The 57,671-nt window shown below is 58.4% G+C and carries 34 protein-coding genes (1 of these 34 running past the window's edge); 9 read left to right on the forward strand and 25 right to left on the reverse strand.

The window, feature by feature from the left end; all coding sequences use genetic code 11:
- The 7 genes from DXY31_RS10825 to DXY31_RS10850 all read right to left on the reverse strand — a co-directional run.
- The coding region (locus DXY31_RS10825) for a hypothetical protein (protein WP_137024969.1) at positions 1-16,306 on the reverse strand (16,306 nt) is incomplete at its 3' end.
- An 18-nt stretch (positions 16,307-16,324) separates the two neighbouring features.
- On the reverse strand, positions 16,325-16,660 hold the full coding sequence (locus DXY31_RS16485) for a hypothetical protein (protein WP_137024970.1): 336 nt from the start codon (positions 16,658-16,660) through the stop codon (positions 16,325-16,327).
- A 90-nt stretch (positions 16,661-16,750) separates the two neighbouring features.
- Positions 16,751-17,764 carry a helix-turn-helix domain-containing protein gene (locus tag DXY31_RS10830; protein WP_244279710.1) on the reverse strand — a complete coding sequence of 338 codons (1,014 nt, stop codon included), beginning with the start codon at positions 17,762-17,764 and terminating at the stop codon, positions 16,751-16,753.
- 10 nt (positions 17,765-17,774) lie between these two features.
- The gene (locus DXY31_RS10835) at positions 17,775-18,017 is read right to left on the reverse strand and encodes a hypothetical protein (RefSeq protein ID WP_114993793.1); all 243 of its coding nucleotides are present in this window, start codon (positions 18,015-18,017) and stop codon (positions 17,775-17,777) included.
- 8 nt (positions 18,018-18,025) lie between these two features.
- Complete coding sequence (gene dnaB / locus DXY31_RS10840) at positions 18,026-19,444, reverse strand: replicative DNA helicase (protein ID WP_114993794.1); 1,419 nt, start codon at positions 19,442-19,444, stop codon at positions 18,026-18,028.
- Between the two features lie 75 nt (positions 19,445-19,519).
- A complete protein-coding gene (gene rplI / locus DXY31_RS10845) occupies positions 19,520-19,978 on the reverse strand; it encodes a 50S ribosomal protein L9 (protein WP_114993795.1) in 459 nt (152 codons plus the stop codon).
- A gap of 42 nt (positions 19,979-20,020) precedes the next feature.
- On the reverse strand, positions 20,021-20,953 hold the full coding sequence (locus DXY31_RS10850) for a fatty acid desaturase (RefSeq protein WP_114993796.1): 933 nt from the start codon (positions 20,951-20,953) through the stop codon (positions 20,021-20,023).
- Positions 20,954-21,009: 56 nt separating this feature from the next.
- On the opposite strand from DXY31_RS10850, the gene DXY31_RS10855 reads away from it, so the two are divergent.
- On the forward strand, positions 21,010-21,735 hold the full coding sequence (locus DXY31_RS10855; protein WP_114993797.1) for a hypothetical protein: 726 nt from the start codon (positions 21,010-21,012) through the stop codon (positions 21,733-21,735).
- Here the strand turns inward: DXY31_RS10855 and DXY31_RS10860 are convergent.
- A complete protein-coding gene (locus DXY31_RS10860) occupies positions 21,723-22,586 on the reverse strand; it encodes an acyl-CoA desaturase (protein WP_369813461.1) in 864 nt (287 codons plus the stop codon). The genes DXY31_RS10855 and DXY31_RS10860 overlap by 13 nt on opposite strands.
- Before the next feature lie 210 nt (positions 22,587-22,796).
- Between DXY31_RS10860 and DXY31_RS10865 the strand changes: the two genes are divergently transcribed.
- The 4 genes from DXY31_RS10865 to DXY31_RS10880 all read left to right on the forward strand — a co-directional run bounded on the left by DXY31_RS10865 (position 22,797) and on the right by DXY31_RS10880 (position 27,849).
- Positions 22,797-24,074 (forward strand): methionine gamma-lyase family protein, encoded by a 1,278-nt coding sequence (locus DXY31_RS10865; RefSeq protein WP_114993799.1) that lies wholly within the window; start codon positions 22,797-22,799, stop codon positions 24,072-24,074.
- A gap of 19 nt (positions 24,075-24,093) precedes the next feature.
- Complete coding sequence (gene gcvH / locus DXY31_RS10870) at positions 24,094-24,483, forward strand: glycine cleavage system protein GcvH (protein ID WP_114993800.1); 390 nt, start codon at positions 24,094-24,096, stop codon at positions 24,481-24,483.
- A gap of 57 nt (positions 24,484-24,540) precedes the next feature.
- Complete coding sequence (gcvP, locus tag DXY31_RS10875; RefSeq protein WP_114993801.1) at positions 24,541-27,492, forward strand: aminomethyl-transferring glycine dehydrogenase; 2,952 nt, start codon at positions 24,541-24,543, stop codon at positions 27,490-27,492.
- A gap of 96 nt (positions 27,493-27,588) precedes the next feature.
- Entirely contained in the window at positions 27,589-27,849 is a 261-nt protein-coding gene (locus DXY31_RS10880) for a hypothetical protein (RefSeq protein ID WP_114993802.1), read from the forward strand.
- A 4-nt stretch (positions 27,850-27,853) separates the two neighbouring features.
- On the opposite strand, the gene DXY31_RS10885 is transcribed toward DXY31_RS10880, so the two are convergent.
- From DXY31_RS10885 to DXY31_RS10940, 12 genes are all read right to left on the reverse strand, one after another.
- A complete protein-coding gene (locus tag DXY31_RS10885) occupies positions 27,854-28,060 on the reverse strand; it encodes a hypothetical protein (RefSeq protein WP_114993803.1) in 207 nt (68 codons plus the stop codon).
- 164 nt (positions 28,061-28,224) lie between these two features.
- On the reverse strand, positions 28,225-28,752 hold the full coding sequence (locus DXY31_RS10890) for an NAD(P)H-dependent oxidoreductase (protein ID WP_114993804.1): 528 nt from the start codon (positions 28,750-28,752) through the stop codon (positions 28,225-28,227).
- A gap of 87 nt (positions 28,753-28,839) precedes the next feature.
- Positions 28,840-30,672, reverse strand: coding sequence for a diflavin flavoprotein (locus tag DXY31_RS10895; protein WP_114993805.1), 1,833 nt, complete (start codon positions 30,670-30,672; stop codon positions 28,840-28,842).
- Complete coding sequence (locus DXY31_RS10900) at positions 30,672-32,444, reverse strand: diflavin flavoprotein (RefSeq protein ID WP_114993806.1); 1,773 nt, start codon at positions 32,442-32,444, stop codon at positions 30,672-30,674. Before DXY31_RS10900 ends, DXY31_RS10895 begins: the two co-directional genes overlap by 1 nt.
- Before the next feature lie 38 nt (positions 32,445-32,482).
- Positions 32,483-33,874: a TRAP transporter large permease subunit gene (locus DXY31_RS10905; RefSeq protein ID WP_114993807.1), complete on the reverse strand. Its 1,392-nt coding sequence runs from the start codon at positions 33,872-33,874 to the stop codon at positions 32,483-32,485.
- The gene (locus tag DXY31_RS10910; protein ID WP_114993808.1) at positions 33,871-34,443 is read right to left on the reverse strand and encodes a TRAP transporter small permease subunit; all 573 of its coding nucleotides are present in this window, start codon (positions 34,441-34,443) and stop codon (positions 33,871-33,873) included. The genes DXY31_RS10905 and DXY31_RS10910 overlap by 4 nt, the downstream gene beginning before the upstream one ends.
- Positions 34,440-35,564 (reverse strand): TRAP transporter substrate-binding protein, encoded by a 1,125-nt coding sequence (locus tag DXY31_RS10915; RefSeq protein ID WP_114993809.1) that lies wholly within the window; start codon positions 35,562-35,564, stop codon positions 34,440-34,442. Before DXY31_RS10915 ends, DXY31_RS10910 begins: the two co-directional genes overlap by 4 nt.
- A 153-nt stretch (positions 35,565-35,717) precedes the next feature.
- Positions 35,718-36,131, reverse strand: coding sequence for an Hsp20/alpha crystallin family protein (locus tag DXY31_RS10920; protein ID WP_114993810.1), 414 nt, complete (start codon positions 36,129-36,131; stop codon positions 35,718-35,720).
- Positions 36,132-36,306: 175 nt separating this feature from the next.
- A complete protein-coding gene (locus DXY31_RS10925) occupies positions 36,307-36,765 on the reverse strand; it encodes an MEKHLA domain-containing protein (protein WP_114993811.1) in 459 nt (152 codons plus the stop codon).
- Complete coding sequence (locus DXY31_RS10930; RefSeq protein WP_114993812.1) at positions 36,758-37,666, reverse strand: SWIM zinc finger family protein; 909 nt, start codon at positions 37,664-37,666, stop codon at positions 36,758-36,760. The genes DXY31_RS10925 and DXY31_RS10930 overlap by 8 nt, the downstream gene beginning before the upstream one ends.
- 4 nt (positions 37,667-37,670) lie before the next feature.
- On the reverse strand, positions 37,671-40,871 hold the full coding sequence (locus DXY31_RS10935; RefSeq protein WP_114993813.1) for a DEAD/DEAH box helicase: 3,201 nt from the start codon (positions 40,869-40,871) through the stop codon (positions 37,671-37,673).
- The gene (locus tag DXY31_RS10940; RefSeq protein WP_114993814.1) at positions 40,868-41,281 is read right to left on the reverse strand and encodes a hypothetical protein; all 414 of its coding nucleotides are present in this window, start codon (positions 41,279-41,281) and stop codon (positions 40,868-40,870) included. The genes DXY31_RS10935 and DXY31_RS10940 overlap by 4 nt, the downstream gene beginning before the upstream one ends.
- A 35-nt stretch (positions 41,282-41,316) precedes the next feature.
- Between DXY31_RS10940 and alaS the strand changes: the two genes are divergently transcribed.
- Positions 41,317-43,995 carry an alanine--tRNA ligase gene (alaS, locus tag DXY31_RS10945; RefSeq protein ID WP_114993919.1) on the forward strand — a complete coding sequence of 893 codons (2,679 nt, stop codon included), beginning with the start codon at positions 41,317-41,319 and terminating at the stop codon, positions 43,993-43,995.
- 24 nt (positions 43,996-44,019) lie between these two features.
- Here the strand turns inward: alaS and DXY31_RS10950 are convergent, their stop codons facing one another.
- The 4 genes from DXY31_RS10950 to DXY31_RS10965 all read right to left on the reverse strand — a co-directional run bounded on the left by DXY31_RS10950 (position 44,020) and on the right by DXY31_RS10965 (position 50,123).
- Positions 44,020-45,423: a DUF4114 domain-containing protein gene (locus DXY31_RS10950; protein WP_170953677.1), complete on the reverse strand. Its 1,404-nt coding sequence runs from the start codon at positions 45,421-45,423 to the stop codon at positions 44,020-44,022.
- Between the two features lie 644 nt (positions 45,424-46,067).
- The gene (locus DXY31_RS10955) at positions 46,068-48,782 is read right to left on the reverse strand and encodes a hypothetical protein (RefSeq protein ID WP_137024971.1); all 2,715 of its coding nucleotides are present in this window, start codon (positions 48,780-48,782) and stop codon (positions 46,068-46,070) included.
- A gap of 46 nt (positions 48,783-48,828) precedes the next feature.
- Complete coding sequence (locus tag DXY31_RS10960) at positions 48,829-49,395, reverse strand: cyclic nucleotide-binding domain-containing protein (protein WP_114993817.1); 567 nt, start codon at positions 49,393-49,395, stop codon at positions 48,829-48,831.
- Positions 49,396-49,460: 65 nt separating this feature from the next.
- Positions 49,461-50,123: a Coq4 family protein gene (locus tag DXY31_RS10965; RefSeq protein WP_114993920.1), complete on the reverse strand. Its 663-nt coding sequence runs from the start codon at positions 50,121-50,123 to the stop codon at positions 49,461-49,463.
- Positions 50,124-50,305: 182 nt separating this feature from the next.
- Here DXY31_RS10965 and DXY31_RS10970 point away from each other — a divergent pair, with 182 nt between their 5' ends.
- Positions 50,306-50,986: a Crp/Fnr family transcriptional regulator gene (locus tag DXY31_RS10970; RefSeq protein WP_114993818.1), complete on the forward strand. Its 681-nt coding sequence runs from the start codon at positions 50,306-50,308 to the stop codon at positions 50,984-50,986.
- A 17-nt stretch (positions 50,987-51,003) separates the two neighbouring features.
- Here the strand turns inward: DXY31_RS10970 and DXY31_RS10975 are convergent, their stop codons facing one another.
- Entirely contained in the window at positions 51,004-52,704 is a 1,701-nt protein-coding gene (locus tag DXY31_RS10975; RefSeq protein WP_114993819.1) for a ShlB/FhaC/HecB family hemolysin secretion/activation protein, read from the reverse strand.
- A 112-nt stretch (positions 52,705-52,816) separates the two neighbouring features.
- On the opposite strand from DXY31_RS10975, the gene DXY31_RS10980 reads away from it, so the two are divergent.
- Together DXY31_RS10980 and DXY31_RS10985 are read left to right on the forward strand one after the other, a co-directional pair.
- Complete coding sequence (locus DXY31_RS10980) at positions 52,817-56,962, forward strand: CHAT domain-containing protein (protein WP_114993820.1); 4,146 nt, start codon at positions 52,817-52,819, stop codon at positions 56,960-56,962.
- Positions 56,963-57,087: 125 nt separating this feature from the next.
- Positions 57,088-57,671: the 5' portion of a hypothetical protein gene (locus tag DXY31_RS10985; protein WP_114993821.1), read on the forward strand. It continues 70 nt past the right edge of the window; 584 of the gene's 654 nt are visible here — the first part of the coding sequence; it begins with the start codon at positions 57,088-57,090; its stop codon lies off the right edge, out of view.

Below are 57,671 nucleotides of genomic sequence, written 5' to 3' on the forward strand. Positions count from 1 at the left end.
CATCGTTTGCGTAGGCACCAATGGCAACGATGCTGCCATCGCTGGAGAGAGAAACTCTGCGGCCGCTGTAATCGTTGGCAGCTTCTCCATCGATATCGCTACCGCGTTGATTCCAGCTGGAGCCGTCCCATTTGTAGATGCGCGTATGGCCCGAGTTGTAGCCATTGCCATCGTTATAGTAGGCACCAATGGCGACGGTGCTGCCATCGCTGGAGAGAGAAACGCTGCGGCCGCTGTAATCGTAGGCAGCTTCTCCATCGATATCGCTACCGCGTTGATTCCAGCTGGAGCCGTCCCATTTGTAGATGCGCGTATGGCCCGAGTTGTAGCCATTGCCATCGTTATTGAAGGCACCAATGGCGACGGTGCTGCCATCGCTGGAGAGAGAAACGCTGAAGCCGCTGTAATCGCCGGCAGCTTCTCCATCGATATCACTACCGCGTTGATTCCAAGAGGAGGAGGCTGAATCCCACTGGTAGATGCGCGTATGGCCCGAATTTGAGCCATTGCCATCGTTTGCGTAGGCACCAATGGCAACGATGCTGCCATCGCTGGAGAGAGAAACGCTGCGGCCGCTGTAATCGTTGGCAGCTTCTCCATCGATGTCGGGGCCGAGTTGGGTGAACGACACCGATCCGGCGAGTGAGGTGTCGGTGATGGTGACCGCCTCGTTGCCAAGACCTGAGATGCCCGAGGAGTCGTAGGCGGTCTTGAGGTCAGCGGCCGTGCCTGAGAGTGTGTTGACGGAACTGGCGTTCACGCTGCCGGATGTGTTGCCGTCGAGGGTGTTGAGAACCGAGACCGCGAGGCTGGTGTCGGTGATGGTGACGGCCTCATCGCCGAGGTTGCTGATGCCGGAGGAGGCGTAGGCAGTGTTCAGGTCTGCAGCTGTACCTGTGAGCGTGTTGATGGAATTGGCATTGACGGTGCCAGAGGTGTTGCCATCGAGAGTGTTGAGAACGGAAGCGGTGAGAGAGGTGTCAGTGAGGGTGACGGCCTCGTTGTTCAGTCCAGAGATGCCGCTTGATGTGTAGGCGGTGTTGAGGTCCGCGGCAGTGCCGGCAAGTGTGTTGATGGAGTTGGCATTGATGGTGCCCGATGTTCGTCCGTCGAGGGTGTTGAGAACGGAGGCTGTAAGCGAGGTATCGGTGAGGGTGATGGCCTCGTTGTTCAGTCCAGAGATGCCGGCTGAGGTGTAGGAGATGTTCAGGTCAGAGGCAGTACCGGAGAGTGTGTTGATGGAGGAGGCATTGATGGTGCCTGATGTACGTCCATCGAGCGTGTTGAGAACCGATGCAGCGAGTGAGGTGTCGGAGAGAGTGACGGCCTCATTGCCGAGGTTGCTGATACCACCGGCCGCATTCGAGGCATAGGCGGTGTTGATGTCAGTGGCCGTACCGGTGAGGGTGTTGATGGAGCTGGCATCAATGGTGCCGGATGTGTTGCCATCGAGTGTGTTGAGGACCGATGCGGCTAGAGAGGTGTCTGTGAGCGTGACGGGCTCATTGCCAAGGCCGGAAACACCGCTGGAGGCGTAGGCGGTGTTGAGATCTGATGCACTGCCCGTTAAAGAGGCAACGCCTGATGCATTGATTACCCTGCTGTTGGCCGCATCAATTGCGTTTAAAAGATCTGCCTGGATATTGGCGAACGTAAAGATGATTTCTTCGTCGCCTAGACCGCTGAAACCTCCAGATGTGTAAGCAGTTGCGATATCACTAATTGCACCAACGATTTGGGTGATATTTCCGCAGTCAATATTGACGGTTGTTTTGCTGTTTAAGGTATTTAATTCATCCGCATTGACGCGTGTATCGGTAATGGTGACGGCGTAGGCGTTGCTGGTTTCGGTGAGACCGGCGAGTGTGGCCATGTCTCCTTCGGAGATGGTGGCTGTGACGACACCGGATGTGTCGGCGGCGAGGCTGTTGGCCTGGGACGTGGAAGCGCTGCCGCTGTTGACATTGACCGCCTCATTGCCAAGGCCTGAGATGCCGGAGCCGTTGGCGGCGTAGGTGCTGATCAGATCAGCAGCAGTGCCAGAGAGCGTGTTGATGGAATTGGCATTGATGCTGCCTGTGGTGCGACCGTCGAGGGCATTGAGAACGGAGACGGCGAGTGAGCTGTCGGTGAGGGTGACGGCCTCATTACCGAGATTGCTGATGCCGCCTGATGTGTAGGCCGTGTTCAGGTCAGCTGCGCTGCCTGTGAGTGTGTTGATGGAGTTGGCATTGATGGCGCCTGAGGTGTTGCCGTCGAGGTCATTGAGAACGGAAACAGCGAGGCTGGTATCGGAGAGGGTGGCAGCTTCATTGCCGAGGCCGGAGATGGAGCCGTTGCCGTTGCCGGTGTAGGCGGTATTGAGGTCAGCGGCTGCACCGGTGAGGGTGGTGATGTTGCTGGCATTGATGGCAACAGTTGTTTTGCCGTCGAGTGTGTTGAGAGCCGCTGCCGCAACGCTGTTGTCGGTGATGGTGATGGTGTAGGCGTTACCGGTTTCGGTGAGCCCGGCGAGTGTGTCCATGTCGCCATCGGAGATGGTGGCGGTGACCACACCAGACGTGGCGGCGGCGAGGTCGTTGGCCTGGGAGGTGGATGCGGAGCCGCTGTTGACGTTGACGGCAGTAGCGCCAAGGTTGTTGATGCCACCTGATGCGAAGGCGGTGATGAGGTCTGTTGCTGCACCGGTGAGGGTGTTGATCGAGTTGGCATTGATGGTGCCTGAGGTGCGACCGTCGAGGGCATTGAGAACGGAGACGGCGAGGGTCGTGTCGGTGAGGGTGACGGCTTCGTTGGCCAGGCCTGAGATGCCACCGGAGTCGTAAGCGTTGATCAGAGCAGAGGCTGTACCGGTGAGTGTGTTGATGGAGGAGGCATTGATGGTGCCTGATGTGTTGCCGTCGAGGTCGTTGAGAACGGAGACAGCGAGGCTGGTGTCGGAAAGAGTGACGGCCTCGTTGTTGAGACCAGAGATGGAGCCGTTGGCGTTGGCGGTGTAAGCGGTGTTGAGGTCAGCGGCTGCACCGGTGAGTGTGGTGATGTTGCTGGCGTTGATGGCAACGGAGGTTTTGCCATCGAGAGTGTTGAGAGCAGCAGCGGCAACGTTGTTGTCGGTGACGGTGATGGTGTAGGCGTTACCGGTTTCAGTCAGTCCGGCGAGTGTGGCCATGTCGCCATCGGAGATGGTGGCGGTGACGACAGCGGATGTATCGGCAGCGAGGGCATTGGCCTGTGAGGTGGAAGCGGTGCCGCTGTTGACATTGACGGCTTCATTGCCCAGGCCGTTGATGCCACCAGAGTCGTAAGCGCTGATCAGATCAGCGGCGCTGCCTGAGAGTGTGTTGATGGAGCTGGCATTGATGGCACCTGAGGTGCGTCCGTCGAGGTCGTTGAGAACGGAGACAGCGAGAGTCGTGTCGTTGAGCGTGACGGCCTCATTGTTCAGTCCAGAGATGCCGGCTGAGGTGTAGGCGGTGTTGAGGTCTGCGGCGCTGCCGGTGAGCGTGTTGACGGAGCCGGCATTGATGGTGCCTGAGGTGCGTCCATCGAGGTCGTTGAGAACGGAGACGGCGAGGGTCGTGTCGGAGAGAGTGACGGCCTCGTTGCTCAGTCCAGAGATGCCGCTTGCTGTGTAGGCGGTGTTGAGGTCAGCGGCCGTGCCTGTGAGTGTGTTGATGGAACCAGCATTGATGGTGCCGGAGGTGTTGCCATCGAGGATGTTGAGGACGGAGACGGCGAGTGAGCTGTCGGTGAGAGTGACGGCCTCGTTGTTCAGTCCAGAGATGCCGGAGCCATTGGCGGCGTAGGCGGTGTTGAGGTCTGCAGCTGTACCGGTGAGGGTGGTGATATTGCCGGCATTGATGGTGCCGGAGGTATTGCTATTGAGGTCGTTGAGGACGGAGACGGCGAGAGATGTGTCCGAGAGGGTGGCAGCTTCATTGCCGAGCCCTGTGATGGAGCCGTTGCCGTTGGCGGTGTAGGCGGTGTTGAGATCAGCTGCAGCACCGGTGAGTGTGTTGATGTTGCTGGCATTGATGGCAACGGAGGTTTTGCCGTCGAGGGTGTTGAGAGCTGATGCAGCAACACTGTTGTCGGTGATGGTGATGGTGTAGGCGTTGCTGGTTTCGGTGAGCCCGGCGAGTGTGGCCATGTCGCCATCAGAGATGGTGGCGGTGACGACAGCGGATGTGGCAGCAGCGAGGTTGTTGGCCTGGGAGGTGGAAGCGCTGCCGCTGCTGACATTGACCGTTTCATTGCCAAGGCCAGAGATGCCGGAGCCATTGGCGGCGTAGGCGGTGATCAGGTCAGCAGCTGTACCTGAGAGGGAATTGATGGAGCCGGCATTGATGGTGCCGGATGTATTGCTATTGAGATCGTTGAGAACGGAGACGGCGAGGGATGAGTCCGAGAGGGTGGCTGCTTCATTGCCGAGACCAGAGATGGATCCGTTGCCGTTGGCGGTGTAGGCGGTGTTGAGGTCTGCTGCTGCACCGGTGAGTGTGGTGATGTTGCTGGCATTGATGGCAACGGAGGTTTTGCCATCGAGCGTGTTGAGAGCTGATGCAGCAACGGATGTATCTGTGATGGTGATGGTGTAGGCGTTACCGGTTTCGGTGATGCCGGCGAGTGTGGCCATGTCACCATCGGAGATGGTGGCGGTGACGACAGCGGACGTGGCGGCAGCGAGGGCATTGGCCTGTGAGGTGGAAGCGCTGCCGCTGTTGACATTGACGGCTTCATTGCCAAGACCGTTGATGGAGCCGTTGCTGTTGGCGGTGTAGGCGCTGATCAGATCAGCAGCGCTGCCTGAGAGTGTGGTGATGGCATTGGCATTGATGGCAACGGAGGTTTTGCCGTCGAGGGCGTTGAGAGCAGCAGCAGCAACACTGTTGTCGGTGATGGTGATGGAGTAGGCGTTGCCGGTTTCGCTGAGCCCGGCGAGTGTGGCCATGTCGCCATCGGAGATGGTGGCGGTGACGACAGCGGATGTATCGGCAGCGAGGGCATTGGCCTGTGAGGTGGAAGCGGTGCCGCTGTTGACATTGACGGCTTCATTGCCCAGGCCGTTGATGCCACCAGAGTCGTAAGCGCTGATCAGATCAGCGGCGCTGCCTGAGAGTGTGTTGATGGAGCTGGCATTGATGGCACCTGAGGTGCGTCCGTCGAGGTCGTTGAGAACGGAGACGGCGAGGGTCGTATCGGAGAGAGTGATGGCCTCATTGTTCAGTCCAGAGATGCCGGCTGAGGTGTAAGCGGTGTTGAGGTCAGCTGCTGCGCCGGTGAGCGTGTTGATGGAGGAGGCATTGATGGTGCCGGAGGTGCGTCCATCGAGGATGTTGAGAACGGAGACGGCGAGCGAGCTGTCGGAGAGGGTGACGGCCTCATTGCCGAGATTGCTGATGCCGCCTGATGTGTAGGCGGTGTTGAGATCAGCGGCGCTGCCGGTGAGCGTGTTGATGGTGTTGGCGTTGACTGTGCCTGATGTGTTGCCGTCGAGGTCGTTGAGAACGGAAACAGCGAGGGTTGTGTCCGAGAGGGTGGCTGCTTCATTGCCGAGCCCAGAGATGGAGCCGTTGCCATTGGCGGTGTAGGCGGTGTTGAGATCTGCTGCTGCACCGGTGAGTGTGGTGATGTTGCTGGAGTTGATGGCAACGGAGGTTTTGCCATCGAGTGTGTTGAGAGCAGCAGCGGCAACGCTGTTGTCGGTGACGGTGATGGTGTAGGCGTTACCGGTTTCGGTGATGCCGGCGAGAGTGGCCATGTCGCCGTCGGAGATGGTGGCGGTGACCACGCCGGATGTGGCGGCAGCGAGGGCATTGGCCTGGGACGTGGAAGCGGTGCCGCTGTTGACATTGACGGCTTCATTGCCGAGGCCAGAGATGGAGCCGTTGCTGTTGGCTGTGAAGGTGGTGATCAGATCAGCAGCGTTGCCTGAAAGTGTGGTGATGTTGCTGGCGTTGATGGCAACGGAGGTTTTGCCATCGAGAGTGTTGAGAGCAGCAGCGGCAACGTTGTTGTCGGTGACGGTGATGGTGTAGGCGTTACCGGTTTCAGTCAGTCCGGCGAGTGTGGCCATGTCGCCATCGGAGATGGTGGCGGTGACGACAGCGGATGTATCGGCAGCGAGGGCATTGGCCTGTGAGGTGGAAGCGGTGCCGCTGTTGACATTGACGGCTTCATTGCCCAGGCCGTTGATGCCACCAGAGTCGTAAGCGCTGATCAGATCAGCAGCGCTGCCTGAGAGTGTGGTGATGTTGCTGGCGTTGATGGCAACGGAGGTTTTGCCGTCGAGGGCATTGAGAGCAGCGGCCGCAACGCTGTTATCGGTGATGGTGATGGAGTAGGCGTTACCGGTTTCGGTGAGACCGGCGAGAGTGGCCATGTCGCCATCGGAGATGGTGGTGGTGACGACAGCGGATGTGTCGGCAGCGAGGGCATTGGCCTGTGAGGTGGAAGCGGTGCCGCTGTTGACGTTGACGGCTTCATTGCCAAGGCCTGAGATGCCACCGGAGTCGTAAGCGTTGATCAGAGCAGAGGCTGTACCGGTGAGTGTGTTGATGGAGGAGGCATTGATGGTGCCTGATGTGTTGCCGTCGAGGTCGTTGAGAACGGAGACAGCGAGGCTGGTGTCGGAAAGAGTGACGGCCTCGTTGTTGAGACCAGAGATGGAGCCGTTGGCGTTGGCGGTGTAAGCGGTGTTGAGGTCAGCGGCTGCACCGCTGAGGGTGGTGATGTTGCTGGCGTTGATGGTGCCTGAGGTGTTGCCGTCGAGGTCGTTGAGAACGGAGACGGCGAGGGCCGTGTCGGAGAGAGTGACGGCCTCATTGCCGAGATTGCTGATGCCGCCTGATGTGTAAGCGGTGTTCAGATCAGCCGCTGTACCGGTGAGCGTGTTGATGGTGCCCGCATCGATGCTGCCTGAGGTGCGTCCGTCAAGGATGTTGAGAACGGAAACAGCGAGGGAGGTATCAGAGAGGGTGGCAGCTTCGTTGCCGAGACCAGAGATGGAGCCGTTGCCGTTGGCGGTGTAAGCGGTGTTGAGGTCAGCGGCTGCACCTGTGAGGGTGGTGATGTTGCTGGCATTGATGGAAACAGTTGTTTTGCCGTTGAGTGTGTTGAGAGCTGATGCAGCAACGGATGTATCCGTGATGGTGATGGTGTAGGCGTTACCGGTTTCACTGAGACCGGCGAGTGTGGCCATGTCGCCATCGGAGATGGTGGCGGTGACAACTGCCGATGTGGCAGCCGAGAGCGTGTTGGCTTGCGCTGTGGTGACGGTCCCACTGCTGACGGAGATGGCCTCGTCGTTCAGGCCAGAGATGCCGCTTGATGCGTAAGCGGTGATCAGATCAGCGGCGTTGCCTGAGAGTGTGTTGATCGATCCGGCATTGATGGTGCCTGAGGTGTGTCCGTCGAGCGCGTTGAGAATGGATGCTGCGAGGGATGTATCCGTGAGTGTGATGGCCTCGTCGCTGAGCCCAGAAATTCCGGCTGAGGTGTAGGCCGTGTTGAGGTCAGCGGCTGCACCGCTGAGGGTGTCGATGGAGCTGGCATTGATGGTGCCGGAGGTGTTGCTGTCGAGCGTGTTGAGGACTGAGGCTGAGAGCGACGTGTCGGAGAGGGTGACGGCTTCGTTATTGAGACCGGAGATGCCACTGGATGCGTAGGCGGTGTTCAGATCAGCGGCTGCACCGGTGAGGGTGGTGATGTTGCTGGCGTTGATGGTGGTGTCTGTTTTCCCGTCCAGGGTGTTGAGAGCAGCAGCAGCAACGGATGTGTCGGTGATGGTGATGCTTAAGTTGTGTCCGCTCTCACTGATTCCTGCCAATGTGGCCATATCTCCGTTGGAGATTGTGGCCGTCAGGCTTCGGCTGCCATGCGAAATTAATCCTGAAAGAGTATTGGCTTCTGCAACAGTGATTGACCCGCTTGCTGTGAAGCTGCAATTGCTGCCTAAGCCAGAAATCGTTCCGGCAGTTTCGGCCGCATACGTTGAAATAATGCTTGCATAAGTTCCGGTGAGCCTCGTTATTCGTGCTGCATTGATCGTGACAGTCGTCAACGCATCAATACTTAAAAGATCAGTGGTGGCAACGGTTCTATCACGTATGAAAATTGAGTAAGCATTGCCTGTGCCGTTAAGTGTCAGGGCGTTGGAAACAAGCAGAGCGCTGGTTCCATTTGAGTCTGTCACTGTTGCAGTAACGACTCCCGACGTGTGGCCATTCAGGGTGTTTGCTTCTGAAGCGCGAATCCGGTTGTTAACAGTGATCGCTTCATTGCCCAGGCCTGTGATTGCGCCACTGCCTGCTGCTGTGTACGCAGTGTTGAGTGAGTCGTAGTCATCACTTGTCAGCGTATTGATGCTGCTGGCATCGATGGCGCCGGAGGTGTTGCCGTCGAGGTCGTTGAGAACGGAAACAGCGAGGGTTGTGTCAGAGAGGGTGGCAGCTTCGTTGCCGAGCCCGGTGATGGATCCGTTGCCGTTGGCGGTGTAGGCGGTGTTGAGGTCAGCTGCTGCACCGGTGAGGGTGGTGATGTTGCTGGCATTGATGGCAACAGTTGTTTTGCCATCGAGGGTGTTGAGAGGTGATGCCGCAACGGATGTGTCCGTGATGGTGATGGAGTAGGCGTTACCGGTTTCGGTGAGTCCGGCGAGAGTGGCCATGTCGCCATCGGAGATGGTGGCGGTGACCACGCCGGATGTGGCGGCAGCGAGGGCATTGGCCTGGGACGTGGAAGCACTGCCGCTGTTGACATTGACCGCTTCATTGCCGAGACCGGAGATGGAGCCGTTGCTGTTGGCTGTGAAGGTGGTGATCAGATCAGCAGCAGTGCCGGTGAGCGTGTTGATCGATCCGGCGTTGATGGCGCCGGATGTGTTGCCATCGAGGTCGTTGAGGACCGATGCGTTGAGGGTCGAGTCGGAGAGGGTGATGGCCTCGTTGGCCAGGCCTGAGATGCCTGAGGAGGCGTAAGCGGTATTGAGATCTGCGGCTGTGCCTGTGAGGGTGTTGATGGAGCTGGCATTGATGGCGCCGGTTGTATTGCTATCGAGCGTGTTGAGAACGGAGACAGCGAGGGATGTGTCAGAGAGGGTGGCTGCTTCATTGCCCAGCCCCGTGATGGAGCCGTTGCCGTTGGCGGTGTAGGCGGTGTTGAGGTCAGCGGCTGCACCGGTGAGCGTGGTGATGTGGCTGGCATTGATGGCAACAGTGGTTTTGCTGTCGAGTGTGTTGAGAGCAGCGGCAGCAACACTGTTGTCGGTGATGGTGATGGTGTAGGCGTTGCCGGTTTCGGTGAGCCCGGCGAGTGTGCTCATGTCGCCATCGGAGAGGGTGGCGGTGACGACAGCGGACGTGTCGGCGGCGAGGGCATTGGCCTGTGAGGTGGAAGCGGTGCCGCTGTTGACGTTGACGGCTTCATTGCCAAGGCCACTGATGCCGCCAGAGTCGTAAGCAGTGATCAGATCAGCGGCGCTGCCTGAGAGTGTGTTGATGGAATTGGCATTGATGGTGCCTGAGGTGTTGCCGTCAAGGTCGTTGAGAACGGAAACGGCGAGGGTTGTGTCCGAGAGGGTGGCTGCTTCATTGCCGAGCCCGTTGATGGAGCCGTTGCCATTGGCGGTGTAAGCGGTGTTGAGGTCAGCTGCTGCGCCGGTGAGGGTGGTGATGTTGCTGGCATTGATGGCAACGGAGGTTTTGCCGTCGAGGGCGTTGAGAGCAGCAGCAGCAACACTGTTGTCGGTGATGGTGATGGAGTAGGCGTTGCCGGTTTCGCTGAGCCCGGCGAGTGTGGCCATGTCGCCATCGGAGATGGTGGCGGTGACGACAGCGGATGTATCGGCAGCGAGGGCATTGGCCTGTGAGGTGGAAGCGGTGCCGCTGTTGACATTGACGGCTTCATTGCCCAGGCCGTTGATGCCACCAGAGTCGTAAGCGCTGATCAGATCAGCGGCGCTGCCTGAGAGTGTGTTGATGGAGCTGGCATTGATGGCACCTGAGGTGCGTCCGTCGAGGGCGTTGAGAACGGAGGCGTTGAGAGAGGTGTCGTTGAGGGTGACGGCCTCGTTGCCGAGATTGCTGATACCGCTTGATGTGTAAGCGGTGTTGAGATCAGCAGCTGCACCGGTGAGTGTGGTGATGTTGCTGGCATTGATGGCAACAGTGGTTTTGCCGTCCAGGGTGTTGAGCGCCGATACCGCGACCGATGCGTCGCTGATGGTGATCGAGTAAGCGTTGCCGGTTTCTGTGAGCCCAGCCAGGGTTGCGAGATCGCCATCGGAGAGGGTGGCGGTGACAACGCCGGAGGTGGCAGCAGCGAGGTTGTTCGCCTGTGATGTGGAGACAGCTTCGGAGATGGAGACAGCTTCATTGCCAAGACCAGAGATGGAACCGTTGCTGTTAGCCGTGAAGGCGGTGTTCAGATCGGCATAGCTGCCTGCGAGGGCATTGATGGAGGAGGCATTGATGGTTCCTGAGGTGTGGCCATCAAGGATGTTGAGAACGGAGACGGCGAGGGTCGTGTCGTTGAGAGTGACGGCCTCATTGTTCAGACCAGAGATGCCGGCTGAGGTGTAAGCGGTGTTCAGATCAGCGGCTGCGCCGGTGAGCGTGTTGATGGAGGAGGCATTGATGGTGCCTGAGGTGTGGCCATCAAGGATGTTGATGACGGAGACAGCGAGGCTGGTGTCGGAGAGGGTGATGGCCTCGTCGCCGAGATTGTTGATGCCGGAGGAGCCGTAGGCGGTATTGAGATCAGCGGCTGCACCCGTAAGCGTGTTGATAGAGGAGGCATTGATGGCACCGGAGGTGTGTCCGTCTAAGGAGTTGAGAACGGAAACAGCGAGGCTGGTGTCGGAGAGAGTGATGGCCTCATTGCCGAGATTGTTGATGCCGGAGGAGCCGTAGGCCGTGTTCAGATCTGCCGCTGCACCGCTGAGTGTGTTGATGGAGGAGGCATTGATGGTGCCTGAGGTGTGGCCATCAAGGATGTTGAGGACGGAGACGGCGAGTGATGTATCGGCGAGGGTGATGGCCTCGTTGCCGAGATTGTTGATGCCAGAGGAGCCGTAGGCGGTATTGAGATCAGCGGCTGTACCAGTGAGTGTGTTGATGGAGGAGGCATTGATGGTTCCTGAGGTGTGGCCATCAAGGATGTTGAGGACGGAGACGGCGAGGCTGGTGTCGTTGAGAGTGACGGCCTCATTGCCGAGATTGTTGATGCCGGAGGAGCCATAGGCGGTATTGAGATCAACCGCTGCGCCGGTGAGCGTGTTGATGGAGGAGGCATTGATGGCACCGGAGGTGTGTCCGTCGAGCGTGTTGAGAACGGAGGCGGCGAGGCTGGTATCGGAGAGGGTGATGGCCTCGTCGCCGAGATTGCTGATGCCGCCAGAGGCGTAAGCGGTATTGAAATCAGCGGCTGCACCCGTAAGCGTGTTGATAGAGGAGGCATTGATGGCACCGGAGGTGCGTCCATCGAGGGCGTTAAGAACCGAGACGGCGAGGCTGGTATCGGAGAGGGTGACGGCCTCATTGCCGAGATTGCTGATGCCGCCTGAGGTGTAGGCGGTGTTCAGATCAGCGGCTGCACCGGTGAGTGTGTTGATGGAGGAGGCATTGATAGTGCCTGAGGTATGGCCATCGAGGATGTTGAGGACGGAGACGGCGAGGGAGGTATCGGCGAGGGTGGCCGCTTCATTGCCGAGATTGTTGATGCCGCCAGATGTGTATGCGGTATTGAGATCAGCCGCTGCGCCGGTGAGCGTGTTGATGGAGGAGGCGTTGATGGCACCGGAGGTGTGTCCGTCGAGTGAGTTGAGAACGGAAACAGCGAGGCTGGTATCAGAAAGGGTGATGGCCTCATTGCCGAGATTGTTGATGCCGCCAGATGTGTATGCGGTGTTCAGATCAGCCGCTGCGCCGGTGAGCGTGTTGATGGAGGAGGCGTTGATGGCACCGGAGGTGTGTCCATCAAGGGCATTCAGAACGGACACGGCGAGGGACGTGTCGGAGAGGGTTATGGCCTCGTCGCCGAGATTGTTGATGCCGCCTGATGTGTAAGCGGTGTTCAGATCAGCGGCTGCACCGGTGAACGTGGTGATGTTGCTGGCATTGATGGCAACAGTGGTTTTGCCATCGAGCGTGTTGAGAGCTGATGCAGCAACGGATGTGTCCGTGATGGTGATGGTGTAGGCGTTACCGGTTTCGCTCAGACCGGCGAGGGTGGCCATGTCGCCATCGGAGAGGGTGGCGGTGACCACGCCTGATGTATCGGCAGCGAGGGCATTGGCCTGGGAGGTAGACGCGCTGCCGCTGTTGACGTTGACCGCTTCATTGCCAAGGCCGTTGATGCCGCCTGATGCGTAGGCCGTGATCAGATCAGCAGCAGTGCCGGTGATCGTGTTGATGGAGTTGGCATTGATGCTGCCGGAGGTGTTGCCATCGAGGGTATTGAGGACCGAGGCAGCGAGGGATGAGTCAGTGAGCGTGATCGCTTCGTTGTTCAGACCTGAGAGCCCCGATGAGGCGTAGGCGGTGTTGAGGTCAGCGGCTGCGCCTGAGAGTGTGGTGATGTTGTTGGCATTGATGGCAACGGAGGTTTTGCCGTCCAGTGTGTTGAGAGCAGCTGCAGCAACGCTGTTATCGGTGATGGTGATGGTGTAGGCATTACCGGTTTCACTGAGACCGGCGAGTGTGGCCATGTCGCCATCGGAGACGGTTGCGGTGACGACACCGGAGGTGGCAGCAGCCAGGGTGTTGGCTTGAGAGGTGGTGACAGCTCCGGAGACGGAGATGGCTTCATTGCCAAGACCAGAGATGGAACCGTTGCTGTTAGCTGTGAAGGCAGTGTTGAGATCGGCGTAGCTGCCTGAGAGCGTCGTGACATTGCTGGCATTGATGGCAACGGAGGTTTTGCCATCGAGGCTGTTGAGAGCAGATGCCGCTACCGAGGCATCGCTGACTGTGATGGTGTAGGCGTTGCCGGTTTCGGTGATGCCGGCGAGGGTGGCCATGTCGCCATCGGAGAGGGTGGCGGTAACCACACCGGAGGTGGAAGCAGCGAGGTTGTTGGCCTGGGCGGTGGAAGTGGTGCCGCTGTTGACGTTGATGGCTTCATTGCCAAGACCAGAGATGGAACCGTTGCTGTTAGCTGTGAAGGCGGTGTTGAGATCGGCGTAGCTGCCTGAGAGCGTGGTGATGTTGCTGGCATTGATGGCAACGGAGGTTTTGCCATCGAGTGTGTTGAGAGCAGCTGCAGCGACGCTGTTATCGGTGATGGTGATGGCGTAAGCGTTACCGGTTTCCGTGAGACTGGCAAGAGTGGCCATGTCGCCATCGGAGATGTTGGCGGTGACCACACCGGATGTGTCGGCCGCAAGGCTGTTGGCCTGGGCGGTGGAAGCGCTGCCGCTGTTGACGTTGACCGTTTCATTGCCCAGGCCGGTGATGCCACCTGAGTCGTAAGCGGTGATCAGATCAGCTGCGCTGCCTGAGAGGGAATTGATGGAGCTGGCATTGATGGCACCCGAGGTGCGTCCGTCGAGGATGTTGAGAACGGAAACGGCGAGGGATGTATCGGAGAGGGTGACGGCTTCATTTCCGAGATTGCTTATGCCGCCTGATGTGTAGGCGGTGTTGAGGTCAGCAGCGCTACCGGTGAGCGTGTTGATGGAGGAGGCATTGATGGCACCTGATGTGCGTCCATCGAGTGTGTTGAGAACGGAGACGGCGATGCTGGTGTCGGAGAGAGTGACGGCTTCATTGCCAAGATTGCTGATGCCGCCTGATGTGTAGGCGGTGTTCAGATCTGCGGCGCTACCGGTGAGTGTGTTGATGGAGGAGGCATTGATAGTGCCTGAGGTATGGCCATCGAGGATGTTGAGAACGGAAGCAGCGAGGCTGGTGTCGGAGAGGGTGACGGCCTCGTTGCCGAGATTGCTGATGCCACTTGATGCGTATGCGCTGTTGAGGTCTGCTGCAGCACCTGTCAACGTGGTGATGTTGCTGGCATTGATGGCAACGGAGGTTTTGCCATCGAGTGTGTTGAGAGCAGCGGCAGCAACGCCGTTGTCGGTGATGGTGATGGTGTAGGCGTTGCCGGTTTCGCTGAGACCGGCAAGGGTGGCCATGTCGCCATCGGAGATGGTGGCGGTGACTACGCCGGATGTGTCAGCAGCGAGGGCATTAGCCTGGGATGTTGAAGCGCTGCCGCTGTTGACGTTGACCGCTTCATTGCCAAGGCCAGTGATACCACCAGAGTCGTAGGCGGTGATCAGGTTTGCTGCGTTGCCAGTGAGTGTGTTGATGTTGCTGGCATCGATGGCGCCTGATGTATTGCCATCAAGGGTGTTGAGGACGGCGACGGCGAGGCTGGTGTCGGAGAGGGTGGCAGCTTCATTGCCGAGGCCGGTGATGCTGGAGCCATTGGCGGTGTAGGCGGTGTTGAGGTCTGCGGCTGCACCTGTGAGTGTGTTGATGTTGCTGGCATTGATGGCAACGGAGGTTTTGCCGTCGAGTGTGTTGAGAGCAGCTGCGGCAACACTGTTGTCGGTGATGGTGATGGTGTAGGCGTTGCCGGTTTCGCTGAGCCCGGCGAGAGTGGCCATGTCGCCATCGGCGAGGGTGGCGGTGACCACACCGGATGTAGCGGCAGCGAGGTTGTTGGCCTGGGCGGTGGAAGCGGTACCACTGTTGACGTTGACGGCTTCATTGCCAAGACCTGTGATTTCTCCTGATGCGTAGGCGGTGATCAGGTTTGCGGCGTTGCCTGAAAGCGTGTTGATGGAGCTGGCATTGATGCTGCCGGAGGTGTGGCCATCGAGGGTGTTGAGGACGGATGCGGCAAGGGTGGTGTCGGAAAGGCTGATGGCCTCGTTGGCCAGACCTGAGATCCCAGCTGAGGCGTAAGCGGTGTTGAGATCTGCTGCAGCACCAGAGAGGGTGTTGATGGAGTTGGCATTGATGGTGCCGGAGGTGTGGCCATCGAGGGTGTTGAGGACGGAGACGGCGAGGCTGGTGTCGGAGAGGGTGATGGCCTCATTGTTGAGGCCAGAGATGGAGCCGTTGCCGTTGGCGGTGTAAGCGGTGTTGAGGTCAGCTGCTGCACCGGTGAGGGTGGTGATGTTGCTGGCGTTGATGGCGACAGTGGTTTTGCCGTCGAGCGTGTTGAGAGCAGTTGCCGCAACGCTGTTGTCGGTGATGGTGATGGTGTAGGCGTTACCGGTTTCGCTGAGACCGGCGAGTGTTGCTATGTCGCCATCGGAGAGGGTGGCGGTGACCACGCCGGATGTATCGGCGGCGAGGGCATTGGCTTGGGACGTGGAAGCGGTGCCGCTGTTGACGTTGATGGCTTCATTGCCCAGGCCACTGATGCCACCAGAGTCGTAGGCGGTGATCAGATCAGCGGCGCTGCCTGAGACTGTGGTGATGTTGCTGGCATTAATGGCAACGGAGGTTTTGCCATCGAGGGTGTTGAGAGCAGCTGCGGCAACACTGTTGTCGGTGATAGTGATGGAGTAGGCGTTACCGGTTTCAGTCAGTCCAGCAAGGGTGGCCATGTCTCCATCAGAGATGGTGGCGGTGACCACACCGGATGTGTCGGCGGCGAGGACATTGGCCTGTGAGGTGGAAGCGGTGCCGCTGTTGACATTGACGGCTTCATTGCCAAGTCCGGTGATGCCACCAGAGTCGTAAGCAGTGATCAGATCAGCAGCGCTGCCGGTGAGCGTGTTGATGGAATTAGCATTGATGGTGCCTGAGGTGCGACCGTCGAGGGCGTTGAGAACGGAAGCAGCGAGCGAGGTATCCGTGAGGGTGACGGCCTCATTGCCAAGATTGCTGATGCCGCCTGATGTGTAAGCGGTATTGAGGTCAGCACCAGTGCCTGAGAGCGTCGTGATGGAGTTGGCATTGATGGCGCCAGAGGTGCGTCCATCCAGTGTGTTGAGAACAGAGACGGCAAGGCTGGTGTCAGAGATGATGACGGCCTCGTTGCCGAGATTGCTGATGCCTCCTGATGCATAGGCGGTAATCAGGTCGGCGCTGCTACCGGTGAGCGTGTTGATGGAGGAGGCATTGATGGTGCCGGAGGTTTTGCCGTCCAGAGTGTTGAGAGAAACAACGGCCAGGGATGTGTCTTCAAGGGTGTGTGCTTCATCGCCAAGCCCTGTCAGATTGGGCAAGTTGTACAGGTAATTGATGTCTGCAAAACTGCCTTGAATCGTGCTGACAAAAGCTGCATCAAGGCTTCCGCCATTGAGGTTCCAGGTATTGATTAGATTGTTTGCGGTAACTAAAGACATGGCATCTATTCCCTCGCTTTATTGCTTCAACAGGCAAAGTGACGGATTGCCTGGATTTTTTGAAAAGAATGCTGCCCAGTCACAAGAATATAGTTTGGATGTGATATCAATAAACGTTTTGGCTATAAAAATATTGGCGTGAATTAATTTTGGCTCAAAACAGAAACTGAATTGATCTTTAGGTGAAGGCGAAACGTCGGTCTCAATAAAATTGGTTGTTGTAGTCGCGCACCCAAAAATGACTAATTCATGATTTAATGTCGATCCTTTTTCTCTGGTCGACATTGTTTGTGACAGACGTTTGACTGGCCTTTCGGCGGCACCAGATTCTTCAGTAATCGTGGTGGCGGTCACGTCTGGAGCAACTCAGGAAACCCTCAGGAAATTCTGGGAGAAAATCCATTCAACCCAAGACTAACGTGATCCCAAAAGTGCGGGATTTTTTCAATCCCTGATCGTTCTGGCTTCAGTCGTATTGCGGCTGCGACTCAGCGTTGTTTGGGGTTGTTCGCCGTACTGCTGCTGGTATCGCTTTGCAAAGTGGCTGCGGCTGGCAAACCCCATGGCGGATGCAATGGCTCCGACTCCAGTCAGCCCCAGCTCGAGGCGCCGGCTTGGATCGAGCAGCAGTTGGCGAACCCGGTCCATGCGGATGAATCGCTGTAGCTCCAGAGGGGTGCAATCGAAGTGTTCCCTGGCTCCTTTAAACAGTGATGTCCGTGATTGATGCAGCTCGGCTGAGAGCTCATTCATAGATAAAGACTTGCTTCCGTTCTTTGCACACCAGTGCAGCAATCGGATCGCTGCTTGATGCCGAGCCTCCCGTGTGGAGATGGGCATGGTTTGACTGTTTTGCGCTTCAAAGCAGCGAATCAAGGTGTCGATGAGCTGATCGGGTTCTTCGGGTTTCCAGGTGTCCTGATCTCGTTCCACCAGATTGTTGAGTTGCTGCTGCAGGCGGCGTCGCAGTTCCGCCTGCACTTCCAGCTGATTGGTGCTCTCCCAGCGTTTCAGCATCAGCGGTCCACCTCCATGCTGTGCATGGCGTTCCAGCAAGGCTTCCTTGCCGATCACCAAGGTTGCCAATGTTGCCCGGGCAGGCACGCTGAGATCGAAATCGCTCAGAGATCGGTTGTAGCCCATCAATCCTGGCCAAGGCATGGGAATTCCCTGGGCGCGGTAAGGCTGATCCGCCATGGCGTCCGTCAATGGAATGGCCAGCGTGCAGGGCTTGGGCCGCCGCATCCCACTGAGAAATAGGTTCTGGTTGGTTTCGAGCACATTGAAGCGGTAGCTCCCCAGCACAAAAACGCGTACTCGCCCATGCAGAGGACCCGGACTGAGCTGAACGGCGACCAGATCGGGGGACAGTGGGTGAAACAGCTCTTGCAGTTCTGCACAAGTCTGAAACCGTGCATCCAGCCGCTTCAATGAGCTTTTGTTGGTGTGCTTGATCACGGTTGCACCCTTAACGAGCTCTCAGGCTTTGTTCTGCTCTTATCGATCTCCGGCTGGAGGCTTTGAGTGTCGAGCGGAAGCTTCGTCGACCGAGGCGTCGAACTGTGTGCCGACCGCGCGGCAGCCAACGGCTGGTCTTGTGCAATGCCTTGAGCCAACCGGCCACATAGTTGCGATGCCGCTCAGGACTCAGGATCCAGCGTGCGATGTACGACGAGCCAACACCAAGCAGAAGGATGCGCCCAATCCACATGCTGAGGTTTAGGCGGCGAGGTTGCGGAAGCGGGTGAACTGTGGCTCGAACAGCAGCTTCACCGTGCCTACTGGTCCGTTGCGGTGCTTGGTCACGATCACTTCCGTGATTCCCCGGTCGGGAGTTTCCGGGTTGTAGTACTCGTCGCGGTAGATCATCAGCACCAGATCGGCGTCCTGTTCAATCGAGCCCGATTCGCGCAGGTCACTGAGCATTGGTCGTTTGTTGGTTCGCGATTCCACGCCACGGCTGAGCTGGGACAGGGCGATCACCGGAACATTTAGTTCACGGGCCATCCCCTTGAGAGCTCGTGTGATTCTTGAAATTTCCTGCACGCGGTTGTCAGGACTGGATCCTTCCATCAGTTGCAAATAGTCGATCACGATCAGACCGAGTTCCTTGCCCTGTTCGGCCATCAGCCGCCTGCAGAGCGAACGCATCTCCAGCACGCCCGAGTTGGGTTTGTCGTCGATGTAGATCGGCAGCTGGCCGAGGGTGTTGATGCCCTGGCCAAGTAGCGGCCATTCCTCCTGTTGGAGACGGCCTGTGCGCAGCCTGCCCGCTTCGATGCCCACTTCCATCGAGAGCAGCCGATAGGTGAGTTGCTCCTTGCTCATCTCCAGTGAGAACACACACACGGGCAGGTCATGCAACTGAGCCACGTTCTTGGCCAGATTGAGCACGATGGATGTTTTGCCCATGGCCGGGCGTCCGGCCACGATGATCAGATCACTGCGCTGCAGGCCCTGGGTCATGGCGTCCAGGTCGTAGAAATTCACCGGAATGCCTGCCACCGAGGTGCCCAGCGAGCGGCTTTCGATTTCGTTGAAGGTGCTAGTCAGAATTTCGGCGGTGGGCGTCAAACCCTGAGATGGCTTCTCCTGACTGATGGCGAAGATGGTCTGCTCGGCCTTGTCGAGCACCTGCTCCATTGGCAGGCCCTGATCGAAGCCCAGCTGGATCACTTCGTTGCCTGAGCGGATCAGCTGCCGGCGCAGATACTTATCCATCACCAGGCGTGCCACCTGCTCGATCGAGGCGGTGGAGGCCACGCGCTCCACCAGCTCCACCAGCCGGCTGCTGCCTCCAACCTTCTCGAGTGCACCAGTGTCTGCCAGCCAGGCGGTCATAGCGGTGAGATCGGTGGGTTTGCCCTGGCTGTGGAGCATCACCGCGGTGCGAAAGATCTCCCGATGTGCGTTGAGATAAAAGGCTTCCGGTTGCAGCACGTCGGCCACGCGACCGATTGCATCTGGGTCGAGCAGGATGCCACCCAGCACCGCTTCTTCGGCCTCCAGGTTTTGCGGCGGGATCGAATCCGGCAGGGCCTCGAAGCTGGGCTCTTCACGCCTGCGACCTTGGCCGAAACCGCGGCGCTCCCCCTCGGTGGACTCGCCACCGGACTCTGACAAGGGAACGCTCACCATGGCGGCAGCAGCTCAGAAAGAAAGATCACTCTGACGCACCTTGTCGGTGACATCAGAGTCATTTTTGATCTGTGCTCAGTAGCTGACCACTTCCAGGTTGATTTCAGCACTCACTTCGCTGTGCAGCTTGACCTGCACCTTGTAGTTCCCTGTCCGATGGATATCGGGCACGGTGATGTCACGGCGATCCACTTCTTTCTTGGTGGCCTCTTCGATCACCTCGGCCACATCACCGTTGGTGACAGTGCCGAACAGCACGTCGTCCTCTCCCGTTTGCTTCTTCACCGTGAAGCGACCGATGGTGTCGAGTGCTGTGCGGAAGGCGACGGCTTCCTCCTTAAGAGCGGCTTGGCGCTCAGCTTCCTTGGCCCTGCGGTGCTCCACCTGTTTCATCACCGCTGGAGTGACAGGCACGGCTTTGCCGAAGGGCAGCAGGAAGTTGCGGGCATAGCCAGGGGCAACTTCCACCAGATCTCCGTCTCGGCCGAGGCTGAGGACGTCCTCGTTCAGTACAACTTGTACGCGCTTGGCCATGGGAGAACGATCCTGACAACGACTGATGAGCGATCGACAACTTTACGACTTCACGGGCAGGCGCACTTTGGTGGCCAGGCCCAGAGCACGCATCAGACGGATGTGCTCCCAGGTGAGGTCAATCTGACCCGCTTGCAGGCCGTGACGCGCTGAGTGGGGGAAAGCGTGGTGATTGTTGTGCCAGCCTTCGCCAAAGGTCAGCGCTGCCACCCACTTGTTGTTGCGGGAAGCGTCGCCACTTTCAAAGGCCACAGTGCCCCAGGTGTGGGTGGCGGAATTCACCAACCAGGTGACGTGGTACACGAACACCAGGCGCAGAGGAATACCCCAGAGCACCAGGGCCCAGCCGCCTGCACCGGTCGCTGTGCCGATCCAGAACAACAGACCGGCCAGGGGTAGCTGCAGCACCAGGAACCAGTTGTTCAGCCAGCGGTAATAGGGGTCCTTGGCCAGATCACCGGTCATGCGGGGCACCTCCTGCATCGCTGGAATCGAATTGAACATCCAGCCCATGTGGCTCCACCAAAAGCCCTTGTTGCTGTTGTGGTGATCCGCATCCGTATCGGAATACTTGTGGTGATGCCTGTGCAGTCCGGCCCAGTCGATTGGTCCGTGCTGGCAGCTCAGGGCGCCGCAGGTGGCAAAGAAATGCTCCAGCCAGAGCGGCACTCGGAACGAGCGGTGTGAGAGCAGCCTGTGATAGCCGATGGTGACGCCAAGGCAGGCGGTGACCCAATACAGCACCAGCAGGCTGGTGACGGCTTCCCAGCTCCAGAAGGTAGGAGCGAGTGCCAGCAGTCCCAGGGCATGAATCACGATCATGAATCCGATCGTTACCCAGCTTTTTTCGCTCTTGGGAGAGGTGTTCGACTTGCTCCTGGGGCGCCGGTAGGGCTTGATTGCCAGCCTGGGTCCACGATGCGAAACTGATCTCCGACTGGGTGGCAAAGGCGTTCTAATCGCGCTTGGTGCCATGACTTGATCCCGGTTGATCTCTGCACACTACACGCGATACGGATACGTATCAACCAATGGATAAGGCAAGCGGTTCTGATCATGTGACCAAGGGTTACCGCCAGCGCCTTGAAGAAGGGCGCCAGGCGATGGCTCACCTCATTCATGTGTGGCATGAGCGCAACGGCTGGTCCCACAAGGTGTTGCCCGCCCTGGCCGATGCTCTGGACCTCGGCCGTGTGCACAACTCCCAGATCTCCAATCTCCGCAATGGCAAGCTCTCGTCTCCGGGGCCGGAGGTTTTTCTCGCACTCGGCCAGGCGAATGCGATGCTGCATCAGGGCCTGGATCCGATCCGAGATCAGCTGGCGGACGTTCACCCCGACCTGTTGCGGGTGTTGAGCGACAGTTCCGTGCCCCTGCTCGCTGCCAATGGTGCGCCCCTTGGTGCCGGCGAGCTGCTTGAAATCTTTGTGGGCCTAGGCCCGTTGCCGCCAGGATTCGATTGGCGGATTGATCAAACTGAAGCAGCTTCCCTGAGTGCGGCGATCGCCGACAGTCTTTGTCGTGGGCAGGCCTGGCGACAGTGTCGCGATCAGGTGATGGAGGCCTATCCGGTCACCAAAAACCAACGCCGTGAGCGTTTTGCCGAAGTGATGGCCGGCCTCAGGGAATACAGCGCCGAGGAGCTCGATGGCGAGTTCCTCGATCTTCATGCCACTCATCTGGCCCTCGAAGGCAGCCAGGGGCAGAGTGCTGAGGCGTTTCTGGCCGAATTGCGAACGGTTGCTCAGCCGGGGTAGCGGGCCTGACGCACGCGTCGGGTGAGTCCAAGCTTCTGCAGCATCCGGATGTGCATCCAGGTGATATCGAACTCGAACCAGCGCAGTCCGTGGCGGGCACTGCCTGGATGGGCGTGATGGTTGTTGTGCCATCCCTCTCCGAAGGACAAAACGGCCACCCACCAGCAATTGCGTGAGAGATCAGGGCAGTCGAAATTGCGATAACCGAAGGCGTGTGTGGCCGAGTTCACCAGCCAGGTGACGTGATACACGACGACCAGACGCAAGGGAATGGCCCACAGCACCAGACCGACGCCGCCTCCATGCACCTGAGCCGCGTTGCCATACCAGTAGAGCGCCAGACCGATCGGGATCTGCAAGACCAGGAACCAGCGATCAAGCCATACATAGAAAGGATCCTTTAGCAGGTCTCCACCGAATCGCTCCTTGTGCTCAAGAGCAGGGATTTCGTGCAGCATCCACTCGCTGTGGCTCCACCACAGTCCCCGACCTGCATCGTGGTGATCATTGGGTTGATCAGAAAATTTGTGATGGTGACGGTGCAAGGCCACCCAGTCGATTGGGCCGCTCTGTGCGGCCAGGGTGCCCATGATCACAAGCACCCGTTCAAGCCAGCGGGGAACCTCAAAACTGCGGTGAGCCACCAGCCTGTGCAAGCCCAGTGTCACTCCGAGCACCGTGGCCCAGTAGAGAACGGCGAAGGCCACAACTCCCTGAATGCTCCAGAACCGTGGCAGCAGCGCAATGGTGGCCAGCACGTGCATCGCCACCATGAAGGAGGTGGTGCCACCTTTAAATTTGCGCTGTTTACGCGGCAGCCGTTCACGAGGCGCCATCACCGCTGCGCGCATTCGCAACTCGCGGTTTGAGCTGGTGGCTGCCGGAGTGGTTGTAACCAAGAAGCTTCTCCTTGAACCAGTTCTGTCGCGGTCGGAACGGCTACCGCCGAGACCAAAACAGTTGGTTGGGAGTGTGAATGTAAAAGAAAACAGCAGGCTTATTGCGGTTCTCCCATGGCACAGGATTCAAATCGCTACGCAGGGAGCACCGGTGCACAGGGGATGAATCTCAGTGATGCCAAGGACTTTGCCTGCAGGCAAGTGGCTGCTGTGCGAGAGCGTCAGCAGCCACTTGCCCGTCAGCGCACCGCTGCTGTGGCCGATCGACTGCAAAAGGTTCTGGCGGCGTTTGAGGCTGAACGGGTTGGGACTCAGCATTTCGCCTCTGTGAGTGGCTACGGGCACGGTGACCAGGGCCGTGAGGTGATCGACCGGGTGTTCGCTCGGGTGCTGGGCGCGGAAGCAGCGGCTGTGCGACTTCAGTTCGTAAGCGGTACTCACGCTATCGCTGCAGCCTTGTTCGGAGTGCTGCGGCCAGGCGATCGCCTGCTTTCCATTACCGGGCGTCCCTACGACACGCTTGAAGAGGTCATCGGTCTTCGTGGAGAGGGGCAAGGATCCCTTAAAGATTTCGGCATCGACTACGACGAGCTGCAACTCAACGAAGCCGGTGCTGTGGATGAGCAGGCCCTCGATCAGGCCCTGGCGCGACCCCATCGCCTGATCCTGATCCAGCGCAGCTGTGGTTACAGCTGGCGCCCATCGCTCAGCGTGCAGACCATCGGCCGGCTCTGTGCCCGCATCCACGAACGGCAGCCCGACTGCGTCTGCTTCGTGGACAACTGCTACGGAGAACTGGTTGAGGCCCATGAGCCACCGGAGGTGGGTGCGGATCTGGTCGCGGGGTCATTGATCAAGAACCTGGGAGGAACGATCGCGCCCGCCGGTGGCTACGTCGCCGGACGCGCCGATCTGGTGGAACAAGCCTGCTGCCGTCTCACCGCACCAGGGATCGGCAGCGAAGGGGGGACTGGTTTTGATCTGCACCGACTGTTACTGCAGGGTCTGTTTTTGGCTCCACAGATGGTGGCGGAAGCCTTGATCGGTGCTGATCTGGTGGCCGGTGTATTCGCTGATCTTGGGTTTCCTGTGCAGCCAGTAGCCGGCGCGCCGCGTAGTGACCTGATCCAGGCTGTGCAGTTGGGGGATCCTGAGGCCCTCAAGCTGATCTGCCGCGCCTTTCAGGCCTGTTCCCCGGTGGGCTCCTACCTCGATCCAGTGCCAGCATCGATGCCCGGGTATGTCAGTGATCTGGTGATGGCTGGTGGCACCTTTATCGATGGCAGCACCAGTGAGTTCTCCGCTGACGCGCCATTGCGAGAGCCGTTCAATCTCTACGTTCAGGGAGGCACCCATCACGCCCATGTCGAGCTGGCTCTAATCCAGGCGCTGCAAGCCCTGGCTGCGGCGGGACATCTGAATCTGGCGCACACTGATTGAGAGACGCTGGTGCGGCCCGATGGCCTTCGACTTCCCTGCCTCCTACCGCTATGCCGACAGCCATGAATACGCCTGGCAGGACGCTGATTTGATCCGTATCGGCCTGAGTGCCTATGCCGTGGATCAACTCGGCGACATTGTGTTTGTGGATCTCCCCGAGGTGGGTTCTGATCTCAGCCGTGGCAGCAGCTTCGGCACCGTTGAGTCGGTCAAGGCTGTTGAAGAGATGTATGCCCCCCTCAGTGGTGAGGTTGTGCAGCGCAATGAAGCTTTGCTGGCCAATCCCGAAGAACTGCAGAAGGATCCCCATGGTGAGGGTTGGTTGCTCGTGATCCGACCCAGCGATGTGACGCAGCTCGAGCAGTTGATGGACGCCACGACCTACTCCGCCAAGGTTGCTGCGACCTGATAACACATCGTCCGCCGGCACAAGTTGCTTAAAGTCGGCGCCTTCTGTTGCTGCACCATGACCCTGCTGGACCAGCGCGTGGTGGAGACGGCTTCAGCGAAGACTCTTCCGCCCTTCGCGCAGCGCCATATCGGCCCGGGATCCGCAGGCAATCAGCTGATGCTTGATCGGCTTGGTTTTGCTGATCTTGAGCGCTTTCTGCAGGCCGTGGTGCCCCAGGACATTCTCGATTCAAGTCCGCCGCAAGGGCAGCTGCCCGAAGGAATCGGAGAGGAGCAAGCTCTCTCTGAACTGCGCCAGCTTGCCGGGCTGAACCGTGTGACTCGGTCGTTGATCGGCCTCGGTTACTACGGCACCGTCACGCCTGCTTTGATCCAGCGACAGGTGCTGGAGAACCCCTCCTGGTATACGGCCTACACCCCTTATCAAGCTGAAATTGCCCAGGGACGTCTGGAGGCACTGCTCAATTTCCAGACGTTGATCAGCGAGCTGACCGGTCTGCCGATTGCCAATGCCTCACTTCTGGATGAGGCCACCGCAGCAGCGGAGGCCATGTCGATGAGCTTTGGTGTGTGTAAGCGAGTTGAAGCCACACGCTTTCTGGTTGATGCCGCCGTGCTGCCACAGACCCTGGCGGTTCTGCGCACCCGGGCCCAGCCGATCGGTGTGAAGCTCGACGTGGGCGAGCCTGATCAGTTCGTGTGGGGTGACGATGTGTTCGGAGTGCTGTTACAGCTGCCCGGACGCTGCGGCCGGCTTTGGGACCCTCGATCCTCTATGTCCAGGGCCCATGAGCATGGAGCCTTGGTCACTGTGGCCATTGACCCATTAGCGCAGGTGCTGCTGGAGCCGGTGGGTGCTCTCGGTGCCGATATCGCCGTGGGTAGTGCCCAGCGTTTCGGAGTGCCGATGGGTGGAGGCGGTCCCCACGCGGCGTTTTTTGCAACCCGCGATGCTTACCGCCGGCAGGTCCCAGGGCGCATTGTTGGGCAGTCGAGGGATGGCGAAGGCAATCTCGCCCTGCGCCTGGCGTTGCAGACCCGCGAGCAACACATCCGCCGAGACAAAGCCACCAGCAATATCTGTACAGCCCAGGTGCTGCTGGCGGTGATGGCCTCGTTTTACGCCGTTCACCACGGGCCGGAAGGTCTTGAGGCGATAGCGCGACGTCTGCTGCAGCTGCGCTGTCAGCTCGATGAGGGACTGCGTTCGCTTGGACTTGCTCTTCCGCAGGGATCACGCTTCGACAGTGTTGATGTGACCTGTGCTCAAGCGCCGCAAGTGCATCAACTGGCAGCTCGAGCTGGCTTCAACCTGCGACTCCTCCCCGATGGTGCGGCGATCGAACAGGCGGAAGGATTCGGTATCAGCCTGGATGAGCTCAGCGACAGCAAAGAGGTGTGCCGGCTGCTGGCACTGGTGGCGGAGGCCACCGGAGGCCAGCTGCCAGAACTGTCTGACACAGCCACGCACGAAGAGGCTCTGGAGGGCTTGCCGCTGCGATCCAGCCCCTGGCTGCAGCAGCCGGTGTTTCACCGTTATCGCAGTGAAACCGAGCTGCTTCGCTACATCCAGCGTTTGGTCAGCAAAGACCTCTCATTGGTTCACGGGATGATTCCGCTGGGAAGCTGCACCATGAAACTGAATGCTGCAGCGGAGCTGGCACCGGTGAGCTGGAGGGAGTTCGGGAGCATCCATCCCTTTGCTCCTGCTGACCAGCTGAAGGGCAATCAGCGCATGGCGCAGGACCTCGAGAGCTGGTTGGCTGAGCTCACCGGTTTCGCGGGTGTTTCCTTGCAGCCCAATGCTGGTTCTCAGGGCGAGTTCGCCGGTTTATTGGTGATTCGCGCCTGGCATCAGTCCCGTGGTGAAGGCCATCGTGATGTCTGTTTGATTCCCACCAGTGCCCATGGCACCAACCCCGCCAGTGCCGTGATGGCTGGGATGTGTGTGGTGCCCGTGGCCTGTGATGAGCAGGGGAATGTCGATGTGGACGATCTGCGCAGCAAGCTCTCTGAGCACGCCGATTCCCTGGCGGCTCTGATGGTCACCTATCCCTCAACCCATGGGGTGTTCGAGACCCGAATCCGTGAAATCTGCAGCCTCGTTCATGACCATGGCGGTCAGGTGTATCTCGATGGCGCCAACCTCAATGCTCAGGTAGGGGTCTGCAGGCCAGGGGCGTTCGGGGCGGATGTCTGCCATCTCAACCTGCACAAGACGTTTTGCATTCCCCATGGCGGCGGTGGTCCAGGGGTTGGTCCCATCGCTGTGGGAGAGCACTTGTTGCCGTTTCTTCCTAGTCATCCGCTGATGAATTGCGGTGGTGATCAGGCCATTTCAGCGGTGTCTGCAGCCCCCCTGGGTAGTGCCAGCATCCTGCCGATCAGCTGGATGTATCTGCGTTTGATGGGCCCAGCTGGACTAAGGCAGGCCACAGCTGTCGCTTTGCTGTCCGCCAATTATATGGCGCATCGGCTCGATTCCTACTACCCGGTGCTGTTTCGGGGAGAGGGAGGACTTGTGGCCCATGAATGCATTCTGGATCTCCGTGATCTCAGGCGCAGCGCAGGTCTTGAGGTGGATGACCTCGCGAAACGTCTGATGGATTACGGCTTCCATGCGCCGACGGTCAGCTGGCCAGTGGCGGGCACTGTGATGGTTGAACCCACGGAAAGCGAGAGTCTTGAAGAGCTGGATCGCTTCTGCGACGCCATGATCGCGATCCGGGCAGAAGTGGCTGCGATTGAAAATGGTCACAGCGATCGTGAGAACAATCCACTACGTCGTGCTCCTCACACCTTGAGTGCTGTGACGGCCGATCAATGGGATCGTCCCTATTCCCGTGAACAGGCAGCATTCCCCTTACCAGATCAGCGGCAAAGCAAGTTCTGGCCCGCTGTGGCCAGGATCGACAACGCCTATGGCGATCGCAATCTGATCTGCACCTGCCCCAGTGTTGAGGAGATGGCTGCGGCCCAGCCCACAGCGTCCCGGTCGATGGGTTAAATTTTACCGAAATCGGAAATTAATCTTCGATTTTTAATTGTGCAATGGAAACTTTGAGCACACTGCACAGCATTCACCGTCGCAAATAGGGAATCAATGAGTCGCGACACCAAAAACCACAAGCAATCCACCGAGCAAACTCCAGACTCGCTGCAGCTTCCCGACATTCCCGAATGCCTTCAAGCTGCTCTCGGCCGAGGACATACATTGCCGATTGAGGGCACCAATGTGCTCAGAGTTCCTTTCGGGATTCGTCAGGCAAGACGCCAGCGCCCAGAGCGTCCTGAGCGCTGGGCAACTCTGGTGATCCCTATTCAGTCCCAGGGATCGCCCACGCCACCACCTCAGGCTGCCTGAAGATTCAGGCGACTGAAATCAGGTTTGTCTCCTGCTCCAGTCGCCAGTCCAATAATGCTTTCACATCCGCCAGCGAGCAGGTAGGGGTGCGAAATGGCAAAAGTCGCATCGGGCTTCGTTCCGGTCTCACCAGCCAGCTGTTATTGCGTTGTTGCAGCAGAACAAAGCCGCGGTAGCGAATTGCGTACTGAGGATTCAGGGTCATGCCCATTCGTGGAATGGAGTTTGTGTTCTGACCTCGCTATTTCAGTGCGCTAGATGAGGTGTGCGCGTGAAAACCCGATTCTCTTTCGAATTGCTTTCTTTGGCTGTTGTTCATTTATGGGCTGTTCCTGATTCGCAGGCTGGTGTTGATTCATTCGCCGACGAATTGAGTCACAGCTTCAGTAGTGTCATCTGCATTAGGCGTTGCATCAGGTCAGCAATGCTTTCGTCCTTCGCTGGCTTCGCGTAATTGCTGAGCAGCTGGCGGCCTACAACCTGAGCGCCGAGATGGGTGAGTTGGATGCGCAGTGACACCAGCAGCTCCATCCCATTGCCGCCGGAGAAGCTGGCCATGGCGATCGGCCGTCCATTGAAGAGGGCCCGGAAATCATCTCCCTGAACAGATAGCCAGGCGAAGGCATTGGTCAGAACGGGAGGAATCGAACCGTTGTATTCCGGCGCGCAGATCACCCACCGCGGTGCTGCCATTAGTTGTTGCTGCAATGGCTGTATGCCATTCGGCATGCCTTGCTCCTTCACGCGCGGTGTGAACAGGGGAAGTTCGAGTGTGGTGAGGTCGAGCAGGTCGGCGCTGCTGCCCAGCGCGCGTGTCTGGTCCACAAAGCGTTGAGCCAGTTTGAGGTTCTCGCCGTTGCTGGCGGCAATCACCAGCACATCAGCACTGTTCGCCTTGCTCATGATCTGCGTTCGCGTTAGAGGTTGAATTGTGACGACTCTTTCGGGCTTGTGCTTGCCGAGTAGTCGTTGTCGTGTTGGCTGCTCTCTTTAGTAGTTAGCTCCGCTGCGTCGGTGGTGGACGGCTGTGGAGGCTTCCTGATCCAACACGCCGCCGTGATCAAGCTCGGCATAGATCAGCCAGTGGTCTCCGCATTCCATCCGCTGGCTCACTCGCCCTTCCAGCCAGGCGAGCGCCTCGGGAAGCAGCGGTTGTTCATTCGGACTGGTCTCCAGTTCCAGACCGCTGAACCGGTCGGCCCCTGGTTGAAACGGTTGCAGGAACTGTTTCATTGGTCCGCTTTCGCGTCCCTCGGCAAGCACGTTCAGCGCAAAGCGATCGCCCTTGTGCAGAAGAGCTTCTACGGCGCGGTCCTTGGCCACCGCCACAGTCAGGCCAGGAGGAGTGAAGCTGGCTTGGCTGACCCAGCTCGCCACCATGGCGCCGCTGAGTTCGCCTTTGCGGGTGGTGAGGATGCAGAGGGATCCCACCACGCGTCCAAGCGCCAGCACAGCCGGATCGCTGCGGCTTTCGCTCATGCTTCCGGCATTGCGCCGCTGGGCACGTTTTTCAGCCTGCAGAAGTTTGCGGGCGAAACGCGTGCCGGTTTCCTCCAGCTCCTTCACCATGGCGCGATCAGGGCTGAATTTGACCCGGATCGGGTCGAAGCCGAAACTGAAGCCGCCATCGCGCAGCTTTGTTTCCAGCAGATCGACAGCTTCGCCGCTCCAGCCAAAGCTGCCGAAGACTCCCACCGGCTTGCTGCGGTCACCCTCCGCCAGCAGTGTTCCCAGGGCGGAGACCACCGGCGTGGGAGCGTGACCACCAAGAGTGGGTGAGCCGATCAGGATTCCATCCGCAGACTGGATGGCGGCAACCAGCTCCTCCGACGGTGTGAACTCGCAGTTGAGGCTGGTGACCCGGATGTCAGTGCGACTGACGCCCCTACCCAGGGCATCGGCAATCGCCGAGGTGTTGCCGTAGGCACTAGCGAACAGCAAAACCACATTGAGGCTGGATTTCTGGTGACTTTCTCCCCAGCGGTGGTAATCGTTCAGCAGGCTGCGCCAGCTGGCATCGATGGCCGGACCATGGGCCGGCGCAATCGTGCGGATGCTCAGTTCCTCCAGGCGCTCCACAAGCAGGTCGACTTTGCGGGCCATCGGCGCCATCAGGCAGTCGTAGAAATGGCGCCGCTCCTCTTCTGTGCTGCTCCGGTTAGCTTCGGCCCAGGCGCTGGTGCAGAGATGGGCGCTGAAAAACTTGTCGCTCATCAACAGCCCGTATCGCTGTTCGAAGGCCATCAAGCCACCCGGCCACCGCGGCGTTGGTGCCGGCAGCAGCAGCAGGTTGCGCCCATGGCTGAGTGCCTGTGTCTCTTCCCGTCGAATCACTCTCAGTGGCGGGAAATGAGGCAGTGGTGGTTGATGGTCCTCTTCCACTCCAGGGGGCGAGGGCTTGCGCTGGTTCCAGAGTTCTTCCAGCAGTTTGGCGCCAGGATTGGACGCAATCAGTTCAAGGCCTGGATAAATCCGGGCCAGTTCCTGAAGCAACGCTACGCGGTTGGGGTTCACATGTCCCACCACAATCAGCAGGGGCTGATCCGTGGCTGGCAGAACTTTCAACAGTGCTGGCAGAAAGACGCTGCTGTAGGCCATCCCCGGTGGATGCACCAGAACGGCGAGTTGCTCAACTCCTGCGGCATCAGGGCCTGCCTCGAACAGAAAACTGTTGGCAGTGCTGCCACGCTCCAGCGCATATTCCAGCTCGAACCGCAGCCGCTGGGGGCTGAGCCCCCGCAGGCAGACAAGGCCGCGGTCAACCGGCAGGGTGATGACCTGCCGATCAGCGGACGCCGAGCTGGCCGCGACAGTTGCAGCCATCAATAGTGGTTGCCTGTCTTGCGGTGATGGACGGCCGTTCGTCCATCGATGTCAGCCACGTTTCCCTGCTCCACCAGCGCGTAGATAATCCAGTGATCCGGCCCTTCCATCCGCTGTTCCACCCGGCAGCTCAGATAGGCCAGCGCATCCGTGAGCACAGGACCACCCTCAGCGGCTCCATGCAGCACGTTCACCCCTTCGAATCGATCGGCTCCGGGGGGGAAACGCTTCAAAAAGTGCTGCATCAGAGGCTTGTAGCGCTCTTGCCGCAGCACGTTGATCACAAAGCTGTCGCCAACCTGCATCAGTGCTTCGATCGCGCGATCCTTGGCCACTGCAACACTCAGGCCGGGGGGGCGAAAACTGGCCTGGGCCACCCAGCTGGCCACCATCGCACCACTGCGGCGCGCATCACCTTCGCCTTGGCTCGCCGTCACGATGTACAAACCGCCGGTGAGGCGACCGAGCGCCTTGTCGAGGTTGGCGTCGATGCTGCGCAGCGCTTCGATCGATTTCTTCCTGGTCAGAATCTGGCCAAGGTCGGTGCCAGATTCCTCGCAGCGTTGGTAATCGCCGCCCTGGGGCAGTTGGCGGATGCGCAGCGGTTCAAAGGCCGGCTTCAGCCCCTGATTGCGCAGCTGCTCGGCCACGGCATCGATCGGCTCGTCATTGCCACCGAAAGCGTCGTAGACCCCAACAAGCTGTTTGGGCTGAAGAGCGGCCAGCAGGGTGCCGATCGATGCCTGCAGTTCACCATCCGGTTCCGCTGGCCAGGTGGGGACCACCACCGCCTTGGCTTCCCCGACCAGAGCGGTGAGTTCCTGCGGATCGGTGGCTCGCAGATCCACCAGCTGAACCTGTGCATCGGCTTTGCCGATGCCATGGGCAATGGCCTGGCTGAGGCGGTCTGAGAAGCCGTATTGGCTCAGGTAGCAGACGGCTGCGTAGCTGTCGCCCTTGCTGCGTTGGCTGCTCCACTCTCTGTAGTCGTTCAACCAGTGGCTGAGGTGTTGGCGCAGCAGGGGGCCGTGCCCCACAGCGACGGTGTTGATCTCAGGCAGCGCATCCATGCGCTTCAGCGCCTGCAGCACGCTGCGGGCATTGGGGCCCATCAGGCAGTCGTAGTAGAAGCGGAAGTCCGGTGCGATGGCCCCGGGGTCCGAGTCAAACAACTCCTCGGAGCAGTAATGCAGTCCGAAGGCATCGCAGGTGTAAAGAATGCCGCTGCCGTGATCGAAGGAGAAGATCGTGTCGGGCCAGTGCAGGTTCGGGGCACTCAGGAACTCGAAGCGATGCTGCACGCCACTGTCCGGACTGGTGCCCAGATCCAGTTCATCGCCGGTTTTCACCGCGCGTGAGTTGAAGGGCCGATGAACCTGGTCCTTGAGAAACTGGATCGCCACCTTGGAACCCACGATCTCGATCTCGGGATTGAGGTCGATCAGATCGCCGATCAGTCCGGAATGATCCGGTTCGGTGTGACTCACGATCAAATGGTCGATCGACATCGGATCGATCTGCTCCTTGAGCAGTGGCACCCAGGTGTCACGGAACTTGGCGTGGCTGGTGTCGATCAGGGCAGTGCGTTCGCCGCGCACCAGGAAGGCGTTGTAGGTGGTGCCGTTGCGTAGCCCAAATTCGATATCAAATCGGCTGCGTTCCCAGTCCAGGGAACGGATGGTGGTGCTGTCAGGCGCGATCGACTCGCACTGCAATGTGAGTCGGGGGGTCACAGCAGTGGAATTCGTGCTGTTCAGGCTTGCCGTGACCATGACTGAATCGAGCGTTGTAACCAACTTTACGAAGATCTTCAGGTCATCGGACCCGGGCTGAGGGCTCCGGCGACACGAGGCAACCAGTCCACCAGGCCTGGTACCGCGATAATCAAGGCTAGGACTGCAACCTGCAGGCCGACAAACGGCAGAGCGCCCCGATAGATGTCGCGCGTGCTGACTTCATCGGGTGCCACGCCGCGCAGATAGAACAGCGCAAAGCCGAACGGCGGTGTGAGGAAGGAGGTCTGCAGATTGGCGCCGATCATCACGCCGAACCACACCAGAGCTTCGGGACCCAGCAGCTGACGGGCTGCAGGAAGTAGCAGCGGAACTGCGATGAAAGCGATTTCGAAGAAATCGATGAAGAAGCCCAGCAAGAAGATGATCAGCATGCTGAACACCAAGAAACCCACTCGTCCTCCCGGCAGGTTGAGCAGCAAATCGGAAATCAGCTGATCGCCGCCCACACCGCGGAACACCAGGCTGAAGGCGGTGGATCCCATCAGGATGGCCATCACCATGGCAGTGGTGCGCATGGTGCTTTCACAGACATTCGAGAGTTTTTGACGGCTGAAACCGCCATTGAGGCCTGCTAGCACCATGGCGCCGACCGCGCCAATCACGCCCGCTTCTGTGGGTGTCGCAATGCCGAAGAAGATGCTGCCCAGCACCGCAACGATCAGAGCGATCGGTGGCAACACTGATTGCAACAAACGCAGAGGATGACCGGAGCCGCTGAGCTCGGGCTTGAGTTCGGGGGCCAGTTCTGGCTTGAGAGCGCTGATCACCAGCACATAGATGGCGAATACCGTCGACATCAGTAGGCCTGGAACCAGCGCCCCGATGAACAGATCACCGACTGAAATTCCGAGTTGATCGCCCAGCACCACCAGAACAATGCTGGGGGGAATGATTTGGCCGAGGGTGCCTGACGCCACAATCACCCCTGTGGCGAGGCTCTTGTCGTATCCCGCCCGCAGCATGGCGGGCAGGGAGATCAACCCCATGGTGGTGACGGTTGCTGCCACCACACCGGTTGTCGCCGCCAGAAGCGAACCCACCAGAACGACGGCCAGCGCCAGTCCGCCGCGCAGACGGCCCAGCAGCCTGCCCATGGTTTCCAGTAGCCGTTCAGCGATGCCGGAGCTTTCCAGCATCGAACCCATGAACACAAAGGCGGGGATGGCCAGCAGGGTGAAGTTGGCCATGATCCCCAGGATTCTTTGGGGAAGGGCGGTGACGAACTGTGGTTCGATCTCACCGCTGAGCATGCCCAGCAGGGCGAAGATCACCCCGACACCACCCAGACAGAACGCAACGGGAAACCCGCTCAGCAACGCCACGATCAGCGCCAAGAACATCCCGGGAGCTAGGACCGTGGAGGGGTCGAAGCTGATCACCCAGCCAAGGGCTTCGACTTCGATCACAGCGGGGTACCTCCCTGCGGGGGCTGATCTTCGGCAGCCTTTGTGATTTCGGGGCTACCGACTGCCAGTCGCAGGCGCAGCGCTTCGGCGATTCCCTGCAGCCCGAGCAACAGAAAGCCCAGGGGAATCAACGATTTCACCCAGGTGCGCGGCAGACCGCCAGGGTCGGGTGACATCTCGGCAATGCTCCAGGAGCGCAGCGCCGGCGCAATCGAGATCGCCATCACCCCGAAGGCGAAGGGCAGCAGCAGCAGCAGGATGCTGTTGAGCTCCTGACGGTTGCGACGGCGTGGTGACCAGCGGCTTTGCAGCACATCCACTCGGACATGGCCCTGTTTCTGCAGGGTCCAGCCGAGGCCGAGCAGAAAAATCAGATCAAAGAGATACCACTGGGCCTCGATTAGACCGTTAGAGCTGAGATTGATGCCGATGGCTGAACCGAGATAGCGGCCGACAACGTTCCAGATTCCGATGGCCAGCATCAGCAGCACGGACCAGCGTGCTAGCCAAGCGGCCGCGGCATTGATGCGATCAAACAGTCGCACCACACCGGAGAGAGGTTCGCTCATTCTTCACCTCTCTCGGCGCTGGTGTTGAACTTCACCAGCGGCAGCTCGTTGATGCGATTCCAGTTCAGGGTTTCCTTCTGGAATAGCCGCCAGCGTTCCAGCAAGTCCCGGAAGCTGGCATCGCCAGCCGCTAGATCGGCGAATAAGACGCTGGTGGCTTCCTTGGCTGCTTTGAGGATGTCGTTGCTGTAGGCCTCAAGTTTGATTCCCTGTCGCCTGAGTCTCAGCAGCGCCTCGCTGTTGCGTTGTTCGTATTTGCTGAGCATGCCCAGATTGGCTTGGTAGCAAGCCGTGCTGAACATGGCCTGATACTCCTCAGGGAGTTTGTCCCAGGCACTGCGGTTGACCAGCGCGGCCAGGCTCGGCCCTGGTTCCCACCATCCTGGGTAGTAGTAGTACTTCGCTGCTTTGGGGAGGCCGAGCTTCTCGTCGTCATAGGGGCCAGTGAACTCTGCGGCGTCAATGGCTCCCCGCTCCAGTGCCAGATAGATCTCCCCGCCTGGCAAGACCTGAACGTTCACCCCAAGGCTTGCCATCACCTTGCCTCCCAGTCCTGGGATGCGCATCTTCAGGCCTTTCAGAGACGCCAGATTGTCGATAGGTCGTTTGAACCAGCCGCCAAGCTGACCGCCCGTATTTCCGGCAGGGAAGCTCTTGGCGCCGAAATCGGCGAACAAGGCGTCCATCGCCTCATTGCCGCCACCTTCATAAAGCCAGGCATTCTGTTGCTGGGCGGTGAGCCCAAAGGGCACAGCGGTGCCAAAGGCGAAGGCGGGATTCTTGCCCACGTAGTAGTAGCTGGCTGTATGGCCGCATTCCACGGAGCCCGCTTGAACCGCATCCAGCACTTCGAGTCCGGGAACGATTTCACCGGCGGCAAACGGTTCGATCGTGAACCCTCCGCCACTCATTGCCTTCACCTGTTCACAGATGGTTTCGGCACCTCCGTAAATGGTGTCGAGCGAGACCGGCCAGCTTGTCGCCATCCGCCAGCGCACCTGGGGAAGGCCACTGCCGCGTCCTGTTTCAGCACGACGAATCGTGCAGGCGCTCAGTGCTCCGGCTCCGGCTGCAGCGGCGAGCGCTTGCCCACTGGTCCGGAGCAGCTGCCGACGTTGCATGACGTGCTCCTGCTTTGGTCGCCGATGAGACGACGCTGATCCTGGGAAGGATATCGATCAGTTCCTGCGTGACCCTGTTTTCGCAATCAAAAAAAGCCCCCTGCCTTGGCAGAGGGCTGAATCGTTCTCTTGATCCTTGAGCTGACTTGAGTCTCAGTTTTCCACCTTCACCGACACGGTGGTGCGGTTGTCCGTTTTGGGAGCTTCGATAGTGAGGATGCCGTCGCGGTAGCTGGCCCGCAGCGCATCGCGGTCAAGGGAATGGGCGAAGCGAAAGCTGCGGCTCCAGTTGCCATAGCGAAATTCGCTGAGCAGGGTGTTGTCTGTCGACGCTTCGGCCTCATCGGCTGCATTGGCCTGAGGATTTAGACGCTCAGCGCTGACGCTGAGACTGCGATCGCTGGCTTTCACGTCGATGCTGGCGTGAGCGACACCAGGCAGTTCCAGGCGAATGGAGTAGTGATCTTCGGTTTCGTGAATTTCGGCGGCTGGTACACGTTCGACCTGTGACAGCTGCTGGTCGAGACGCTCGAACAGATCAAATGGTGATTGACGCAGGGTGATCATGGGTAACTCCTAAAGAGTGATGTTGATGGGGTGTTGACATCACCCACATCGCCAATATGTGCGGTCTGATTGACTCTGAGCAGGGGGACAACCGCCCTATTTGGTTCGGTCCAGACCACCGAGTTCGGTTGTTACGACAGCCCTTTCGCAACAACCGAACATCAGCACATGTCACTCAGAGCCAGCACCAACTTGAGAATGCTGCCGCTTGCCCGCAGTTGAGGCCTTGGTCATCCCATAGGGTCCAGATTCTTGCGTTGTTGATCATGAATCGTTGACCGGTTCGTGACACTCTGATGCCGCTATAACCCTCGAAAGCGTCCTGTTTATGCGCACGTTGCAGGGCGGAAGCGCGTTGCTTGCGAGCTCCTTCCTCCGCCGTGTAACGGGAGGGCATGCCGATCATCTCTTGCCAAGACCGCTCCCAAAGGCGCAGAGCGGTGGCATTGGCATAAATCAGGCGGGGATCACGGCTGTTGTCGTGGGCGAGAACGGCCATCTTGCTGCTAAACAGGTCCTTGGCTGGGTCGCCACAGGTCAGCAGTGGACGCTTGAAGGCCCGTTGGTGAGACAGCATCAGTCTGGAGATCAGGCACTGGGATGAAGGCGTCTGCCAGGGCGCTGATTCAGCCACCGGCTGCCATGGCTTCCAGCATGGCCCGCTGTGCCAGGGCCTGACCCTGATCGCGCAGGTGCTGAAGAAAGCGAGGTCTTGATTCGGGGAAGCGTGGCTCCTCAGCGAGGGGAAGATCACCTGCCGCATCAAGGCCTGTATCTCCTTCCATGGCAGGGGTGATCACGACCAGATCACCGTCGAGGTTGGCCTCGTAACGCCACCAGAGCGTGGGGTCCAGGACCGCTGGATGCGGCGGCGTGATGGTGTCGTCAGGGTTCGACCCGCCGCCATCCGCGGATGGCGTTGATTGGCTTGCAGCCTTTGTCTGTTCAGCCCTGGCCTGCAGGGCCTTGAGCCGATGTTCAGCAAGGTTTTCCAGCAGTTTCGTTCGCGTGCGCCCCCTCAGCTGAAACAGCACGAACGGGTCTTCACTGAAGCGTTCTCCCATCAGGAAGTACACCGCACTGATGTGCTTGCAAGGATTGGCCTTATCCGGACAGCTGCATTCACTGCGCACCTCTTGCAGCTTGAAGGGGAAGAGCCGGCGGCCACTGGCCGCAAAGGCACGTTCGATGTCAGCCGGCATGATTCCGGCCAGGAGCTGTGCTGACCAGCGGGCTTTTTGTGTAAGGGCTTCCAGTACAAAGCCCCAGTCCTCATCGCTCAGCACATCCAGCCAGAGCTTCACTTTGTAAGGGTCTTCATCGGTTCCCTGAACACGGGCATGAACCCGTCGACCCTCGAATCGAATCGAAGTCACGTGTCCTTCACGGGCGTAGGTCCAGGCCCGTTCGAGGCGTTTTTTGAAGCGGTAGGAGTTGATCAGCTCCATCCACTGTTCAACCCACCAGGGTTGCTGGCCGAGCCCCTCGTCACTCAGTGAGGTGTTGATGCCGCTGTTGTTGGGGGTGATGGTCATCGCGTCAGGAGGGATTGTCTTCTAGGCTCACCAGCTCCTTGAGCTGGCCCATTTCGAGTCCTCCGAGCCATTCCTCGCCGGAGCCCACGATGTCTTCCGCCAGTCTGGACTTCTCGCGGATCATCCGGTCAATCTTTTCTTCCACCGAGCCGCTTGTGATGAACTTGTGCACCATCACGCGGTTGGTCTGTCCGATGCGATAAGCCCTGTCTGTGGCTTGGTTCTCCACGGCTGGGTTCCACCATCGGTCGATGTGGAACACATGGCTGGCTCGGGTGAGATTAAGGCCCACGCCACCGGCCTTGAGTGAGAGCAGGAACAGTTGGGGGCCGCGGGGATCTTCCTGAAAACGATCGACCATGGCCTGCCGCTCTGTCTTGCTGGTGCTGCCGCTGAGGAAGGGCACCTCGCTGCGCCAGCGGCGTTGCAGATACTCCCTCAGCAACGTTCCCCATTCCGCGAACTGGGTGAATAGCAGAGCGCGGTCGCCGGCCTCGACCACTTCTTCGAGGATTTCTTCGAGCCGTTGCAGCTTCGCTGAACGTTGCAAGAAATCCTCGCTTGCGTCTTTCTCCTTCAGCGCAAGGGCGGGATGGTTGCAGATCTGTTTCAGGCGGGTCAGCAGTCCCAGCACCTGGCCATGACGTTTGCCCCGCGGAGCACGGGCAATGGCATCGAGGGTGTCCTCGACGGTTTTGGCATAGAGCGATTTCTGTTCCTTGCTCAGCCCGACCCATTCGCTCAGCTCCACCTTCTCCGGCAGATCAGAGATGATCGCCTTGTCGGTCTTCAAGCGCCTGAGGATGAAGGGTCCCACCCGCGACTTGAGGTCTCTTAGAGACGACATGTCGCCGTAGCGTTCAATCGGCATGCGATAGCGCTGGCGGAAGAATTCCTCCTCGCCCAGAACCCTGGGATTGAGGAAATCCATCAGGGCCCACAACTCACTCACCCTGTTCTCCACCGGCGTGCCGGTGAGGGCGATGCGAAAGCGGGTGCCCTTGTGGGTGCGGGCCAGATCGCGTGTGGCCTGGCTCTGCTTGGCCGAGGGGTTCTTGATGGCCTGAGCTTCATCGATCACCGTTCCCTGCCAGTCGAAGCTTTCCAGCAGCTCGATATCCCGCTGCACCAGTCCGTAACTGGTGAGCACGAGGTCAACATCCTTTAAAGCCTTTTTGAGAGCAGCCAGAGTCGTGGGCCGTTTGGGGCCGTAGTGCTCATGCACGTTGAGCTCAGGGGTGAAGGCTGCGGCCTCCCGTTTCCAGTTGGTCAGCACCGATGTGGGGGCCACTAGCAGTACGGGCTTCTTCAGTTCCTGTTCCACCTTGAGGTGTTGTAGGAAGGCCAGCAGCTGGATCGTTTTGCCCAGGCCCATGTCATCAGCTAGGCAGGCTCCCTGGTCGAAACGATGCAGGAAAGCGAGCCAGCCCAGCCCACGCTCCTGATAAGGCCGCAGTTGTCCGCAGAATCCTTCAGGTGCCGGCAGTGGATCCGGCGATTTCTGCTGGTGGTACTGCTCAAGGACCCCCTGAAGCCGGGGGCCGGCATCGAAGGCGTGCACGGGAAGGCGCATCAGCGTGTCGCCCTCGGTTGCGGTCAGTCTCAGGGCGTCGTCCAGACTGAGCTCAGGATTGGCGCTGCAGAAGCGTTCAGCGTTCTTAAGGTCATTGGGGCGCAGTTCAATCCAGGCTCCCTTGTGACGCACCAGCGGGCTGCGTTTACCACTCAGGCGTTCCAGTTCGCGCAGGGTGAGCGTGACGCCACCGATCATCAGCTCCCAGCTCCAGTCGAGGCTCTCTCCCAGAGTGAAGCCGCGGGACCGCTCGGGCAGTTCAGCTTTGATCGCCAGTCCTAGTCGGCTGGCCAGCCCGCCGGAAAGGCTCGGCGGCAGATCGACGCCCACACCCACATCGCGAAGTTGGCGTGCGGCCGTGCGCACCAGCACGAAGGCTTCGGCAGGGGTCAGCTGCATCGCTTCCGGTGTGGCGCTTTCGAGGCCCCGCTCGATCGGTGCGAACACCGTCAAGGCTCGGCCCATGCCTTCCAGCAGCACTTCACTGGGATGCTCCACGGGAATCTCTCCCAGCTGAAGACCCTTGGGGCCTGCAGCCCACGCGGTACTGGCCGGCAGCTTCAGTGTGGGGTCCGACTCCGCCTGCAGGAAGAAGCGCAGGGGCCATAGTTCCTCGCCCTCAGACGGAGTAGCCAGTTCGAGGCAGGCCCGTGCCGCAGCAACATTGCCGGCCACGCCCTCTCGCCAGTGGTGGCTTGCGGTGGCTAGACGCTCGGCATCCTCATCATTGAGGTTGATCACGCCGGTCTCAGAGCTGAGAGCCTCTTCCCAGGCGCAGAGCAGTGGGTCTAAGCCTTCTTGATCAGTGCTGAAGCCTTTGCGCAGCTGCGCATCCAGCAGGTCTTCCAGCAGGGTGGCCACGCGCAGCCGACCGCTGCGGGGTCGACAACAGGCCACGGGATTGGCGGCTCGCATCGCTTCCGGTCGGAGCCTGGTCATGCGGTTGCTGCGTCGCCCGGTCGGTTCGCGCCAGGGCAGGGCACAGGTGGCAACTAGGGGCAGTCCCGCCGCTAGATCCTCCAGCCGGCGCCGGTCTTCCTCCCGATTCAGCAGTGGCACCCAGCGGGCTCTGTGGGGGTAGCCCTCGCCTTTGCTCAGCTCCACCTGGGGTAGCCAGCGGCCTCGTGCCACCAGACTCAGGGCCCAGCGCTGCATGTGGCTCCACCAGCGCAGCTCATCGGCCAGATCCGGATGACGACCTGAAAGCGGCAGCTTGGCTAGCCACTCGGTGGCAGCCATCGGTTCGATGGCCAGGCCCTGCACTTGCCAGGGCCACCATTCGGTGGTCTTCGGAATCGGTTCACCGGCCTGCAGCGGCAGACCGCACCACGGGGGGTCGTCCTCGGAGGATGCTTCTGCCGTCGTTGAGCGCTTGCGTTTCGGCTTAACGCTGCGACTGGGCAGCGTGAGGCAGGCCGTTGCGTCGATGATTCCGCCCGGCAGCAGGTCGCGTTCCGTGAGCCAGGCGCGCAGATCCTCGGTGCTGAGGGTGAAGGGATGAATCGCGGGGGTGGCACCCGGTCCCATCGGTTCGGCCACACGCCAGGTGTCGGCCCATACGAGCAGAGCAGCTCGACCGGAGCTGCTGGGGGTACGAATGGCCGGAAGCCAGGTGGCGTGCAGCAGGCTCATGGCCGCGACGCAGACAACATGCGTTGGGTTCCGTGAAGCAGGAGCGAGCAGCCGATCAACGGCAACCACCCCATAACGAGATCCTGCATTAATGATGCCAGGGAATCAGCATCTGCCCAAGGGGGTGGCAGGCACATTCCCAAACTGCGTATTCCGCAGACGGCTCCCACCAGCCCAGCCTGCAGGTGGGAGTCCTCCGGATCCACACGCTCAAGGTGGAAGGCCAGTAGTCCGTAAAACAGTCCGCATCCTGTGGATCGCACCGCCTGATCCACACCGAAGGGCAGGCTGAGCAGCCCCGCCGCTAGCCCTGCGACAAGGGCCCAGATCAGGGAGCGCAGTCTCAACGCTGCGCGACTCTGCTCGGCGGTGCTATCGGCCAACGTCGGTGGCAGCTCAAAGGCGATCATGGCTGGAGGACCTGCTGTTCAAGCCCGAACCCGCCATGGCTGTTGCACGATCGTCGCGAAACGAGGCAGCTGGACCCCGCACCGGTGCGGAGATTCGCGAAGCGTTCCTCGCGTTTTATGAGCAGCGTGGTCATAGACGGATGGCCAGTGCCTCACTCGTGCCTGAGGACCCCACGGTTCTGCTCACGATCGCAGGAATGTTGCCGTTCAAGCCGATCTTTCTCGGTCAGCAGCAACGGCCTGCCCCCTGTGCGACCAGCAGTCAGAAGTGCATTCGTACCAACGACATCGAGAACGTGGGTCGCACTGCGCGGCACCACACCTTTTTCGAGATGCTGGGCAACTTCTCCTTCGGGGATTATTTCAAGCAGCAGGCGATTGAGTGGGCCTGGGAGCTGAGCACGGTCGTCTACGGTTTGGATCCTAAGAATCTGGTGGTCAGCGTCTTCAGGGAAGACGATGAAGCCGAGCAGATCTGGCGTGATGTTGTCGGCATCAATCCGAAGCGCATCATCCGCATGGATGAAGCCGACAACTTCTGGGCCTCAGGCCCAACAGGACCCTGTGGTCCTTGCTCGGAGATTTATTACGACTTCAAGCCCGAACTCGGCGATGAAGGAATCGATCTTGAAGACGACGACCGCTTCATCGAGTTTTACAACCTGGTGTTCATGCAGTCGAATCGTGATGCGGAGGGCAAACTCACTCCGCTGGCGAATCGCAACATCGACACGGGGATGGGTCTGGAGCGCATGGCTCAGATTCTGCAGAAGGTTCCCAACAACTATGAAACCGATCTGATTTTTCCACTGATTGAAGCGGCTGCTGATCTGGCTGGTGTCGACTATCACAAGCTGGATGACAAGCGTCAAACGTCGCTCAAGGTGATTGGCGATCACAGCCGCGCCGTGACGCAGTTAATTAGCGATGGCGTCACGGCAAGCAATCTTGGCCGCGGATATATCTTGCGCCGGTTGTTGCGTCGGGTGGTTCGGCATGGACGTCTGCTGGGCATCGACAAGCCGTTTCTGCAGACCATGGGTGAAGCCGCCATTGAGCTGATGCAGGCGGTTCATCCTCAGTTGTTGGAGCGCAAGGAGGTGATCCTGGCGGAACTGCAACGCGAGGAAGAACGGTTCCTAGAGACCCTGGAAAGAGGCGAGAAACTGCTGGCGGATGTGCTGGCAGCCCAGCCGAAGCAGATCAGTGGTGCCCAAGCCTTCGAGCTGTATGACACCTATGGATTTCCGCTGGAGCTCACGCAGGAAATTGCCGAAGAGCATGGTCTGACCGTCGATCTGGCCGGATTTGAAGTGGCGATGGAGCAACAGCGTCAGCGTGCCAAAGCTGCTGCCGTGAGTATTGACCTCACACTCCAGGACGCCATTGATGAGGTGGCTTCAGGGATCGATGGAACCGATTTTCGTGGTTACGAGCAGCTGGAGCAGAGCAGCAGTGTGCAGGCTCTTGTGGTGAATGGAGACCCCGCGCAACAAGCCGTTGCCGGTGATTGCGTGCAGGTGGTGCTTGATTCCACTCCCTTTTATGGCGAGGGGGGCGGCCAGGTGGGGGATCGCGGCATGCTGGCGGGTGAAGGTCATGACGGCGATGGCCTGATTGTCAGCGTGGAATCCGTGAGCCGAAACCGCAGCGTTTTCGTGCATAGCGGTCGGGTTGAGCGGGGAATACTGGCGGTCGGCGATGTGGTGCAGGGTCGTGTGGATCGGACCTGCCGTCGCCGTGCCCAGGCCAATCACACCGCTACGCATCTGTTGCAATCGGCGTTGAAGCAGGTGGTGGATTCAGGCATCGGTCAGGCCGGATCGCTGGTGAACTTCGATCGCTTGCGTTTCGACTTCCATTGCCCGCGGGCTGTGAGCTCTGATGAACTTGAGCGCATTGAGGTTCTGATCAACAGCTGGATCGCTGATGCCCATGAGCTTCAGGTTCAGGAAATGGCGATTGATAAGGCGAAAGCAGCTGGCGCTGTGGCCATGTTTGGTGAGAAGTATGCCGATGTGGTGCGTGTCGTCGACGTGCCTGGTGTTTCGATGGAACTTTGCGGTGGCACCCATGTGGCCAATACCGCTGAAATTGGTTTGTTCAAGATTGTGAGTGAAAGCGGAGTGGCAGCTGGCATTCGACGCATTGAGGCTGTGGCGGGCCCAGCGGTGCTCGCTTACCTCAACGAACGCGATGCTGTAGTGAAGCAGCTAGGAGAGCGCTTCAAGGCGCAGCCCGGCGAGATTGTGGAGCGCGTGAGTGCACTCCAGGATGAGCTGAAGACCACGAGTAAAGCTCTGCAATCTGTTCAGGCGGAGTTGGCGGTTGCCAAATCAGCGGCTCTGGCCTCCAAGGCGGTTGCGGTCGGTGAATTTCAGCTGCTGATTGAGCGTCTTGACGGTGTGGATGGCAACGGTCTTCAAGGCGCTGCTCAGAACCTGAGCGATCAACTGGGTGAGGAGGCAGCAGTGGTCATTGGTGGTCTGCCGGATCCTGCCGATCAGGGCAAGGTGATTCTGGTGGCAGCCTTCGGCAAAGCCGTGATCGCCAACGGACTGCAGGCGGGCAAGTTCATCGGCGCGATTGCCAAGCGCTGCGGCGGCGGTGGTGGTGGCCGTCCGAATCTGGCTCAGGCCGGTGGCAGGGATGGAGCCGCTTTGGATGGAGCCCTGAATGAGGCTCGCAAGCAGCTCAGTGCTGCTCTGGGCTGAGTTTCTGTTCTGAGCGGCCTCTTGTCAGGCCTGATCGTAAAGGCTGAAATTCAGCCTCACGATTAGATCATTGAAGTCTGGGTTGTTGTTATCCAGTCCTTCGAAGCCGATCAGATTGCTGCCCAGCATCCGAATGTGATTGGTGCCGTTGGGATTGGCATCCGCAAATGCAAAATAGTCAATCACTTCCGCAAGCTGATTACTTGTTAGTCGTAAGACCGGTGCGAGCAGTGATTGTTCCTGAACAACGGCTTCGCTTGTGCTGGTGATGCCATTCTCAGTCGTGAGATCTTCGAGCGCTTTCACGGTATTTGCCTCATGGAGAGCGGCAGCTTGGTAGCCGTCATCTCCTGGTTGCAGGATCTGGCCGCTGAGCGGATCAAGAACGGCACCGTTTGTGTCGAGCACTCGATAGAAGCTCACCTGTGAGGAAAAAGCAGCCTCCCTGCTCACTTCAATTGATGTATCAACGAGCATGTCTCTGTTCAAGCCAGTGAAATCAAGCAGGGGAGCGATGGTTTGCTGTTGCCCGATCAATGCATCCAGGTCACCAGTGCTGTGGCTGAGCTCCAGGTCGACGATGAGTCCACTGCTGGATTGAATTCTTGCTTTGCTGTCATCCAAGAGCTTCGGCTCAAGAAAATTCAGGCGTGGGTCATCCAGATCTTTCAATTCGCTGAGATCAGCTCCCTCGACTTCGAAGAAACGCACTTGCTGGTAGTCGACCAGTGAGAGCTGTTGCCTGAAATCATCGTCTTTCAATAGGGTTAGATCCCCCTGTAGGAGATTGGAGAACAGGATCTGGGAGCGTTGTTGCAGCTCAGCGAGGTCATTGAGGGATGCAAGATCGGTCGGCTCACTATCGTCGAAGATCACCATTCCGAAGCTGTTGACGTTGTTCGCGTGGCCTTCGAGTGAAGCGTTTAATTGCAGGGGGATGTCCGTGTTTTGCAGAACCCCATCGCGGCGAGCTCTGGTCGTGAGCTGCACGGCCTGATTCTCGCCGGCACTAAATATTGGGGTTAGATCGATGTCACCGAGGCCCATTCCTGCAAAGATCTTGGTCATGTCTGCAGCGATGCCCTGCTCCAGACGGATGCTGCCGGATGCTGGGTTTGCATCGGTGGCCTGGTTGTCGTTCATGGCGAGATAGACCCAGTCGGCATGTCCATCACCATCGAGGTCGTAGAGCCGTGCTCCTTCTCGACTCAGGGGGTCGTAATTGAGGTCGTACCACTGCCAGGAATCGAGCTGGTCTTCGTCGAGAATCGTCAGGATCTCTTGTGGGCCCCCTGGTGCGGGTTGATCGCGCAGTACATCGAGGTCGAAGCCGATGCCGATGCTTGGCAAGGCACTGTTCTGCAATCTGAGATCCATTTGCATGCCACGGCTGGGCATGCCGGATACATCTGAGTCGCTTGTGCGCACCAATATTCCGGCTGTTGTATTTTCGAGAAATTGTGCACCGTGCACAGTGAGCGGGTTTGTTTTTTTGTTGGTACCGATTAAGGTGTAATCACTATTTTCGCTGAGCTTGTTGGCAAGCTTGCGATTGTCATTGAGGAGTTGATTGATGTCTATCTCAGGCCAATTTCCAGAGCCACCATTGAGATTAATGGTGTTTGTGCTGATCTCAGATCCATCAGCATTTTTTAGGCTGTATTGAAGGCTGTTATCTGGTTGTAGATTAAAATAGTCATTGGCTGTGAGTGTCAGGATCTGTTGAGAAACATCCTTTGGAAGCTCCAGGGGAATGGTGAGATCACCATTCTTGGATTCCTCTAATATCTCTTGATAAATTCCAGATAGTAAATTTGTTCTTTGCTGCAGCTCCCAAGATGCAGGAGAAAGATTATTAAAACGCGTAAAAGCGTCTTGAGACAGTAGCGACTCCTCGGGATCGAGGTTGCCGTCATCATCTTTCTGTTGAATTATTTCTGCTTCGTATTCGCTGACCCGCTTAAGATATCGGCGCCATTGATCGACATCGTGCAGGGTGAGCCTGAGATTGATTTCATCATTCGGATTTTCGGCCTGATTGTGATCAACTTGTAAGACCAGAGAATCTGACTTTAAATTTCCCCTTTTATCAAAAAAACATTGATAAGGCTTAGTCCTACTTCACTGGTGGTAATGGGTTGAATGGGTTGAGGTGTGTTCCCGAGGTCACCATAAAAACTGTAAATCCAGCTTCCTTTTCCGAAGGTTCCTGTGATTAGTAGGTCGTCATCAGGAATGTATTTAGTCATGGACGTTTGTGCTCCTGGGCTGGCAACGTTGTTGTTGCTTTGCTGGTTTTCATCCAACTGCCATGGCATTGGTGAAAAGGCTCCGGGTTGTCCGTTTGCAGGATCTAATGGGGCAATCCAGTGTCCATACAGGCCTCCGAGCACCAATTGGTCTGGGCGTTGCTCGTTTCCTGGAACGAATACAACAGACTGCAGCCCGTATTGGTCGTATTCCGATACTTCAAGTCCTAAATCGCTAAGGCTTAAGCTGTTAACTTCTCCGCGTGTTCCAGTTTTCCACCGTAAAGACTGTTTCTGGTTAGAGGTGATCTTGTTAAAGCGAGTGGAAGTTCCGCCTTCTATCCAGTACACAGTGTCATTTGAGTCAGGTCTGGAAGCTGGCTTATGAGCAATATCGGTGATTACGGTTTTTCCGTCAGCAGCGTAAAACTCTTGTAGGCCTTTTTCGGACGCATTGCCCTCTGTCGATCTACTGAGAATTTGCATCGGGGTTATAAATTGTCCTATCTCAGAGTCAAAGATTATGGAGGCTATATAGAGGCTAGCGTTCTGATGCTCGCCGGGTGCTCCTTGGTTATCAATTGCAGTGGAGTAAATCAGCTGTGTCTCGTTAAGGGCAAGGTCTGGTAATAGTTTTTTAAACGTTAATGTATTAGTTCCTACTTCACTTGTTTCATAGATATTATTTCCGCCTGCCATCACGATGCTGTCAGGATTGTATGGGTTGGCCTCAAATGGAAGGATAAAGCCTAAATCTTTGTTTTCTCCAGACTGAGCTACCCAGCTTGTGTTTTGCTGATTATTTTTTTCGGACTCAAGTTGAAATATTGTATCGTTATATTTAACAATATCTCCGGACTTGTTCAGGCTAAATTTTGCAATATACCCTGCTTGGTAGTAGTTTTGAGATGAGAGATAGATGTCTTGAAGGCCTGTGGTCGGATTTTTCCGAACGATCGCAACTTCTCCGTCTCCCATCCAGTAATTTGTGAAAGTCTTGTCCCCAAATTGCCCAAAAGATGCAGCATTGTCTTGGAAAGATGATGTGACTGTGTTGCTTACAGGATCCCAGTCGGTCATCATGACCTCGAAAGTATTCAACCCCGGGGCTGCCAGGCTTCGCCACCAAAAGTCCGGATCGGTTTGTGATTGATCCGCTGTGGGCATCTGCAGTGCCCAGATTCCTCCGTCATCGGTCTGGATCGCGAAATGCTTACCATCTTGTTCCGTAAAAACCACCGTCCGGCTGTCAGCATGTGGCTGACCTTTGGATTCGATGAAGTCAGCTTCGGCAGCATCGTCTTTGAATCCTTCGATATATGGTCCGTAAAGTGGCGTCCATTCTTGTTGATTAGATTGGTTGCCAAAGTCGATTTGTAGGAGGCCGCCTGCATAATTTAAGGATGCTGCAAAACTTGATAGCGCAAAATGATTTCCACCTGAAACGACACTCGTTCCATCTGCATTTCGGGGATCTGATGTTAATGAAAAATTTTCTGATGCTTGATTGTTGCCAATTTCTCTCCCATTAAACTCTTCATGCTGATGTCTGATTAATGTAAAGTTTTCTGGGTTGATTTCCAAGCGGTCAATACGGCTAATCTTTCCTGATTTGGACGAACCAAGGAATGCGATCAGTTTGCCATCCACGAGCTCGGGGTGGATGGCTAGGCGTTGAAGCTCGTAGTTTTCTTTTGGAGCTTTGTTGTCTAAAAGCTCGTCACGTAGTGTTTCGCTGCCCTGGAGATCGTGCCACTGAATGCCATCAAGGCTGAGCTGCAATTGAAGGTTCGGCCCTTCGCTGACTGCTTCGTCTGGCCCGAATAACCTAGATCGACTGCGCATTAGTAGCACATCACCATTCCAGCTAATGGCATCTAAACGGTAATCACTCGTACCCTCTGATTGATGATTGATATTGGTCTGTTCTTGCCGGAGATCAGCATTCTTGAGCTGTGTCGAGTTAACGCTCAGACTGGTGTTAAAAGGACCTTCCCCACTGATTGCTTTGCTCTTGAAGCTTGTGATCAGGTTGTGGCCGCTCCACTCCAAACCACTCACCAGTTCCTGATCAAGTTTGTTCAGCAAGTCCGCATCCATTGGGATCCAGCGGATATCCCCGTCTGGCAGGATTTCACCCACCTGTAGACCTACGCCAGGCGTATTGATGCCGGCGTAGTTGGAGTTGTTGCCGCGTCCAACGGCGATGTAACGGCCATCAGCCGAGATCGCGAGGTGGCCAACGGATTGCGAGCCTTCGTAGCCGCTGCCTGGCACCGAAACCCATCGCCAGGTGGTGTTCGATTCCAGGGGATTGCCGCTGAGGTCAACTTCGCGGACATACACGCCACCGTTCACACTTCCGGCGTAAATCAGAGTGTTCCCGCTTTGTGGGTCTGGCAGTACGGCTAAGCCATTGGTGGCGCCGGCTGCCAGTGTTTGCCCTGTTTTGTACGAAACTCCAAGACGCCCTTGGTAGCCGTCACGAGTGACATCCAGTCTTACAGGATGCCAAACGTTCGGGGTGATCGACGTCATCGGTTTGTTTTGACTAAGCCTCATCTAGGCCGATTTGGTCACTCTGTCAGCTCTGAAGTTGTTGATGTATGCGCTGCAGTTGTCGACTAGCCCTGGCAATGCAGAAGTGCACGCCTCCTAACTCTGTCGTGGCCTGTTCAAGGTGCTCTTGTGCATCGTCGTGTACAGCTTCGATCCCGTTCAGCAGCATGGCGATGACCTGATTGCCGCGACGGCAGCGCTCACTGACCAGAGAAAGCATCTCTACAACAAGATCAGTGTCAAACAACATGGCCTGCAGCAGAGCCTGGCCTTGAATAGCCAGAAGTTCTGCGGGTCCCCCCACAACGCGGAAGTCGGCGTAGTGCTTGCCATTGGCGAAGAATCCAACTTCGCCAAGTAACTCCACGGCTTCCACTTCGGCCAGAGTGTGGACCTGATCGCCGTGGTGGACATCAACCGCGATACGCCCCTGAGTCAGCAACATCAATCTCTCCACGGATTCGCCTTGATGAAATAAGACGTCTCCTTCGACGGCCGTCAGCTTCTCAGGGTTGAGCTCCTGTTGGTGCGCGACCAATAGGAGCTTCAGTCGTTCTCTGAAGGCCTGTAGCTGAGGTTCATCTCCCCACATGGCTCCACGGCTGTTGTCTCATTGATACATCCATTCGCAGTACAATGCCCGCGGGGATGGAAGGATCAGCCAGTGATGGCACTGGGAAGCTTCAGTTCGTTTCGCCACTCGTTAAGGGGACGATCCCAGCCCTCTTCCAGTTTGCGCGCGATCACAAGCTCGGCATCCAGTCCCATCTGGAAGCCTTTCGCCAGTGCGCGCAGCATCGGCGCCAGAGGTTCATCCTTCTGCAGTGCCGTGAGCATTCCTCCGAAGATCAGCATCACCGCCAGAGGGGATCGGTTCTGGGCGAGATTGAATCCCTGAAGACCTAGTTCACTGACGCCATCGATTCCAAATCCGGTCAACACATGAGCGATGTCGTGGGTCTCCTTAAGGCGGTGCGTGATGTAATCACGCTCATTGTTGATGGGTGAAGGGTCGAGAAGCGTGTCAGGAGTGATGCCCAGGCTGACCAGTTGATCGGCGTAACAACGTCCGAGTGTGCCATCCGGAAGGGTCTGTAGTGCCGATAAGTCGATCGGTTGCGGACGCCAACCATCCTTGACTAATTGAGCGAAGTCGGGATTCTCCATTAGATGGCGGGCCATCTGCTCGGCCATCGGACTGTCTTTCACGTTGGCTCCGATGGCAAGGACGCTGTCCAAAGAGCCTGGATTTTTGAGGAAGGCTGCCAAGCTGGCTAGCAGCTTCAGGCTTTGCAGTCGTTCTCCGAGTTTGATTTGCATTGATGCTGGGCAGGTCCGCATAGTTTGCGGCCTTTGCAGTGTTCAGTCATGGTCTGAAGATTGGGTGGATATCCACCGCGTTCGTTAATCCAGACCTCTGACGTGCTATGGATTCAGAGTCTTTTCCATGGCGATCATGCTGCCTTGGATCGAGACTCAAGTTCAATTTGACCTCGCTGCCGATGATCAGTCGCGACGATCTGCGGGCTATCGCTCTTTTCGAGAGTCTTGACGATGAGCTGCTTGACAAGATTCTTGACCGACAGCGTGAGCTGGTTCATGAAGCCGATCAAATCATTGTGATGGAGCAGGACTGGGGAGAGTCCCTGTTTTTGCTGTGCGATGGTCTGGCCAAAGTGCGCACTTACACCTCCGATGGTGATGAGGTCGTGATGTCGCTGTTAGGAGCGGGTGATGTCTTTGGCGAGATGGCGGTTTTCGATGGAGACACCCGGTCTGCTGATGTGGTTGCTCTGACCAATCTGCGTCTGGTGAAGCTGCGCATTCCACCCTTTGCGGCACTGTTGAATCAACAGGCTGGCTTTGCGCTCGCCCTCGCCCAGCTGGAGGCGAACCGCTTGCGTGACCTTAATCGCCGTTTTGCACTTCAGACTGCGGATGCGACGACCAGGCTTCTCGGTGCCCTTGCTTATTTGGCCCGCAAGAGCTCGGCCGATGACGATCTCCAGGCTCAGATACCACCTCTCGCCCAGCTGGAAATTGCCTTGATTGCAGGTCTTGCCAGGGAAACTGCCTCGCGCACACTGAGCAAGTTGCGGACACGCGGCACGGTGATTGAGGATAACGGGCGTTTGTCTCTGGCTGATCTCAAGCCTTTGGAGAAGCGTGGTCTGCTGTCTTAAACAGCCTTGCTGAGCGCTCAGAACCGATATCGCAGCTTGCCGTAGACACCGCTGCCGAGCAGCCAGTCGTTCCAGAGCTCGATGTTGTCGTCGTCGTTGAATTGGTCCGTCCAGCCCAGTGAGATTGACCAATGGCGTCCATGCAACCAGCGCAGCAGGATTCCGCCAGTGCCAATCGTGTCGTTGAAGCTCAAGGAGTCGCGGTTGGTTTGAATCCCGCCCATGCCGAAGAAAGGCACCAGTTGGAGAGTGTTGTTTTGGTTTTGCCAGAAGGACCAGTTCAATTCAGCGCTGCTCAACCAGCCAGTGTCTCCGCTGATCAGGGTTCCTGGCAGCCCTCTCAGCCCCACATCGCTTCCCAGTGAGAAACCCATGTCGTTGGTGAGTTCGTTGAACGCCACTTGACCGGCCGCACGCCAATTGAGTTGAAGGTTGGGCGCCATGCGCCAACCCAGGGAGGTGATGCCACCCAGGGCTCGCGATTGGTCGGGGTTGATGCCGTAGTAAGCCAGATCCTTCAGTTGCTCTGCGCTGCTGAAGCCTGCAAGTCCTTGCAGCCAGTACATCTGCCCCGACCATCCGAGGTTGTCGTTGCTTCCCGCATGTCCGATAGCAAGTCGGAGGTAGCCGGTGTTCAGCTGCCCGTCCGGGCCGCCACCGATGATCAGCGGAACCGAGCGACCATCCAGATAGCTGTCGCTGCGGTTGGCGCTCAGGCCAGCCTGTGCGAACCAGAGCTGACGATCTGAATCTTTGAGGGTCCATTGCAGCTGCGCCAGCCCCTGGTACTGACGGAAGCTGAGGCCATGGGCCGGACCTCGGGCTTCAACCAGATTGCGACGACTGGCGCCAAAGGATCCGGTGATGTTCACCGATTCCCCCAAGGGCAGTGTGTAACTGATGGAGCCAAGCGATGCTCCCAGCTCTGGATCACCATCAGCATTGAGTTCGCCGTAGATCTGAAGGAAGTCGTCGTCGATCAGAGCTTTTGGTTTCTGCAGCACAGTGAGCGCTCGCCATTCACCGCTGCCGGCATTGCCGTCGTTGCGAACACTCAGATCACCTCTCCAGGGATGGCTTGCAGGGGTGACCGTGAGAGTGAGTACGGCTTGAGTCGGATCACTTCCCAGTTTCCCAAGGCTTCCTGAGACGCTGCCGACGACAGACTGCTGCTTGAGTCGTTGCAGCTGTTGTTGAAGACTCGGCAGGTGAAGGGTCTGGCCTAGGAGGTTTGAGAGGCGCTTGCGCACCTTCTGCTGCAATTGCTGATCGTCACTGTTGATGTGTAGCTCGACCAGCCGGCCCATTACGACTGTGAGATGGGCCGGTGCGGGCTCTTCATCGATGAAGACCCGCGAATTCACATAGCCGTCCTGCTGCAGTTGTCCGCTGAGGGTTTCAGCGCAGCGTTTCAGGCGTGTTTCTGCACTGTTGTCGGCTAGGCAACGGCGCAACAGCTTCTGAAGTTCTGATGGGCTGTAAGGCGTTGTGCCTTTGATTTCAAAAGAGAAATCACCGTCGTCTTCTGAAGCTGGTTTGGACGGCGAGGCTCCTGGTTCAGTGAATGAATCGTTGTTGGGAGCCAGCTGTCGGTCGTCGACGTCCGGTTGGGTCTGGGGAGATTCCGGCTCAAGTTGCTGAACCGGTGCCGGGTCGGGCACGCGAGCGGGGCCCGGTTGAAGGGGAGGAGACACCAGTTGCGCCAGCAGAAGCAGCATTGATCTGGCAACTGTGAGATCAGGCGAACTTTAAAGTTGAACGAACAAAATTGGCCTAACCTCGTCAACAGGCACCAAATTTGTTGCAAGTTTTCCCTGGAGGCAGCACGTCATGCGAGGTCTGGTGCTGTGTCCACTCGTTGCGCTGATCGTTGTTTCTCCTGTTCAGGCGGATGTCGCAAGTCGTTCAGCGGATGGACTGGGGACTCTGGTTAATGGTTCAGCGAACGGTCGCTGCAACAGTGGTCTCTGCCGGATCGATGGTGGAATCGACAGTGGCAGCAATCGCTTTCATCGGCTCAGTGAATTCGATACCCGCGGTGCGATTCAGGGTGTGTCGATCAATAGTGATGGCGTTCGCAATCTGGTTCTGGGAGTCACAGCTCCGGACGGCAGCTTCATCAACAAGAACGTTTCACTGACCTCTCCATCGCATCTGTTCCTGCTCTCTCCAGGGGGGATTCAGGTGATGCCGGGTGCCTCTTTTCAGCAGATCCCTCAACTGACGCTGAGTACGGCAGCGCAACTGCGCTTTGCCGGTGGTGTGTTTGATGTGTTCAATACGCCGCACCACGCCATCGCAGCTTTGAACGCTGATCCTTTGCCTGGAGCTCTGGGCTTGCTGCCAGGGGAATTGGGAGACAAACGGCCCTGGATCCGCATGGAGGGAATCTCCATTGATGTCGATGAGGCTCTGCTCGTGGACGCTCCTGGCGGTCGCATTGATGTTGATCAGAGTCGTCTTTCGGTCAGTAACCCCGCTGGAGATGGCGGCACGCTCACGCTTGCTGCTGATCTGATTCGCGTTGGAGAGGGAGCTGAATTGCTGGCGACTGGCTCCGGGAACGGAGGGGTTGTCCAGGTCGGTGGCAGTTGGCAGAACAGCGATCCCGCTGTGCGCCAGGCAACTCAAACCTGGATGCAGCGTGGCTCTCTGGTGGATGCTTCCTCTACCGGTTCAGGGGATGGAGGCACAGTCGTGATCTGGAGTGATCTCGGCAATCCCTCCGGAGGAACGGTCGCGGAGGGCTCGTTGCTAGCGCGCGGTGGTTCGGTCAGTGGAGCTGGCGGGCGGGTTGAAACATCAGGTTCCTATTTGCGTGCTCAACCTGAAGTCATAGATGTCTCGGCGATCAAGGGATCGACAGGTGAATGGTTGCTTGATCCCTACAACATCACGATTGGCAATTCTACTGGAACGATCACTGAACAAACCGATCCTTCAGGTGGAGGACGGTTGTTTGAATCCAGTGCGTCCGCTTCACGGGTGGATGTTGCTGACATCAAAACGGCACTCGGCACCACAACAGATGTGCGGATTCTCACCGGATCAGCGGATCCTTCCGAGGGAGGAAACATCACCTGGGAATCAGATGCGCCACTGAATTACTCAGACAGCTCAGGAAAGCTCACCCTTGATGCCGCTGGATATATCCAGCTCAATTCCAACATCACCACGGGTTCCGGTGGACTGTCTCTCCAGGCTGGTGTGGGCTTCGTGGAGGCTGCATCTGGGGTCACCCTGGACCTCAAGGGACCGTTAAACATTTCGACCGGGGATACCAACGTCGGCAGTTCAGACTCCACCTCCCCTGCGCTGGCCGCAACGCTCACCGGCTCAGGTCCGCTCGCCAAAACCGGTAACGGCGGGCTGATCCTGTCGGGTAACAGCAGCACCTGGTCGGGCCCCACAGATGTGCAACAGGGCACTCTGCGCGTGAACGGTGCCAATGCATTGGGTGCAGCGGGTACCGCCTCATCCACCACGGTTCAGCCCGGCGCCACCCTTCAACTGGCTGGGGGCATCAGCCTCGCGGAGAACATCGAGCTCAGGGGAGGCACGCTGACGAACTGGTCCGGGGACAACACAGTCACCGGCTCCCTGAGTCTGGCAAGCAGCGCCTTTGTGGATGCACGACAGGACACCCTCACGCTCGATCCCAGTACTGGCGATGCTGTCTCCGTTGTTGACGCGACGTCGGCCTACAACTCCGATCTCACGCTAGCGGGTGCTGGTGACCTTGTTGTGGAGGGCAAGTTCAACCTCAAGGACGGTCAGCCCACCCCTAGGCCCTACTACGGCGACTTCCGCCAGACCGGATCAGGTGTTGTTCGTTTCAAGGACGACCTGATGGTGGAGCGGCTGGAGTCCACCGCAGGCGGGACGCTCTGGATGGATCAGCCGGCTGGAGCACCAGCGGTGATTCCGCCAGGCTCATCACTTTTCCTGGACAACGGTGCGTTCCTGCGCCGTGACAAGACCGAAACGGTGACTGGCACCAGCCTTGAATTAGGCGCTGGTGGTGGTGGCATCAGCGTTGGGACGAGCTCCACGCTGGTCTGGGATGCCCCCATCAGCGGGACAGGGACATTCACCAAGGCGGGAGATGGGACGCTCCGCTTTCCCGCTTCGGCGGCGATCAGCTACACCGGTGCCACCCTCGTGAAGGGCGGCTCCCTTGACGTGTTGTCTGCATCGCCGACCACAGCCACTTGCAGCGGTACGGGTTCCTCGAGTCTCTGTGCCGGTGGCGGCGGCCGCAGTGGTGGCGGAGGAGGAGGTGTTGACCCCACGCCTGAACCGGAACCGGAACCCAGTCCTGAATCGGAACCGGAGCCGAGTCCTGAACCGGAACCCGCGCCCACCCCTGAACCGGAACCAGACCCCAGTCCTGAACCGGAACCGGACCCCAACCCGGAATCGGAGTCGACCAATGAGCAGCCTGAGTCCGATGCGGGCATCGTCTCTGATGAGTTGCAGAATGCGGTGGCCGATGTTCCTGTCTTTCTTCCTGCTGAGCAACGGTCCACTGTTGATTCTGATTCGCAGACCTCCGTCAGCGGCCAGGCAGATCTGATCGCGGCCCAGCCGCAAAGCCTTGATGCTGGTCTGCAGGTTGATCTTGGCCTTGGAAGCGATTCCTCGACCACAGCAACAGCAGTCGTGCCTCTGACCACGGTGATGGCTCAGAGCACCCAGACCATGGCTCCCGAACAGGCGGTCGCGCAGTTGCAACAGTCTGACCAGGCCGCCGCAAGCCGCACGGCGTCTTTGCTTGGTTTGGGCCAAGCTCTTCAGAGCGCCCTCCCCTCCACACCCACTGTTGAGGATTTGCAGGGCGTGCTGGATCAGGTCGAGCGTCAAGGCTTCGTCACCAGTCCTGCAGTGCTTCAGGTCCGCTTCACCTCGACTCCGTCTGACAGCGCCCGGGACAGTTTTCTTGATCTGACCCTAATCAGTTCGAAAGCCCCAGTTCAGGCTCGGCGCTTAACGGTGGATCGCGAACGCTTCGCCGGCTTGCTCAAGGCCTTGTATCGCCAGCTGTCACGGCAGGAGTCCTTGGCTGTTGATGATCCAGCCTCGCCGACGCGTCAGCTGCATGCCTTGCTGGTGGCACCGATCCAGGATGCGCTTCAGGGCCAGGGCATCAAGACGCTGCTGATTGCTGCTGATCAGGGCTTACAGGCTGTCCCCTTCGCAGCACTCAACGATGGAACCTCGTTCTTCGGTCTGAACTACGCCTTCGGACTTACGCCATCTCTGGCCCTCACGCCGCTGACTCCAGCCCAGTCGACGTCTACAGGCCAGCTCGCCCTTGGAGCTTCTGAATTTGATGGGTTGGCACCCCTACCGCTCGTGCCCCAGGAGCTCGAGCAGCTGGATGCCTCAATCGGTGCCGATCGTTATCTCAACCAGGAGTTTTCACCTCAGGCCCTGCTCAATAGAGCTGCCGACCAGCGCTATTCCCGCGTGCATGTGGCGACCCATGCCGACTTTCGACCCGGGGGGCCAGCCCAATCGGTGTTGCACACCGGCACTGGGCCGATGTCGATGTCCCAATTTGCCCAGTTGCGCCGCAAGCGGGGCGAGACCCCCTTGGATCTGGTGGTGCTCAGCGCCTGCCGCACACTTCTCGGCGATCAAGAGAGTGAACTCGGTTTTGCCGGGTTGGCGTTGCAGGCTGGGGCCCGCAGTGCGGTGGGTACGCTCTGGTATGTCGATGATGTGGTGACTTCGGCATTCTTTGTGCAGTTCTATCGCTTGCTCGATCAGGGCCTGCCCAAGGCGGAAGCTCTGCAACGCACCCGTCAATTGTTTGTCACCGGCCTGATTCGCCTCGAGGGTGATCAAGTGATCGGCCCTGATGAGGTTCCCCTGCTCACGGATCTCACTCCTGGGCAGCGTCGCCGGATCTCCGCTGGGGTGCAGAACCCCTTCTTCTGGTCCGGCATTGAGCTGATCGGTTCACCCTGGTGACGGCTGACTTTCAGGGATTGCTGTGATTGAGATCACAGCAATCTGTGATCGGCCACAACCCCCTTGTCCTTAGGTAAGCGTCAATCTGGAGCAGTCAGCACCTCCGTGCCGCAGCACGCCGTTCAATGGTCCGTTTTCAATTCTTCTCTGCTGTCTGCTCATCGCTGCTGAGTGCATTGCTGCTGAGTGTGTTGTCCAGCCCTGTCCTCGAGGCGGCTCCCCGCAATTCTTTTCCTGGCCGCAGGGTTGGCGGGGGCACAAGGGGCGAGTGCGCGGCGCGCCCTGTTGTGCATCTGGTGCCCGCTACCAATGCATTCAGCCCAGGGGCAGGAAAGCTAATTGCATTACTGGAGGGCCCCTCTGCGGATCCTCAACCCTTAGAGGTCACACTGCAATCGGCGTCAGCGGAGGGGATCGCTGACCCTGGTGCCAGCCCGCTGATGCAGAAGCAGATTCCTGCTGCGGTGAATCGCGTGGTGCTGTTCAGCATTCCTGCTGCGTCTGGGCCCATGCTCTGGGAGTCGTCTTACCGATGTGGTGCCGATGGCGGAGCCGATGAATTCGGCTTCATTACATCATCAGCTCCACCGGCCCGTAGTCTTTTGCTTCCGGATGGCAGCCCAGAGGCTCAGAACCAGCGTGTGGAGATGGAGTTGGCTTCCCTTAAAGCTGCTTGCGGCACCTTGACGCCCCTAGCGCATTTAAAGGC

The sequence above is a fragment of the Synechococcus sp. UW179A genome (assembly GCF_900473965.1).
In the GTDB taxonomy this organism is placed as follows: Bacteria; Cyanobacteriota; Cyanobacteriia; order PCC-6307; family Cyanobiaceae; genus Synechococcus_C.

Bases quoted from the DNA above. Each gene is read 5' to 3' on its own strand.
- DXY31_RS10835 (WP_114993793.1), bottom strand. From the start codon at position 18,017: ATGTGGATTGGGCGCATCCTTCTGCTTGGTGTTGGCTCGTCGTACATC.
- dnaB (WP_114993794.1), bottom strand. From the start codon at position 19,444: ATGGTGAGCGTTCCCTTGTCAGAGTCCGGTGGCGAGTCCACCGAGGGG.
- rplI (WP_114993795.1), bottom strand. From the start codon at position 19,978: ATGGCCAAGCGCGTACAAGTTGTACTGAACGAGGACGTCCTCAGCCTC.
- DXY31_RS10850 (WP_114993796.1), bottom strand. From the start codon at position 20,953: ATGGCACCAAGCGCGATTAGAACGCCTTTGCCACCCAGTCGGAGATCA.
- DXY31_RS10855 (WP_114993797.1), top strand. From the start codon at position 21,010: ATGGATAAGGCAAGCGGTTCTGATCATGTGACCAAGGGTTACCGCCAG.
- DXY31_RS10860 (WP_369813461.1), bottom strand. From the start codon at position 22,586: ATGCGCGCAGCGGTGATGGCGCCTCGTGAACGGCTGCCGCGTAAACAG.
- DXY31_RS10865 (WP_114993799.1), top strand. From the start codon at position 22,797: ATGAATCTCAGTGATGCCAAGGACTTTGCCTGCAGGCAAGTGGCTGCT.
- gcvH (WP_114993800.1), top strand. From the start codon at position 24,094: ATGGCCTTCGACTTCCCTGCCTCCTACCGCTATGCCGACAGCCATGAA.
- gcvP (WP_114993801.1), top strand. From the start codon at position 24,541: ATGACCCTGCTGGACCAGCGCGTGGTGGAGACGGCTTCAGCGAAGACT.
- DXY31_RS10880 (WP_114993802.1), top strand. From the start codon at position 27,589: ATGAGTCGCGACACCAAAAACCACAAGCAATCCACCGAGCAAACTCCA.
- DXY31_RS10885 (WP_114993803.1), bottom strand. From the start codon at position 28,060: ATGGGCATGACCCTGAATCCTCAGTACGCAATTCGCTACCGCGGCTTT.
- DXY31_RS10890 (WP_114993804.1), bottom strand. From the start codon at position 28,752: ATGAGCAAGGCGAACAGTGCTGATGTGCTGGTGATTGCCGCCAGCAAC.
- DXY31_RS10895 (WP_114993805.1), bottom strand. From the start codon at position 30,672: ATGGCTGCAACTGTCGCGGCCAGCTCGGCGTCCGCTGATCGGCAGGTC.
- DXY31_RS10900 (WP_114993806.1), bottom strand. From the start codon at position 32,444: ATGGTCACGGCAAGCCTGAACAGCACGAATTCCACTGCTGTGACCCCC.
- DXY31_RS10910 (WP_114993808.1), bottom strand. From the start codon at position 34,443: ATGAGCGAACCTCTCTCCGGTGTGGTGCGACTGTTTGATCGCATCAAT.
- DXY31_RS10915 (WP_114993809.1), bottom strand. From the start codon at position 35,564: ATGCAACGTCGGCAGCTGCTCCGGACCAGTGGGCAAGCGCTCGCCGCT.
- DXY31_RS10920 (WP_114993810.1), bottom strand. From the start codon at position 36,131: ATGATCACCCTGCGTCAATCACCATTTGATCTGTTCGAGCGTCTCGAC.
- DXY31_RS10930 (WP_114993812.1), bottom strand. From the start codon at position 37,666: ATGACCATCACCCCCAACAACAGCGGCATCAACACCTCACTGAGTGAC.
- DXY31_RS10935 (WP_114993813.1), bottom strand. From the start codon at position 40,871: ATGAGCCTGCTGCACGCCACCTGGCTTCCGGCCATTCGTACCCCCAGC.
- DXY31_RS10940 (WP_114993814.1), bottom strand. From the start codon at position 41,281: ATGATCGCCTTTGAGCTGCCACCGACGTTGGCCGATAGCACCGCCGAG.
- alaS (WP_114993919.1), top strand. From the start codon at position 41,317: ATGGCTGTTGCACGATCGTCGCGAAACGAGGCAGCTGGACCCCGCACC.
- DXY31_RS10955 (WP_137024971.1), bottom strand. From the start codon at position 48,782: ATGACGTCGATCACCCCGAACGTTTGGCATCCTGTAAGACTGGATGTC.
- DXY31_RS10960 (WP_114993817.1), bottom strand. From the start codon at position 49,395: ATGTGGGGAGATGAACCTCAGCTACAGGCCTTCAGAGAACGACTGAAG.
- DXY31_RS10965 (WP_114993920.1), bottom strand. From the start codon at position 50,123: ATGCAAATCAAACTCGGAGAACGACTGCAAAGCCTGAAGCTGCTAGCC.
- DXY31_RS10970 (WP_114993818.1), top strand. From the start codon at position 50,306: ATGATCAGTCGCGACGATCTGCGGGCTATCGCTCTTTTCGAGAGTCTT.
- DXY31_RS10975 (WP_114993819.1), bottom strand. From the start codon at position 52,704: ATGCTGCTTCTGCTGGCGCAACTGGTGTCTCCTCCCCTTCAACCGGGC.
- DXY31_RS10980 (WP_114993820.1), top strand. From the start codon at position 52,817: ATGCGAGGTCTGGTGCTGTGTCCACTCGTTGCGCTGATCGTTGTTTCT.